Below are 50217 nucleotides of genomic sequence, written 5' to 3' on the forward strand. Positions count from 1 at the left end.
TTTTTATTATATCTGAATTTATAATCTAAAAGTGTAATTTTTTTGTGTATTTTAGTTCTATGCACAATTGCTATATCCTTCATTCCAAAACTTTAGATAAATTCTATATCGGACATTCTTCAGAATCTTTACAAGAAAGATTAAGAAAGCATCTGTCTGATCACAAAGGATTTACGTCAAAAGCTAAAGATTGGACACTTGTTTATTTTGAAACTTTAAAATCTAAATCTCTAGCATATAGAAGAGAAAGGGAAATTAAAGCCTGGAAAAGTAAATCAAAAATTCAAAAACTCATACAGTCAGCAGAAAAGATAGAGCATCCCGATTTTTAATCGGGACGTCAAAGGTTCGAATCCTTTCGCGCTCACATAAAGACTTACTATTTTTAGTAAGTCTTTTTTGTTTTTCATGGTTTTCATTGATCAAAAATAAAATCTTATACAGAGAAACTATTAATACAAGATTAATTATCTGTAAAGTATTGCCCAAACCATTGATCAAAACTTTCTTTATATTGAGCCTGAGCATTTTTAATCAGTAAATCAGGTTCTTCAATTTGATTTAAATCATAATCTCCTTTCATCCACGTCAAATATTCGTTTAAATCTTCACTTTCTTCATAATCGTCTTCGTCTTTATAAAAATAAGCCTCATCGAAATCTACTGAAATTTCAGTGTCAAAAGTGAGTAAATGTAAAAGTTGTACCATATTTTCAGCAACAATATGGACACCTCCTTCATCTCCAAAAACCACAACAGGCATTTTATGTAAAGGCTGATCCGTTCCGTTATTCCAGATGGCATAGAATGAACCGGAACCATTGGCCTGAGCAAAAGGCAGCATACTATTCAAAAAAATTTCGTCATCACTCCAACTTTTCAATCCGGATTTACGATCAATTAAAACACCAAAACCTTGTGAATAGTTTTCAAACGATGAAATAGTATTCTGGAAATAGATTAGTTTTTCAAGCTCTACAGGAATTTCACTCAAACTCAAATTCTGTTTAAATTCTGCAATATCTACCATGATCAATTATATGGGATTAATAAAATTTATAAAATGAAAGAAGAACAGCAAATTTATTAACTATCTTTAATTTTCCGGGTATCTTTTATATTAATTTAACAACATAAACATTCTGTTTTTCTTCCAAAACATACCTCACAACTCAATCATTTTCAATAGATTACATTAAAAAAAACTATTGATTACATAAAATATCTTTTTCGTTATTATAAAATACTTATATTTACCACCAAGGAGTTCTTAAAACCTTCTTTATCAACCGAAACTGGTTACACTTAGCTGTGTATTAAAAGGGAATCGTGTGAAAATCACGAACTGTCGCGCAACTGTAAGTAACAAATAAAAAGTTTTTATCCATTGATATCCACTGTATATTTTTCATATGGGAAGGATGATAAAAACCGTTACAAGTCAGGAGACCTGCCTATTTCGTATTGACGATGCTTTCGCGATTTGAAGCTTACAGTCAGGTATGATACGATATGGATATAGTGCGGTAACTTTTTTATCAAACTGTGTTATTTTTTTGAGATGAATATGAGTGTACACTAGGTGCTTCTCATGATTTTATAACTCATTCGTATCCTCTTTCCGTAATTTTCTTTTTTCATAAAGCACCGCGAAGTTTACAAAGAACTTTTTATTGGATTTAATCAATGTAAAAAGTGATGGTGTACCAAAGCAATCTTAATTATTCGTGGAGTCGCAACAGGTTTATTTTACAGACCCGGACAATCAGAATTTTTCAAAATTCTCAACATCTGCACGACTGTATGATTTCTCAATTCATTTCCCGCCTTTTCTTTTTTATTCAAAAGCTAAGTCTTAACAGATCTTCTGCTTCTTCACTGATAAACAAATTTCAATTCAACAATACATATTAAAATGATCAAAAATGAAAACTGGAAGTCACCCGGCTTAAAATTCCGGGAGGCCATGGAAAAAGAAAATCCCCTCCAGATTGTGGGAGCCATCAATGCAAACCATGCATTACTGGCACAGCAGGCTGGTTTTAATGCTATTTATCTTTCAGGAGGAGGGGTTGCGGCAGGGTCTTTAGGAATTCCTGATTTAGGAATTACTACTCTGGATGACGTACTCATAGATGTTCAGCGTATTACTAATATTTGTGATCTCCCCCTTTTGGTAGATATTGATACAGGATTTGGGCCTTCTGCCTTTAATGTTGCCCGAACGATAAAATCATTAATTAAAGCAGGAGCAGCAGCCATTCACATTGAAGATCAGGTAGGTGCAAAACGCTGTGGACACCGTCCCGGCAAAGAAATCGTAAGCAAGGAAGAAATGGTAGACCGGCTTAAAGCTGCTGTGGATGCCCGTACTGATGAACATTTCGTTATTGGAGCAAGAACAGATGCTTTTGCTAATGAAGGTCTGGAAAAAACTTTAGAAAGAGCCATTGCTTATAAAGAAGCTGGCGCAGACTTCATTTTTGCCGAAGCAGTGCCTGATTTAAGCTTTTATCAAAAATTTGTTGACGCTACTGGAATCCCTGTACTGGCCAATATTACGGAATTTGGGATGATCAAAATGTATACTGTAGAAGAATTAAAAAATGCAGGTGTAGGACTTATCCTCTACCCTCTTTCCGCCTTCAGAGCAGCCAATAAAGCAGCGCAGAATGTATACCAGCATATCCGTAAAGACGGAACGCAAGCCCATGTTCTGGATACAATGCAGACCAGAGAAGAACTCTATCAAAGCATTGGCTACTATAATTATGAACAAAAATTAGATAACCTTTTTAAACAAAATACTCATGTCAACGAATAGCGAACCAACATTTAAGCCTAAAAAAAGCGTAGCTCTTTCCGGAGTAACCGCAGGTAATACCGCTCTTTGCAGTGTAGGAAAAAGTGGAAATGATCTTCATTACAGAGGTTATGATATTTTGGATCTTGCAGAAAGAGCACAATTCGAAGAAGTAGCCTACCTACTAATCTATGGTCAGCTACCCACTGAAGCTCAATTAAAAAATTATAAAGCAAAATTAAAATCACTGAGAGGGCTACCCCACTCTGTAAGAAATATCTTAAAAAGTATTCCGGCAGCGGCGCATCCAATGGATGTTATGCGTTCTATGGTTTCAGCAATAGGAAGCATTCAGCCTGAAAAAGATGACCACAATGTGGCTGGGGCAAGAGATATTGCAGACAAATTACTGGCATCATTCAGTTCCGGACTTTTATACTGGTATCACTATACCCACAACGGAAAAGAGATTAATGTGGAGACTGATGATGATACTATTGGCGGACATTTTCTTCACCTACTACATGGCAAAAAAGCACCAGATTCTTGGGTAAAAGCAATGGAGATATCTCTAAACCTGTATGCTGAACATGAGTTTAATGCTTCTACGTTCACTGCCCGTGTTATTGCCGGAACCTCATCAGATTTTTATTCCTGTATCACTGGTGCCATCGGTGCTTTGAGAGGTCCAAAACATGGAGGAGCCAATGAAGTGGCTTTCGAAATCCAAAGCCGTTACAACTCTCCTGACGAAGCAGAAGAGGACATTAGAAAACGTATTGCTAACAAAGAAGTAATTATCGGATTTGGGCATCCTGTTTACACCATATCGGATCCAAGAAACGTGGTGATAAAAAAAGTAGCCAAAGAACTTTCCGAAGAAGCTGGAGACATGTTGTTGTATAATATCGCAGAAAGATTGGAAACCGTCATGTGGGAAGAAAAGAAAATGTTCCCTAATCTGGACTGGTTCTCGGCAGTATCTTACCACCTGATGGGAGTTCCCACGTTGATGTTCACTCCACTATTCGTTATCTCAAGAGTCACAGGATGGAGCGCCCATATTATCGAACAAAGACAGGATGGGAAAATTATCCGCCCAAGTGCCAATTATACAGGTCCTGAAAATAAAGACTTTGTATCCATCGAAAACAGAAAATAAAAAATCAATTCATAATTAAACTAAAAAATAAAGATGTCATCACACATTTCAAACGAAAGACCACAACCAGATCAGGTATTAACAGATATTGCAGATTATGTACTAAACTATGAAATCAAAAACGATTTAGCCTGGAAAACAGCTCACTACTGTTTATTAGACACGATTGGATGCGGATTGGAAGCGCTGACTTATCCTGCATGTACCAAACTTTTAGGACCTATTGTAAAAGGTACCGTAGTTCCGAATGGTGCTAAAGTTCCGGGGACTCAGTTTCAATTAGATCCTATACAGGCTGCTTTCAACATTGGAGCCATTATCCGTTGGTTAGATTTCAATGATACTTGGTTGGCCGCTGAATGGGGACATCCTTCAGACAATCTGGGAGGAATTTTAGCAACAGCAGACTGGCTTTCAAGAACAAATATTGCAGAAGGAAAAGCTCCGTTAAAAATGAAACAGGTTCTGGAAGCCATGATCATGGCTCATGAAATCCAGGGAGTAATTGCGTTGGAAAACTCCTTCAATAAAGTAGGCTTAGACCATGTTTTATTGGTAAAACTAGCCTCTACAGCCGTTGTTGGAAAACTGATCGGTTTAACCCGTGATGAACTGATCAATGCCGTTTCATTAGCATTTGTTGACGGACAGTCTTTAAGAACCTACCGTCATGCACCTAATACAGGAAGCCGCAAATCATGGGCTGCAGGAGATGCTACTTCAAGAGCTGTGCGTCTGGCATTAATTGCGCAAACAGGCGAAATGGGTTATCCATCAGTATTAACAGCGAAGACATGGGGATTCTATGATGTATCTTTCAAAGGAAATGAATTCAAATTCCAGAGAGATTACGGTTCTTATGTTATGGAAAATGTTTTGTTTAAAATTTCATTCCCTGCGGAATTCCACTCTCAGACAGCTGTAGAAGCAGCCATGACTTTACACCATCAATTAAAAGAATCAGGAAAATCTGCTGAGGATATCAAAAAAATAACCATTCGCACCCACGAAGCCTGTATCCGTATCATTGATAAAAAAGGTCCATTAAACAACCCTGCTGACCGTGACCATGCTATTCAGTACATGGTAGCAGTTCCATTGATCTTCGGAAGACTGACCGCCGCAGATTATGAAGATAACATAGCATCAGATCCAAGAATTGATATCCTTCGTGATAAAATTGAATGTGTGGAAGACCTACAGTTTACTACAGATTATCATGATCCGGAAAAACGTTCCATTGCCAATGCTTTAACAGTAGAATTAAACGATGGAACTGTCTTGGAGGAAATCGTTGTGGAATATCCAATCGGCCACAAACGCAGAAGAGATGAAGGAATTCCTGAACTGATCAAAAAATACAAAGTAAACCTTGCCAGGATTTTCCCGGAAAAACAACAGAGAATTGTATTAGAAAATTCTTTAGAATACGATACCCTTATTAATCTGGATGTCAACAAATTTGTTGATCTGCTGGTAATATAATCTAATTCAAAAGTTGAGAGTGAAAATTCACTCTCAGCTTTTCACTCTCAATCTAAAAATCATGTCACAAAAAGTAAAAATATTAATCAACGGAAATTTTATAGAAAGTAAAGCTGCAGAGCATCTTCCCGTAGAAAATCCTGCCACTCAGGAAATTCTTGCAGAAGTTCCTTTAACGGAATTGTCTGAAATAGATCAAGCCATAGACGCAGCTAAAGAAGCCTTCAAAACATGGAAAGAAGTAGCCATCCCGGAAAGAGCAAGATTTTTTCTAAAATACCAGCAGCTTTTAAAAGAAAATCAAAAAGAAATTGCCGAAATTCTTTCCAAAGAAAACGGAAAAACATTTCCTGATGCCATGGGAGATGTATGGCGTGGAATTGAAGTAGTAGAGCACGCCTGCAACATTCCGACACTCATGATGGGAGAAACGGTTGAAAATGTGGCAAGAGGTGTTGATACCTACAGCTATATTCAACCCCTTGGAGTGTGTGCAGGAATTACTCCTTTCAATTTTCCCGCAATGATTCCTCTATGGATGTTTCCAATGGCCATTGCCTGCGGAAATACCTTTATTTTAAAACCTTCGGAACAAACCCCGATGACTTCTATGAAAATGGCTGAGCTATTTTTAGAAGCAGGTTTTCCTAAAGGAGTTTTAAATATTGTTCACGGTTCCAAAGATCAGGTGAATCACATTCTGAATCATCCGGAAATCAAAGCCATTTCATTTGTAGGTTCAGTTCCCGTTGCAGAACATGTCTACCGCACCGGAACCGATAATCTGAAAAGAGTTCAGGCTTTTGGCGGAGCGAAAAATCACATGGTAGTAATGCCGGATGCTAATAAAGAACAGGTCATCAACAATCTTGTAGGTGCTTCCTGCGGAGCTGCCGGCCAGCGTTGTATGGCCATCAGCGTAGCTGTTTTGGTGGGTGAAGCTCAAAATTGGGTGGATGATATCAAAAAAGCCTTAAGCACGATTAAACCTGGAATTTGGTCTGATGATTCTGCGGCATTTGGCCCTCTGATCAACAAACAGTCAAAAGATAAAGTTTTAAGATTGATTAAAAGCGCTTATGACCAGGGAGCCGAAGTATTGCTTGATGGCAGCAGCTGTAAAGTAGAAGGCTATGAAAACGGACACTTTGTAGGAGCCACGTTATTCAATAATGTATCAACGGATATGGATATTTACAAAGAAGAAATTTTCGGACCAGCTCTATTATTGCTGAAGGCAGAAACACTGGATGAAGCTATTAAAATCATCAATGCCAATCCTTATGGAAACGGAACTTCCATCTTTACGAACTCAGGAGCAGCAGCAAGAAAATTCCAGCACGAAATTGAAGTGGGACAAATCGGTGTAAATCTTCCGATTCCTGTTCCATTACCGTTTTTCTCTTTTACAGGATGGAGAAAATCATTCTTTGGCGACCTGCATTCTTACGGAAAACAGGGTGTTCGTTTTTACACAGAAACCAAAACGATTACAGCCCGTTGGTTTGAAGAAGACATACCTGCAGGTGATCTGAATATGACCATCAGTTTAAAATAAGTTTTCTATGGAATTCAACCTAAATCAAGATCAATTGGCGTTTCAGGATGCCGCAAGAAGATTTGCAGATAAAGAACTGGCACCTTATGCTTCGGAATGGGATGCTCAGAAGATATTTCCGAGAGAAGCTATCGCGAAAGCCGGAGAACTGGGTTTTTGCGGAGTATATACCCGTGAAGATGCCGGAGGTCTGGGATTATCGCGGCTTGACGCCACCATTATATTTGAAGAACTCGCTGCAGCCTGTCCTTCCACTACCGCCTACATTACCATACACAATATGGTTTCATGGATGATTGATGAATTTGGGAATGAAGAGATCAGAAAACAATTATGTCCGGATTTGTCATCAGGAGTATTATTAGGATCCTATTGTCTTACTGAGCCGGGTTCCGGTTCAGATGCGGCAGCTTTAAAAACGACAGCAATAAAAAATGGGAACAAATACATCATTAACGGGACAAAAGCATTTATCTCCGGGGCAGGCGAAAGTGATATACTCATTGTAATGGCTCGTACAGGAGATTCCGGTCCCAAAGGAATCAGTGCTTTTGTGGTTCCGGCCAATTCTAAAGGAATCAGTTTCGGGGAAAAAGAGAAAAAATTAGGTTGGAATACCCAGCCGACACGCTTTGTTTTCTTTGATCATGTGGAAGTAGATGAAAAATATCTTTTAGGAGAATTAGGAGAAGGCTTTAAAATAGCTTTGAAAGGTCTGGATGGCGGACGCATCAATATCGGAACATGCTCTGTAGGAGCTGCACAGGGAGCCATTAATCAGGCCAGAAAATATATGCATGAAAGGAAGCAGTTCGGAAAATCACTGGCACAGTTTCAGTCGCTGCAGTTTAAAATAGCTGATATGGCAACAGAGCTTGTGGCAGCCCGCCAGATGGTTCATTTAGCCGCTTTCAAATTAGATTCTAAAGACACAAATGCTACTACTTACTGTGCTATGGCAAAACGCCTGGCTACCGATATGTGCTTCAATATTTGTAATGAAGCATTACAGATATTAGGCGGATATGGATGTACACAGGATTTTCCGGTGGAACGCCTTATGCGTGATGCAAGAATACATCAGATAGTAGAAGGAACCAACGAAATTATGAAACTGGTGATTTCAAGAAAGATTTTAGAAGAAGGAGCCATGATACAAATCCGTTAATTCAAAAGATTAAAAATGAGTTTAGTACTAACAGAAATAAAAAATAAAGTCGGGATCATCACCCTGAATTCCGAAAAAACACTCAATTCGCTTTCATTAGAAATGATTGAAGAACTGAAAGCTGTTTTGGAAGACTGGAAAACATCCGATGAAATAGCCTGCATTTTTATTCAGGGAGCAGGTGAAAAAGCCCTCTGCGCCGGAGGAGATGTAAGAAAACTATACGACGCCATTATTGAACAACAAAGCATCGATGGAACACAAGTACCTCAGCCATGTTTCGATTTCTTTTTAAAGGAATATCAGGTAGATTATGCTATTCACACGTATCCGAAGCCTATCATTGTCTGGGGACATGGTATCGTGATGGGTGGCGGTATTGGTATTATGGTAGGAGCTTCCCACCGTATTGTGACCGAAAGAAGTAAGCTGGCAATGCCTGAAATTACTATCGGTTTATATCCTGACGTTGGCGGAACCTGGTTTTTAAATAAAATGCCTTCCGCTTATGGGGTTTATCTAGGATTAACAGGCGCAAGATTAGACGGAGCCGATTGCAAATTCTTAGGATTGGCAGATTATTACATTTCTTCAAATTCAAAAGAAACATTATTGAATGCTCTTAATCAGGCTCAATGGAATGGAAATAACCATCAAACTGTTTCTGCAATTCTGGAAAACATTTCAAAAGAGACAACAATACCTGAATCACAGGCACAGAACCATCATTCATTCATTAAAAAGTTTGAAGGAATAGATTCTTTAGAAGCATTTAAAGAAATTTTACTGCAATATCCTGATAAAGATGAATGGATCAATACAGGGATCAAAAGCTTTGAAGCAGGCTCACCAAGTTCAGCACACATCATCTTCAGACAATTGAAAGAAGGTGAAAACTTAAGCATGGAGGAAGTCTTTCAATCCGAATTAAACTTATCCTGCCAATGCTGCATTCATCCTGATTTTGCAGAAGGTGTAAGAGCTTTATTGGTAGATAAAGACCAGTCTCCAAAATGGCAGCCTGCAACATTAAATGATATAACCAAAGAATGGGTAGACAGCTATTTTACTCCGCTTTGGCCTCGTGAAGAACATCCATTAAAAAACTTAGGAAAAAAAAATTAATTATGTCAAATATAGCATTTATAGGATTAGGAAATATGGGTGGTCCTATGGCCATCAACCTTGTAAATAAAGGTCATCACGTTACCGGATTTGATCTTTCCAAGTCAGCTTTAGAAGCATTGGTTTCTGCAGGTGGACAAATCTCGGATTCAGCTATAGCAGCAGCTAAAGACGCGGATGTCATTATTTCAATGCTTCCGTCTGGAAAACACGTTGCAGAACTCTATTCTAACGAATTTATCAGCCTGCTGAAACCTGATACATTGATCATTGACAGCAGTACTATTGATGCAGTAACCGCCCGTTCTGTTGCTGAGCTGGCCGCTTCAAAAGGATGCAAAATGATTGATGCGCCCGTTTCCGGTGGTACTGCAGGAGCCCAGGCAGGAACATTAACCTTTATTGTGGGCGGTAAAACCAAAGACTATGAAAAGGCAAGACCTATACTAAAATGTATGGGACAGAATATCTTCCATGCCGGAGATTCCGGGGCCGGACAGGTTGCGAAGATCTGTAATAATATGCTTCTTGCTATACACATGATCGGAACCTCTGAAGCCATCAATTTAGGAGTCCGTCACGGATTGGAACCTAAAATATTAAGTGAAATCATGCAGAAAAGTTCCGGCAGAAACTGGTCATTGGAAGTTTACAATCCGTATCCCGGAGTGATGGAAAATGCTCCATCTTCAAGAGAATACTCAGGTGGTTTTGCAGTGGATTTGATGACAAAAGATTTGGGATTGGCAGCAGAAGCGGGACTGGAAACAAGAACCTCTACTCCATTGGGAAATGCAGCTTTAAACCTTTATCGAATCTGGAGTGAAGCAGGAAATGGCACGAGCGATTTTTCAAGCATTATTCAATTCTTAAACAAACATCAGTAATCATGAATTTTGAAACATTACTATATCATCAGGAAGGATATATCGGAACCTTAACTATTAACCGCCCACAGTCTTTAAATGCTTTGAATGAAACAGTTTTAAAAGAATTGAAATCATTTGCGGATCAAATCCAATCCAATAAAGACATTCGGGTTTTAATCATTACCGGAGCTGGGGAAAAAGCCTTCGTTGCAGGTGCTGACATCAAAGCAATGCAGGGTATGACACCAAAGGAAGCTACAGAGTTTTCGTTGATGGCTCAGAACGCTTTCAATTCCATTGAATCATTACCATTTGCAGTAATTGCGGCAGTCAACGGTTTTGCATTAGGCGGAGGGTGTGAGCTGGCTTTGTCCTGTGATATCATTCTGGCCAGTGAAAAAGCAAAATTCGGATTACCGGAAGTAACCCTTGGATTATTGCCTTGTTTTGGAGGAACACAGCGTTTACCGAGAGCTATTGGATTGTACAAGGCGAGAGAAATGGTATTCTCCGGTGAATTTTATTCAGCAGAAGTTTGTAAAGAATTAGGGTTTGTAAACCGTGTGATCACTCCTGAAGAATTATTGAATGAAGCCCAAAAATTGGCTTCAATAATAGCCTCAAGAGGTCCTGTAGCCGTAGCAAAAGCAAAACAATCACTGAATACAGGTTTCGAATTACATATTACCGATGGCTTACAACAGGAAGCTGTTTTATTCGGGGAATTATTTGACACGAAAGATCACAACGAAGGTATCGGCGCCTTTATAGAAAAAAGAAATCCAGATTTTAAAGGAGAATAAAAGAGCAAATAGTTTTTAAAGATATATTTGATTTTTAGGAGGCTGGCATATTCTTATGACCGGTCTCCTTTTTTACTTCCATAAAATGATTGTCATACAATCAAATTGTCTTAATTTTGTCTTTCCTATTCAAATTCAATGAAAAATTTTAATCTCATTATCGCAAGCTGCTTCCTTGCTTCGGTTTTATCGTGTACAGCGGCAGCTCCGGTTGCGAAGACTTCCACAGAAGAAACTCCTTATCAAAACCTTGGACGTGACGGAAAAATATACGCTGCATTTTATCAGCAAAGAGCAGCAGAATATGAAGCGCTGTGTCTTCAGGCATACAATATTGCAACACTCCGTCTGGATCAGGCTTTAGCGCAGAAATCTGACAAACCTTTAGCCATCGTTTCTGATATTGATGAAACGTTTTTAGATAATTCCTATTACGCTGTGGAGCGATCAAAGTTGGGGAAAAATTACGATCAGAAAACATGGGAAGAATGGACAGCGAAAGGTATTGCTACGCCACTTACGGGCTCTCAAAAGTTCTATCAATATGCAGCAAGCAAAGGAATCCAGGTTTTTTATGTGACCAACCGTGTCGAGCAGGAACGTGAGGGAACTATGAAGAATTTAAAGAAATACAATTTCCCTGTTCAAAGTGATGCCAACCTTATTTTAAGATCAAAAGAAAGCAGTAAGGAAACCCGCAGAAAAGATATTGCTAAAAATTATAATATCGTTTTGCTGTTGGGCGATAATCTTGCCGACTTCTCAGATCTTTTTGATAAAAAGTCAGAGACAGAACGTTCTTCAGCCGTGAAAAATTCCGCGGATGATTTTGGAAAAAAATTCATTATCATTCCGAATGTAGGGTATGGAGACTGGGAATCCTCCTTTTATAACTACAAATACGATTACACCGATCAGCAGAAAAACTCAATGATGTATGATGCCGTGAAATCTAATCCTTAAATAAAGTCTAAACTTTAGATACCAACTCAAAACCTCTCAACAAAATTGAGAGGTTTTTTATTGATTTTTACAAAACGTTTCTCTACTCTCATAAATTGTCTCATTTTTTTGAGACATTTTTTATTTTCAGAGGAATAATATCCTTTAATATTTCCCAACAATAGGAAAAACATGACGAATTGACACCATTTTCGGTATGGTATCATTTTCGACTTAAAGATAATTAATTTTAATGCAAACCTTTTATTTTTTGTTAAATTTAAAACTAAGTAAGAAATTGAATACACATTTAACAACTGCATAATTTTGAATGAATGAAAAAAATATTCTACACTTTTATAGTTTCAGTTATTGCAGTTTTACTCCTGAATAAAATTGTTTTTAAAGATATTCCGGAAAAAGAAAAACAGGAATTCCTGAACGATGTTCAACGATACAAGTATCCTATAAAAAGTATTTCAATGGATTATAAGGACAACAGTGACCTGAAGACTTTGGATGCTGCACTTAAAGACAACAGCATTGTAATGCTGGGGGAAAACACCCATTACGATGGAGCTACAATGCAGGCCAAAAGCAGACTGATTAAATATCTGCACGAAAATCTGGGTTATAATGTAGTACTGTATGAAGCCGGACAATATGATACCTGGATGATGAATGAGGAAATGAAAAACCGCAGTCTGAAAATTCCTCCAGCATCTATCGGAGGAACAGGGCTTTTCGATTTTTGGTGGAATAATAAGGAAACGCAACCTTTGATTACCTATTATCAAAAAAACAAAACTTCTGCTCAACCGATTGAACTGGGAGGTTTTGACATTCAGTTTTCCGGAGATGAACTTTATGATAAACGTAGTAAACTTTTGAAAGATTTTTTAAACAAAAATAAGATTGATCTTAAATCTTTCCCTCTATTACATAAGCATATAGATCAGATTTCTAATTTTATGTATAAGGGATTTGCCAGTAAAAGCTTACCCGGAAATCAGCAAAAAGATATTCTCAATGAAATCAGCCGACTGGAACAAACCGTTTTAAAGTTGAAAAAAAATCCCGAAAACATAATGTATGCAAGGTATTTACATGACATGAGAAACAATTTTGATAAAATATGGAAATATAAACCAGGATCCATGAAGAGTATGCAGTTCAGAGATTCTCTGATGGCTAAAAATCTTATTTATCAGATTGATTCCGTTTATCAGAGACAAAAAGTTATTGTCTGGTGTGCGAACATTCATACTTTCGCAAGTCGTTACAACAAAAGTTATCTGCCTCTGGGGGCCTATATCAAAAGCAAGTATGGAAAAGCTTCTTATATGATTGGTTTTTCATCCTACGCCAAATACAATAAAACAGGAACATTAGCAGATAAACCAGGAAAACTTGCCATTGAGAATACGTTTCATACAACGAAAACACCTTACTTTTTTATCAACCTGAGAAATATTCCGCAAACCTCTGTTCTGAGGAAAGAGTTTGTATCTACCATCAATCAGGGAGTAGATCAGAAAAAGAACTGGAGTGCGTTTTTTGACGGAATATTTTATATAGACACCAACACTTCTTTAACACCCATCAACAATGGAGAGCATTAAAACACAAAACCTTAGCTATACGATAGGTTCTAAAACCATTCTAAACAACATCAATCTTACTATTCCTGAAGGCAGCATATATGGCTATCTGGGAAGAAATGGAGCGGGAAAATCGACTACCATAAAACTTCTTTTGGGTCTTTTGGAATCATCAGGGGACAACATTTTCATTCAGAATAAAAGTTTAAAACAAAACCGGACAGAGATTCTTGCCAACACCGGAAATCTGATTGAATCACCGTGTTTTTATACCAAACTCACGGTTTCTGAAAATTTAAAATATCTGGATATCATTTATGGCAAAGGAAATAAAAGGATTGATGAGGTTCTGGAGCTTGTAGATCTGAATAACGAGAAGAAAAAGAAGGCAAGCGCACTGTCTATGGGAATGAAACAGCGTCTCGGAATTGCTATGGCTATTTTTCATGATCCGAAACTTCTGATTCTGGATGAACCCCTCAACGGACTTGACCCTCAGGGTATTTTTGAGATGAGAAAACTCTTCCAACATTTGAATGAACAGGGAAAAACGATTTTCCTTTCGAGCCATATTTTGAGTGAACTGGAGAAAACAGCTACTCATATTGGAATTATTGAGGGTGGAAAAATGATTTTCCAGGGAACTAAAAATGAACTTTTAAACAAAGTAGAAAAAGATATTGTCTTAAAAATTAATAATACCGAAAAAGCCTTATCTATCCTACAGCAAAGCTATGCAGTGACCTTGAACAGTCCTAACAAAATTTCTGTGAAAATCAATGATGACAAAGAATTCAACGGACTACTCACAACGCTGATCCAAAACGGAATTGAGGTATATGACATAGAATCTGAAAGTACCAATCTTGAGCAGATCTTCATTAATTTAATTGCTAAAAACCATGACTAATACCAATACTTTTTTCAAGGCATTTTCATCCGAGCAGTACAAGCTCTCCAAAAACAAAGAAATTTTCGGAATTCTGCTGATTCCTATTTTGATTATTTTCGCTGTTGATCTTTATATCACTTATGATGTAATCCGTTCCGGAATAGAGGTATCAGAAGGAACTGTGAATCCATGGAAAGCTTCATTGGGAAGAACCGTATTTATGTTCTTTTATCTGCTGTTTCCTATCCTTGTTTCACTTTTTGTACAGGCCTGCTGTGATGTAGAATACCGGAATAACAATTATAAAATTCTGTTTACACTTCCTGTTTCGAAGACTAAAATATTTTTCTCGAAGGCTCTGTTTATCCAAATTACAGTTTTCCTGTCTGTTCTTTTTTCATATCTGGCATTACTGTTAAGCGGATATTTACTCAGTATTGCTTTCCCACAACTGGGTTTTCAGAATTATGATTTCAGAGAAGTCATATTTTATACCTTTCTGAAGTTTTTCATTACACTTTCTGCGATTGCTATGGTACAGCTGGCATTGAGTCTTCTCTTCAAAAATTTTATTTACCCTATTGGGTTTGGGGTATTTATGCTGTTATTTTCTACGATCGTTAATGAAAGAGATTTTTCTGATTTTCTGATTTATACCGGAGGCTACAAATCCATGTTGAATTTTATGAATGAAAATATTGTCTTTGAAAGACTGGATTACTGTAATATCGCTGCCATTTTTATCTTTATGGCTGTGAGTTTTTATCTTTTCGTAAAGAAGAAAGGAGGTTAAAAGGTTGGAAGATGGAAGCTTGAGGATGGAAGTTACTAGCAGACCTATCAATGAATAAATATTGATAGACTTCCCTCTCCCATCTTCAAGCTTCCTTACCCAATATTTACGCTACGGTTTTTACTTTTGTTCCGTTCTTAGCTGCTTCAATTTTCTTATTATTTCTAAGCTCACGTTTCATTTTACGGTAATCCCAGGGAGACATAGCATTACTATCCTGCCATAAACCAACTTTTTTACTTTTTGCATTTTCCTGAATCTTACCCAAAGAAGCATCTTTGGAATAGGAAAAATACCACCAGCCCATTCCAGCTTTTATAACCTCTTTGGAAAGGTATTTTCCATCATCATAATACACCTTTGCAATAGATCTTCCATAGCGGTCTGTAGTGGTTTCAACAAAACTTACCGTTTTCCCAAATACCTGAGCAGAAGTAAACTGTTTTGCATTTTTCCCGAACGCTTGTCCACTTTCCGGGCAATCAACTTCAGCAAGTCTGATCTTTTTTTGCTGGTTTCCTTTTAGCAGTAAAGTAATGGTATCTCCGTCTGAAATTTTGATCACTTTTCCGGTAGTCTGTGAGAATAGAAATACAGGGAAAAGTACATACAGCAGCATTAATCGTTTCATGGAGTAAAGATAGTACTTATAAAAGATAAAAATGTATCAAACATTGAGCTCAACAGGTAAAACGTTCGTCATCAGACACTAAATTTTTACAGTAAAAAAGTATCATTTCTAAGAAAATATATTTCGGTTTATAAAAAATGTTCTGAAACTTTTATAAGATTGTTTTCTCTAAGATTCCTTTTCATAGCAATAGAGAGAAAAAAAGTGAAAATTTTTTCATCATTTTTAAAGCAAGCTAAATCAATGGTTATTAATCAGGTAAAGGTAATAAAAAACTTTTCATGAAAAATTAATTAAAAATTATTCTTTATTTTATTTTTTTATTTGAAAAAGTATTGTACCTTTGCAACCGCAAAAACGAAGTAAATATCGTTACTGATGACACCCTCGGGGCGTAGCGTAGTCCGGTCATCGCGCCTGGTTTGGGACCAGGAGGTCGCAGGTTCGAATCCTGCCGCCCCGACTGTTTTAATAGTTTTCTCAAAACTATTTAATGGGTGCGTAGCTCAGCTGGATAGAGCATCTGCCTTCTAAGCAGACGGTCAAAGGTTCGAATCCTTTCGCGCTCACATAAAGACTTACTGGAAACAGTGAGTCTTTTTTAGTTTTATTACTTACTCAACATTTATTGATAAAGCAGACTGGATAGAAACATCCCGATTTAAATCGGGACGGCAAAGGTTCGAATCCTTTCGCGCTCACATAAAGACTTACTGGAAACAGTGAGTCTTTTTTGGTTTTATTACTTACTCAACATTCATTGATAAAGCAGACTGGATAGAAACATCCCGATTTAAATCGGGACGGCAAAGGTTCGAATCCTTTCGCGCTCACATAAAGACTTACTGGAAACAGTGAGTCTTTTTTGGTTTTATTACTTACTCAACATTCATTGATAAAGCAGACTGGATAGAAACATCCCGATTTAAATCGGGACGGCAAAGGTTCGAATCCTTTCGCGCTCACAAAAAGACTTACTATTTCTAGTGAGTCTTTTTCGTTTATATCTCTTTAAAATAGCTTAAAAGGGATAAAAATGAATATTTACAATAAACCATGAAGCTTATAAAATAGGAAATAAAAAAGGCTGCCTTTTTAAAGACAGCCTTACCAAATAATAAAGCAATGTATTATCTCTTAATAAACTTATAGCTTTTTTTATCTATCATTAATAAATAACTACCACTAACTAAAGAGGAAACATTAATTTTACTTTCTTTAAGCTGTCCTTGCTGCATCACTTTTCCCGCAAGATCATAGATTATGTAAGCCTCATTATCTTTTGAGTTTGTTACATTGATTTCCTTATCTGCCGGATTAGGATAAAGACCAATATCAGTACCTTTTATATCCCTATCTGCAATTGCAGAAGAAACTTTGGATACATTCGCATTAATATTTAAAGTATAACAAGTAGTGCTATTAGCTCCATTATATCCGATAACCCTAGCATAGTATGTACCTGCTGATACGTTTGTTAAAGATACGCTTTCAACTGCTGTAGCTCCTTCAGATTTGCCAAGGAGACTTCCATTGGCATTATAAACATAAAGATCATAATCTACACCAATCGGGCCATTTAACTTTGCAACCAGATTTCCATTACCAATAGTAAACTTGTAAAAATCCTTATCTGTTCCAGATCCTATGGCTGCAGAAATTGTTTCATTAGCATTGATAGCTGCAGCGGTAGATAATGTTTCATTAGCTTCATATGCTTTAATACATGATGGAGTCTCAGGAGTAACTACTCCAGAATCTGCCTTCCCTGTTACAATCAATGTATAATTTTGTGAACCCCCTACTAAAGCTCCTTTATGGCTTATCTCTATAACATATTCTCCAGCTGGTACAACACCCAGATCTACTCTTTCAAAATTATCGTTATTATTTTCCGCTTTGGCATTCGTAGATCGAGACGTAAGCACCCATGGTCTGTAAACTGTATTATCACTTTTACGAGTCACTTTAAGATCCAAATTATTCACCAGTCTTTTTACAGCATTATTATTGAGCTGGTTTGATGTCTGAATAGCCCCAGCTCTATCATACCATGATATGGAAACAGTTAAAGGATTAATACCGTCTGACTGTACTATAAGTGACTCTGTTGCATTATTATTCAATGTTTTATTATCTATAATAGAATTCTTACCTTTTCCATTAATAACCTCCACCATTTTCTTTGCATTTAATAATCCCCATCCAAACATTGCATCAGGTCCTACTACTCCTGCATCGTCAGCCGTATGCAAAGCTAATCCTTTGAGTTCAGCCCCCAGCATATACCTCTCCTGAACATTATTATGATGTTGCTGTACCAAAGACAAAGTACCAGTCACATTGGGTGATGCCATTGATGTACCTGTCATAATTCCATAGGTGTTATTACTAGCAACATTTCCATTAAACGCAACCGGAGATGTTAATTCAGTCCCATTACCGGTAATATCTGGTTTAATCCTTAAATCATCTGTAGGCCCCTGGCTGCTTGAACTGTTAATAACTACATTTATTAAATTGCCGTTTACATCAACATTAGCATCTTCTGCATTAGCAACAACTAAAACGTTTTTGGATGCAGCCGATGCTGTTAATTTATCATAAAGGTCTGTTGCTCCTCCCATAGGGCTTTCGTTGAGAATTCTCAAAACCCCAGCAGCATCCCTATATCTATTAAGTCCATCATTTCCTGATGCTTTTACAACAAGGTAAGAAGGAGCATTAAACAAAATAGCATCCCAATTACTTGATTCATCTATATAGGCTCCAAAATACCAATCTGGTACTGAATCAGATCTCAACCCATAAGAGTGATTCGACAATAAAAGTCCTCCAGTAGCAGCGGCTGTCATTTCAGCTGCATCAGAAGTCCAATCATAAGATTCAATCTGAGATGAAGAAGCCATTCCTTTGGCAGTGGCTCTTACTCCAGCTGCACCAATAGTTCCCGCAACATGGGTTGCATGATTGCTATTAAGAACTGCATTAAATGTTCCATTATCTTTTCTGGTAACTCTATTTCCAAATTCAACATGAGTATTGCGCACTGCTCCTCCATCCCAAACTCCGACTATCATGTTTTCACCATTAAGATTTAACCCTAAAGACCCTCCCGTGTTAAGGTGGTTTGCTCTTGTAGATTTTGCTGCATCAACATTCTTAGTTGAATAATAAATAGGTGTACCATTCTCATCAATTCTCATCAACTCTGAAACAGAGCCATCTTTTTCTTCAATTACAAGAGGAAGGTTATTTTTTCTTGCATATGCAACTGCCTCTACCTTATTTTGTTTAGATTTTTCAGAAAAATCGTTAAATAAGTTTTGTAATGTTTTTTGATCGTACTTTTTTGTTATTTCTCTTCTTTCAGTTTCTGTTTGTGCAAAGAAACAAGCTGAAGCAGAAAAAGTAAATAATGCACTAAAAAGGATTCTTTTTTTCATTTTTTAAAATTTTAATGATTAATTATATATAAATACAGCGCTGTTCAAACGTTTTTTCATTTATAGTTCTTCAATAAGAACTCATACTCAATATTTTAAAATTCTTAAAAAAATAATATCTTAATCAACAAATCTATACACCAAATATTATTGGACTTTTTCGATTCAATAAAGTTTAAAGAGAAAGTCTTCATCTGAACACCCAATTACACCCTTGCAACTATCTCTTATGATATCTCTATTTATGAATTAAATTCACAAATAAAAAAATCAAAAATAAATCATTATCAACCATAAAAACGCAATAATTTTATTAAAATATTACTATAGCGGCAAAATAAAAACAAATAAAAACAAATCCATAACAAAAAAATAACTATTTAATAAAAATCATATTTTTAGATATAATTAATCAAATTACATTAATTTTTTAAACCAATAAATCACAAAAAAGAGAATTTAATACTATACAATGCATATTAAAAAAACAAAAAAACTGGTTAGGACTTTTAAATACATTCCCTTTTTTGGTTTATTTTTATAACGTTTCTCTACATTCTACTGAAATATCATTAAAAAGAAAAAAAATAAACAAAAACTTATTAACCTTTAAAATGTATACATAATTGCAAAATTTTATAAAAACAAAAAAGAGGCTGTCTCAAAAGTGAGACAGCCTCTAATATATTCCGAATATACTATTTCAGTTTATAAGAACTTCCGTTCCAAAGATAAGTTTTGGAAGAGCTTTTCTTCTTCTCTCTGTCTTTCTCATCTACTTCCATGTCTTCCACTTTTAAGATAAATGCGTTGGGAATTCCTCCTTTACCATTAGGAAAAATATATTCTTCACTGTGATAAAAAGCACCGGCATCCCCTACGTTCATTAATTGTGGTAGGGTAATTAGTTTTTTATCTTTAAAAAGAACATACTGATCATAGCTGGCAATTCCACATGCTTCTCCGGAAACCATTGCTTTTAAAGTAAATTCAACATTTTGAAGTTTATGACCACTTTCAATATTGAAAGATGCAGAGCTCAACTCTTCTCCTCTTCCTGTGTCGAAATACACCTCATCAATAAGCATATTTCCTTCCATTACTTTTATTCCGGCAATGTTCTGTTTTTCGATCTCATTGAATTCCTTATTCTTCCTATCAATGGTTTTGGAAAGTCCAAAAAGGAAATCATACCCGTTTTTGTTACGATAACCTACACAAAGATTACCACCCCAGATATACCCTTCCTGTGTATTTTCTCCCTTCTGATAAGAGGTTTTATACCAGTTAGCATTTCTTTCTCCCAATTTCAGGACTAAATTCTCTTTTTTAAGAATCATAACCTGCTGATTGGTCTGTAGCGAATCTACAATCTGAGCATTCACTCCGGGATCCTGTCTCACACGAGTCCAGTCAGTAAAAATTTTCTGGGTTTTATTTTCCTCAAAGCCAAAGACTCCATCTGCATATACTTCACTTTCCTGCGCTGTAAAAAACTGCAGCATCAGTAAAAATAAAGCTGTCCCTAAAGTTTTCATAGTTATATTTTGTTTTTTGGTGTGTTATTTTTCAAGCAGAAGGCTTACCCATTCTTCACGCTGCAATTGCTTTTTCAGCTCAAGTCCGCTTTCTTTGCATACTTCCAGGATATCATCTACATCAAAGAAACATAGTCCTGAAAGCAATAGTTTTCCTCCTTTATTCAACACTGAAACATAAGTTGGAATATCTGAAATCAAAATATTTCTGTTGATATTGGCTAAAATAATATCAAAATTCTCTTTTCCTAAATTTTCGGCAGTTCCCTGTTCAATATCCAGTTCTACATTGTTTCTTACGATATTTTCTTTTGAATTTTCTACTGACCATTCGTCAATATCGATGGCTTTTGTATCTCCTGCTCCCTGTTGTTTTGCATAAATGGCCAATACAGAAGTTCCACATCCCATATCCAATACTTTTTTACCATTGAAATCAATATCCATCATCTGTTGGATCATCAGATGGGTAGTTGGGTGATGTCCTGTTCCGAAAGACATTTTAGGCTGAATGATAATTTCATGCATTCCCGGTACAGACTCATGGAACTCTGCTCTGATCAATACTTTATCATCGATATTAATTGGAGAGAAATTCTTTTCCCATTCCTCATTCCAGTTGATGTTTGGCATTTCTTCGAAAGAATATTCGATTTTTACATTTTCGTTTTCAAAGATCGGAAGTGCTTTCAAGTGATCTTCATGAAACAATTCTGTCTGGATATATCCTAAAATTCCGTCAATCTCTTCTGTAAAGCTGTCAAAACCTATTTCTATAAGCTCTGCCATTAATATCTCATTCCAAGGCTGCAATGGAGAAATCTTGAAATTGAATTCTAAATAATTTTGCATGTGACTAATTTGCTGCAAAAATACTAATGTTATTACGGTTAAAAAAATGATGGAAGGATTTTTGGCTGAAACCGGAGATTTTTTTTATTTTTTTTTGAATGATACTATGGGAAAGTTTATTTATGGAATTTTTATCCCATAGATTGCACGGATGACACAGATTTTTTGAAAAATAGTCTTGAAAATTAAGTAATTCGGAGCTTGTCATTCTGAATGAAATGAAATGTAGTGAAGAATCTCATCTTTAAACGACTAATAAGATTCTTCCTTCGTCAGAATGACATTTTGGGAGTAGCTTATATTGTATGAATGCTATTCTTTTGTTGCACGGATGACACAGATGATTGCGCATAATATATTCAATAGGGAGGTCTTAAAAATCATGACAAATGCCATTGGCTTTAGCCAAAACTTATTTTTTCTATCTAAGACTATGTAGATTTTTTTGAGATGTGAAAGATTCTAAGTTTTGGCTAAAGCCTAATAAAAACGTAAAAAATAAAGCGGGCTAAAGCCCGCTCCTATTGAATTTTTATTATCCAATGAAGATTAACCGTTCTTTGCTGAAAGCTTTAAACTTTAAACCGAGAACCTTAAACTCTAAACCTTGAACTTTAAATTTTAAACCTTATTATGGATTCGTAGAGAAAATGGAACCGTTTGCAATTAATGCTCTTCTGTTCATTTTCAGGATATCTCTTACCCATTCTGCAAAGTCTTCCGGCTGTAATACTTTATCAGGGTTTCCGTCTGTAAGCCCTCCCTGAATACTCATATCAGAAGCAATGGTACTTGGAGTCAAAGTGATGACACGGATATTCTGCTTTCTCCATTCTGCCATCATCGACTGTGATAAAGATACTACAGCTGCTTTTGAAGCGGCATATGCAGACATATTCAGGCCTCCTTTCAGACCTGCGGTAGATGCTACGTTTACGATATCTCCTTCACCTTTAGCTTTCATGAATGGATGAGCTGCTTTCGCTGCGTAATATACTCCAAACAAGTTGGTTTTAATCACCTGCTCCCATGTTTCAGAAGGCATTTCTTCAATGGAACCAAAGTCCCCGATTCCTGCATTGTTGATCAGAATATCAATTCCTCCCAATTGCTCTGCCAAAGATTCTATTCCAGCTTTTACCTGAATTTCATTGTCTACAGAAAAAACTGCGTAGGCTGAGTTCACGCCCAATTTTTTGATTTCTTCAACCGTCATTTTAAGGTTTTCCTCGTTTCTTCCTGTAATGGCAACGTTTACTCCTTCATTGGCTAAAGCTAATGCTACAGCTTTCCCTAGTCCTCTTCCACCACCTGTTACGATGGCATTTTTTCCATTTATATTCATAGTAATGATACTTTTCTTACCACAAAGTTACGAAAGAACATTTTTATGAGGCGATGAAAACAAGGATTTAATAGTTTTTTAATGGTTTTTGTGAACCTTCAATAAAAATTAAAACCGGCTCATAAGAACCGGTTTCAAAATCTAAAAAAAGGTATAGTAAAAAAATAAAATGCTTAAGGAATCTGAATGGCATTCTGAACTTCAAATTCTTCTGAAGCTGAGAATTCATTGCCATACATGTCGACCGCTTTCACCTCAACTTTATGTTTTCCTAATGACAATTTTTTAGGAAAATCTGCTTCCCAGATGTGTTTTGACATTTCAGGGTTGGAAGGTCTTCTTCCCGGAAGAATTTTCTCTGTAGTATCCCATTTGAAAACGGAAAGGGCAAAATTTGGATCTATCGTTTCATCGTATTCCATTTCTTCCCATTTTCCACCGTCTATTCTGTATTCTACTTTGTCATTTTTGCTTCCCATGAAGAAATTAGCCAATACTTTAGCAGAGGTTCTTGAGGATGGAATCACTTTCGGAACATATAATTTGATCTGATAATCTTCCGGTTTTCCGGCTGTTCTGTATTTTACTTTATACTGATTGTCTGTAAAACTGATGAATGAATACCCTTTTGCGGTTCCGTCTCTCATAGTGGAAGTAGGGAGTCCGGCATCATCAGGTGTTCCAGAATACCAGTCGCCACAAGTAGTTCCTACGTTGTATTCGTGTAGTTCTTTTATTCCGTTCCAGCCTGCTTTTTTTCCATAGAAAATCTGTTGCTGGATGTGCGTATGTGCGGATAAAAGCAAGACATTCTGAAATGGATTCAGGAAATCAAATAATTTCTGACGGTCTGCATTTCTAAAGTTGTCTTCGTTTTTATGTTCTAATGGAATATGGAAGGAAATGACAATCAATTTATTCTTGTCAACCAGTTTTAAATCATTTTCGATGAACTGAAGCTGATCTTCACGGAATCCTCCCCAATATCCTTTGCCATCTCTCGGATCCGGATAAAGAATATCATCCAGAATGATGAAGTGCACGTTTCCATAATTGAAGGAATAATTGGCAGGGCCAAAATTGGATTCAAATGTTTCGTCAGAAAGCCTGTCTTCTTTTGCATCATAGTTCATGTCATGATTTCCCATTACGTTATACCAAGGCAATCCTACTTCTTTCATTACATCTGCATAAGGTTTCTGAAGGCTTAGGTTGTCTCCTACCAAATCTCCCAGACTGATTCCCAGCACAGCATTTTTCTTGGTGTTTTTCACTTCGTTTACAATTCCTCTTTTGAAATAGTCCAGTTCTTTTTCTGTGTAAGGCTGCGGATCACCAAAAACAAGGATATCAAAATTTTTATCTTCCTTTTGTGGGTAAAGCGGGAAATTCAGTTCTTTAGGAAGATCTCCTGTGGCAGCTACTCCTTTGTATTTAAAATCTGCCGGAGAACCTTTTGGTTTATGATGATAGTAGAATTGTGGAAGATTGTTTGCGTTTAAAGCCGTTTGATAACCTGAAGGTTTGATCACAAAAATAGTCTGATCTTCCTGAACCGGCAGGCTGTATCTTCCGTTTTTATCGGTAAGAACCACCTGAACACCATTGGAAACAGATACACCTTCTATTCCTTTCTCGCGGTTTTCTTTCTTTTGGTTTTTGTTGCTGTCTTCGTAAACATATCCTGAAACAGAAGTTTGTGAAAATGCCATTGCTGAAACCAACATACAAGGCATTAAAAATTTTATACTGATACTCATCATTTTTAAATCTTTAAATTATTTTTAAATTTTTCAATTGAGGTTATTATTTATTCCACCACATTTTTATATTGATATTGTCTCCTCCCATAGATTGTACAGCTGCGTTGTAATTATCAGCATTCATCACTTTTGTCGTGGTTGGGTACATAAATCTTACAGGCATCTGTCCGCTGTTCTGAAGTCCGCCGTTATTAGGCAATACAGGTAGTTTTGTACGTCTGAATTCATACCACTGCTGATGATCTACAAAAAACAGGGAAATATATTTTTGAAGCATAATTTTTTCAAGAGAACCATCGTAAGCCACTTTTGTATTGCTGAAATAATTAGCCGGAACGGTTGCTCCCCATTGTTCAATAATAGATTTCACCCCTGTTTCGTAATAAACCTGCTGATTTCCTGCAACAATTCCTCTATTGACCAACTCTGCCAGGATAAACTGAACTTCAGAATAGGTCATGATTAAAATCTTTAAAGGTGCTTTTGCTAAATTTTGGTTAAGGTTAGAAGGCTGATAGTTGAAAGCTGTTCCCAACGCATATCCTGAAGGAGCTCCTTTATAACCAAGATCTTCTCCTGTGGTGGCTTTAGCTTTCGTAAAAAACATACTCATCCTTGGATCGTTATTGTCTTTCATCGCATTCACAAAGAACTCACCTGCTGATCTGTATGCCGTGAAATCCTGTGGACGGGCAATTGGTGGTAAGTATGGAGATACCCCCGAAAGCGGTAATACAGCACTGTCTGCATTATTCTGGAAAATGGGATATTGAGCCGGATTGTTGACAATTTCCTGAATTCTTTCATATACATTTACTTCTCCGTTTCTGCTTAGAATTCTGGTCAGTAATCTTAACGATAATGAATTACAGAATTTTTTCCATCCTAAAATTCCTGTCTGGCTGTTGGTATTGGCATTGTAAAACAAATCAGTTTCTGTGAGTGCCTGTGTTGTATTAAATAATGTGTTAGCTGTTTTCAGATCATTTAAAAGCTGGATGTAAATATCTTTCTGTTTATCATATTTCGGTCTCAAAATATTTTCTTCAATCTTCACCGCTTCTGATAAAGGAACGTCTCCGAATGCATCGGTAAGGTTTGAGGCAATCCAGGCATTTAAAACCATCGATATGGCCAGATAATTATTATTCTGCTCTTTTGTGGCATATTTCCGAAGATCACTTACCTGTTTCAGCCATTTATAAGAAGTATTCCAATAGCCGTTACCACTTTTTTCGTCCATATAATATCTGCTGTAGGTATTACCTTCACTCGGAAAGTCTAAAGCGATCTGCATGATATCAAAGGTAAAATCATCGGCTCTGTTATATCCATAACTTCCCATTTCATATTGAATAGGTGCAAGAAGGCTTCCTACTGACGGATCTTTGATCTTGCTGGTATCTGTATTGATTTCCTCGAATGTTCTGTCGCAGGACTGAAGCATAAAAACAGAAACAGTCAAGGCAAGATGTATGATTATTTTTTTCATTTTTAAAGATTTTAGAATTTAAGATTTAATTGAAACCCGACTGTCCTTGCAGTAGGAAGCTGTCCCATTTCCACTCCCGGAGTGATAGTCGCATTATCCAATGTAGCTACTTCGGGATCAAACATTGGAAACTTGGTCCACATCCACAGATTCTTTCCGAAAATAGCAAGTGTAAGATCATCCAGCCCTAAAGACTGAATCGTTTCTTTCGGGAAAGAATAGGCAATTCTGGCATCTCTAAGCTTAATAAAATCTGTACTGAAACTATTGGTTTCCACATTGGCTCTTCTATAATAATCTGCATAATAAGAAGATACTGTTACTCCTTTTGTGTTAGGGCTGTAAGATCCGTCAGGGTTCTGAACCACTCCTTCTCCTACAATCATTCCGCCCGGATTATCTCTTCCCGGAAGGGTAGATTTCAATTTCCCCTGTTCAGACATTTTATGATGCGACTGAGAGTAAGCAACACCTCCATACTGACCGTCAAATGAGAAGCTTATGGTAAAGTTTTTAATCTTGAAATCATTCTGAAGACCGGCTCTCCATTTCGGGAATGCATTTCCTACTTTTTCAATGTCTGCAGGTCTTCCGGGAAGTCCGTTGTCTCCGTAAATTACTCTTCCATCTGGTGTTCTTAATAATTTAAATCCATACATATCACCCAGTGAACCACCTACTTCCATTTTATAGAAGACCACATCTCCTACGTTGGAAACAATTCCATCAAATCCTTCAGGTAAGGTCATTACCCTGTTTTCATTGGTAGACCAGTTTCCACCTACTTTCCAGGAGAAGTTTTTACCTTTAACGGCTAAGATATCTGCTGATAGTTCAAGACCTCTGTTTCGGATTTTTCCTGCATTGATTACCCTTTTGGAATATCCGCTTTCATAAGGAAGAGACACCGGAATAATCTGATTTTCGCTGACGTTCTGATAAGCAGTAAGATTAAGGTTCAATCTGTTTTTGAAAAGACTGAAATCCATACCTGCTTCAATATTGGTGTTCTTCTCTGGTTTAAGAGAAGGATTGTTAAAAGTGCTTGGTGCCACTACGCTTCCGGTAATATTACTTGCGGTATAATAATTATCCAGAAGATAAGGATCACTGTCTATCCCTACTTTTGCCCATGAAGCTCTCAATTTCCACAGATTAAGATTATTACTTTTCAGGTTAAATAGGTCTGAAAGAATAAAACTGGTACTCACCGAAGGATAAAAGAAGGATCTGTTCTGCTTCGGAAGTGTAGAACTCCAGTCATTTCTTCCGGTAACATCTACAAATATTTTATTGTCATATCCCAGCGTAAGCAATCCGTAAACACTGTCTACATGCTTATCTCTAGGCGCGGGATATTTAACAGGAATAGAAAGCGCATTGGTAAGGCTGTACTCACCGGCAGTTTTCAACCCGATTGCCTGATAATCGGTCATCAAGTATTCATTATAACGGATACTTCCTCCTGCTGATGCGGAAATACTGAATTTATTCCAATCTGCTTTGTAGGAGAATAAAAGATCATTATTATATTCCTGATTCTTGATAAATTGTTCTCTGTAGAAACCTTTCAGGTAATTGGCAGAACTCCACGGTCTTTTGGTCGTTCTTTTTTCGTTCAGAATTTCAAGTCCTGACCTCAGCATTAAACTGAAATTTTTATTAAACTGATACTCTGCCGTGATATTTCCTGTAATGGTCTTTTTTCTTACCCCATTCAGCATTTCGTAGGCAATCATATAAGGGTTGTCGATATAAGAACTGAAAGGGTGTATCTGATCTACCTGCTCCTGTCCGGGTTTCCAGATGGGTCTGTACCATTCAAGATCCACATTCGGATTTTGAAAAATCATGAAATAAGAGATCGACTGGTTGTTGTATCCCGTTGCAGGAAGATTGTCACTGGTAGTCGTGTTATAAGCAAATTTGGTTGAGATTTTTAATTTTTTAGTAAGCTGATGAGCAAATGATAAGGCGAAATTGAACCTGTCAAAGCCTGTATTCGGCATCATCCACTCGTTATTAAGGTAAGTAAGTGAAGATCGGAAACTTGTTTTCTCGTTGGAACTTTCTACGGAAATGCTGTTGGAATAGGTAGAACCTGTTCTCCAGAAACCTTTGATGTTATTTTCGTAAGGTCTCCACAGCTGTCTGTCTTTACTTTGTCCCTGTAAGTTAGGATCATACTGGAAGTAATACTGCCCGGCAAATTTAGGCCCGAACGCACTACTTGTACCACCAGTGCTCGGTCCATCTGCGGAAAGACCATAAGAGTAGTAAAAGTTTCCTGCTGTATTGGTTGCCAGAGTTCCCTGTCCGTATTCATATTGCCAGTCCGGCCATTTCAATACGGAATCAAAGCTTGAAGAAGAATTAAAAGTTACCCTCAGTTTTCCATTTTTTGTTTTACCGGATTTTGTTGTAATCATTAAGGCTCCGTTGGCGGCACGGGATCCGTATAATGCAGCTGCAGAAGCCCCTTTCAATACAGTTACAGATTCGATGTCATCCGGATTGATGCTGTTCAGTCCATTTCCAAGATCAATCGGAACATCACCTCCGGAACCAGCTCCGTATGCTGCGGTACCGGAACCTGTGGTAGAATTTCCCAATGGTACTCCATCTACTACGATCAGGGCATAGTTATGATCCATCATGATAGATTTTTCTCCTCTCAAGGTAATTCTGGAAGTCCCAAGAGGCCCTGCACCGGCTGTCTGAACTTTAAGACCTGCCACTTTCCCTTCCATGGACTGTGCCCAGTTGTTGTTTTGGGTTTCTTCAAATGTTTTGGCTTCTACTTTTTCTGCAACATACCCCAAAGCTCTGTCGTGCCTCTTGATTCCCAAAGCAGTGACCACCACTTCGTCAAGTCCTTTGATCGTATCTTTTTTAGCTTTCTGCTGAGCTGCCAGATTGACGCTGACTAATCCTAACAGCGACAAAACCAACAGTTTCTGTGTCTCTTTACGCATTTCCTTTTTGTTTGCGCAAAATTAGAACGACATAACAAGGATCACCTTAACACAATTTTAACGTTTCTTAAAAATTTATTAAACAATATATTAATTCACCCTTAATAACATTGGATAAATAATTAATTAACAAATACTTAAGTAATTAAGTATTATTAATACCGTTTCGCAGTTGTATTTGTGTATCTTTATTGTCTTGCCTTGAGATAATACTACATAACACGCGCAAACAATTGATTTTCAGTAACATATTACAAATTCAATTATACTCTTTCTTTCGCTATTATTAAGAAGATGTGTTTAGTGTCTAAAAAGAAACAGTCTGCCCTTTTAAAATAAGGCAGACTGTGTAAATTATGATTGTTATTGGTTTAACCGAGATGTCTTTTTAAACCACCCGCCAAAAATTCTTTTGAATTTTTGCCACCCCTCATATTTTGTCCTTCAGTTGTACTATTGGTGAAGGATATTCAATTGTTATTTATTCTTTAGCTGATCAGGAATATTGGTGGTTACGAACCCGATTCCCTGTTTTTTCAATTCGTCGTATACGGCAACGTCATTTACTGTCCAGGCATTGGTGATTAATCCTAAAGCTTTTGCTTCACCAATCCAGGTAGGGTTTTTCTGGAAAACACTGTAGTGGTAATCCATCCCGTCCAATCCTTCTTTTTTGATCTGCTCAGGAGACAGTTCACCGTTCAGATACTGAACTTTAAAGGCAGGAGCCAGTTTTTTGATCTCTTTACAGATATTAAGACTGAAAGAAATAAACTCACTCTGAGATTCCAGCTTCATGTCTTTGATCATTTTGATCGTTTTTTGAGTGATCTCATTTTCAATTTCCGGGGTCTTGGCAGGTTTAATTTCAACGATCAGCTTTAGAGATTTGTCTTTTTTTCCTTGTTTCAAATAGTCTTTTAAAGTAGGAAAGTTTTCTCCGTTGGATAATTTCACGGCTCCCAATTCTTTGAAAGAAGCCTCTGAAATTTCCATATTACCATGGTGCTCATCATGATTGATCACCAATACACCATCTTTGGTCATTCTCACATCAAATTCGGATCCATATACTTTTAACTTCTGAGCATTCTCCAACGATTGAAGTGAATTCTCCGTTGTAGGAGGCTGAGCCTGGAAATATCCTCTATGGGCAATGATCTGGGTTTGTGCTTTCATCATAACTGTACTTAAAACTGCTAACCCTAAGATAAAATTTTTCATAATATAATTTAGATAATTTATAAAAGAAGTCATGAAACTTCTGATAAAGGTAGTTATTAAAAAATGGAAACCACAAAGACATATAAGATTTTCGGGCTAAAACTAAGGTTATGTCAAACCAATCAGCCGTTTCAAATTCTTCTATGTCTTCAGTGGTTCATAAACAGAAATTAGAAGGAATACTTCGCTCCAATCTGAATCTGGTATGGATTTCCGGATAGTGGAACCAAGCCACCTCCACTTACGTTTTTGGTGTATTCATACTGCATCGTATCCTTGTTAAACTTGGTTACTTTATACAGAGAGGTGTTTCCGTATGATTTGTTTACCCCCCATTCTTTGTTAAGAAGATTGGCTACATTGAAAATATCTACAGAAAGTTCAAAAGCACCTACTTTGTCAAATTTTATTTTCTTCGCTACACGTACATCCCAAACGCCATAGAATCCGTTTTTACCTCCGTTACGTTCTGCAATTTTACCGTTGTATTCGTTGATATAATCTTTCAGAGCTTGTCCTACCTGCGGATCATCTAGAATAGCTTTGGTAAGGTTCGGAAAGATAAAAGCAAGGTCATTTGAATCTACGAAGTCACCATTGATATTTCCTCCTGTGGTTGCAGAGAAGCGGGTACCTCCGATTCCTGAATATCTGATTCCTAAAGTAAATCCGGCAATGGTAGGTGAGTTACCGTAGATCACTACTTTATTACGGAACTGATTATCCGAATAGGTCATTCTTAAGTCTCTCGGATCACTCTGAATCATCGTAGACAACGTTGCTGAGTTCGCTACGTTTCCGTTATAAGAAGTATTGTCTTTGATGTCGGACCATGTATAACTTGCCGTGATTTCTCCGTCTTTCCAGTAGCGGTAACTTGTATCTATTACGAATGAGAACTGGTTTACTTTACCATCACTTACCAATTCCAGTACTCTACCAAAATTTTTATTGATTCTTCCTGCTTTCCAGTCAAAGCTTACACTGTTATTCGCGTTATTGGTAATAGCACTTGTAGGGATGAACACTCCTCTTCCATCTTCATTAGCTAAGGTGAAAAAAGGATTAGCCACCATGTTTCTGTCATAGTAATAGTAATTATTTCTACCCAAAGCCATATATCCTGCAATTCCTGCTCTGAACCTTTCATTGAAGAAATGGGTGTAAGAGATATTCGCTTTATAAACGATTGGAATTTTTGCGTCTTTCCCTGTATAGTTGATGGTTGGAATCTGATACTGGGAAAGCGATGGAACAGAGTTATAATCATTTCTGTAGCTGTTGAAGTCCGGGAACGGAACATCTTTACCCGTTACATCCACTGTAGCCAAATGTTTTCCGTCGAATACAAGGTTATTGATGATCATATAATTGTTGATATCGGAAGAGAAAATTCCGGCACCGAACTTAAGGAAGTCTTTATTTCCTTCATTGATGTTCCAGTCAAACTGGAATCTTGGCTGGATCACGAATGATTTGATTTTATTATCCGTTCTGATTCCCATTTCATCAAACAGTTTCTGGTTGAATTCTGCTTTCGGATAGCCTCCGTAGTCTAATCTTAAACCGGCCATTAAATCAAGACCTTTTGCAATTTTCGTCTGAAACTGTCCGTACACACCGATATTCCAGATATTGGATCTTACAGACGGATCTTCTACAAGTGGAACTTCCCTGTAGAATCTGTAAGGAGTCATCGCATCGAAATTACTCATTCCCTGGAAATGGAATCTTCCGTTCACTTCGCTTCCGTATACAGATTTTGCTGTTGTATACATTAAATCAGCTCCGAAAGTATATTTTACCTTATCTGTATTGTAGTATAAGTTATTTACCACCTGGAATACATTGTTTCTAAAGCTTTCCTGCCCGAAACGGTGCCCTCCGATCTGGATATTGGTAGATCCCGCACTTGAAGCTACACCTTCCACAATAGCTCTAGGAACAGGTTTTCCTAACTGATTGTTCTGGTAACTATCCTGGAAAGTATAAAGATACTGAGCCTTTAATTCATTGGTTAAATTAGGCTGCAGGTTGGATCTTAAGGTTAATAATAAACTGTTGTCAAGGTTTTTATCATTTCCATAAGATTCGAAGAAATTGATATTGGTATTATCACCCAATCCGTTTTTATTAAGATCATAGGTGAAGTTATTTCTTAGGGTCAATAAGTTTTTTTCGTTGATCTGCCAGTCTAAACGTAAGAATGCAGCATCAGAGTTTCTTACTTTATCAAAGGTTCCGAATTGCGGGCTGTTTCCTACCCCATATTTTGCTCTTGCAATATCCAGAAACTGATTAAGGGTTTGCGTGGTAGTACTGAATCTCTTCTCATCATCCGGAGATTTGATATCAGCAATAGCCAACGGTCTCGAATCCAACTGGTGATCCCATGCTACGAAGAAATGTAATTTATTTTTAATGATCGGTCCACCCAATGAAAACCCGAACTGGGAAGTAGAGAAATCATTATCTCTTTTGTTTCCTCTGATATCGTATGGGCTGGAAAGCCAATTTGTTCTTAAATATTCCCAGGCACTTCCGGAAAATTTATTGGTTCCTGATTTGGTAACGGCACTTACGGTTCCACCACCACTTCTTCCCAATGTTACATCATATTGGTTGGTGGTAATTTTGAATTCACGTACGGCTTCAATGGAGATAGAGAAAGGGGCACCGCTTCGGCTGGTAGTAGCTCCTGCAGAAGTTGGGTTTTTCGCCGTCATTCCATCAATCGTAAAATTGGTAGAAGATCCTAGCTGTCCGGAAAGATTTCCTCCTTTTCCGCTTAATGGGGACAGCTCAGCAAGGTTAGCAAAGTTTCGTCCATTCACCGGAAGCATGCTGATATTTTTAGCAGAAATGGCTGTTGCAGCTCCAAGGTTTCCTATCTTATTTTTAAGGTTTCCGGTAATCTTTACTTCTTCAATGCTTTTTTCATTACCAAGATCCATATTGACTGTAACCTGATCACCGAAGTTGACACTGTAACCTTCTTTTTTATCATCGTTTACAATGACAGTGTAAGGCCCTCCAAGAGGAATTTCTTTAAAAATATACTCCCCTTTTGAGTTGGTTTCCGTTTCCGTCCTGAATCCTGTAGACTCATTCACGATCGTTACTTTCACTTTTTCCTGAGCCGTACTTCCAGGCCCGGTAACTTTCCCTACAATAGAAGCCTGCGTGGTCTGTGCATAAGCCATTGTCCCAAGCCCTAAAAACAATAATCCCAGTACAATCTTTACTTTTTTCATTTCTTCCGAAGATCTTTATGATTAATTTTTTTGTGATCATTCAAGAACCTCTTTGATTTTCATATCAATAGATCATTTGAGGTTTCTTTCAATTAGATGTGCAAAGGTATCTTGACTTTAATGGCGGGGTGTTTAAGAAAGTTTTAACATTTTTTTAATTAAATCAGAACGATATGTTAAATTACTTTGAACATATGTTTTATTTCCTGCAAAACCAGTTGGTTAAGACATATTACGCATTCTTAATTTTCCTGTACTATTTTATTCTGTTATTTTTTAAATGTGATTACTTTAGTTATTTTTGCTCAAAAGATAGAAAAGCAATGTCTGAAAACATTCAACAAAAGATAGAACAGCTCCGCAAAGAGCTTCACCAGCATAACGAAAACTATTACCTACTGGATACTCCCACCATTTCGGATTTTGAATTCGATATGCTTCTGGAAGAACTTCAGGATCTGGAAGCCAGGTACCCCGAATTTTATGATGAAAACTCTCCATCAGTACGTGTAGGTGGCGGTGTTACCAAGGTTTTCCCTACAATCCAGCATAAATTCAGAATGTATTCACTGGATAATTCCTATGATTTTGACGATCTGGAAGACTGGGAAAAGAGAATCATCAAAACCATTGACGATCCTGTAGAATTTGTTGCTGAGCTGAAATATGATGGTGCTTCTATTTCCATCCTTTATGAAAACGGAAAGCTGTCGCAGGCTGTTACCCGTGGCGATGGTTTTCAGGGAGATGAGATTACCCCGAATGTAAGAACCATTTCAGATATTCCTTTGACTTTAAAGGGTGATTTCCCAGCTCATTTTTTTATGCGTGGTGAAATTTATCTGACCAGAAAAAACTTTGATAAACTGAATGTACTGCGTGAGGAAGAAGGACTAGATCCTTTCATGAATCCAAGAAACACAGCCAGCGGAAGTTTGAAAATGCAGGACAGCGCTGAGGTAAGAAAACGTGCACTTTCTTCTGTACTGTATCAGTTTATCTCCGAGGATATTCCTGCAGAAACGCATTGGGAATTGCTTCAGAAAGCTCAGGGCTGGGGCTTCAAAACCTCACAGCAGGCCAAATTATGTAAAACGATGGCTGAAGTACAGGAATTTATTACGTTCTGGGATACAGAGCGCCATAACCTTCCTTTTGAAATTGACGGTATCGTTTTAAAAGTGAATTCATTACAGCAGCAGAGACAGCTTGGTTATACAGCCAAATCTCCACGTTGGGCAATGGCTTATAAATTTAAAGCGGAAAAAGTAGAGACAGAGCTTCAAAGTGTGTCTTATCAGGTGGGAAGAACAGGTGCTATCACTCCTGTTGCCAACCTTAAACCTGTTTTGCTGGCCGGAACAATTGTAAAAAGAGCTTCTCTTCATAATGAGGATATCATCAAGAAACTGGATCTTCATGAGAATGATTTTGTGTATGTAGAAAAAGGAGGTGAAATTATTCCGAAAATTGTTGGGGTAAATACGGATAAAAGAACAGAGGAAAGCAAAGAAATAGAATACATCAAACATTGCCCTGAATGCGGTACTGAACTGGTAAAAATTGAAGATCAGGCGATTCATTTCTGTCCGAACGAACTTCACTGTCCGCCACAGGTAGTAGGAAGAATGATTCACTATGTTTCCAGAAAAGCTTTAAATATTGACAACCTTGGAAGTGAAACCATAGAACAGCTCTACAGAGAAAAACTGATTGAAAATCCTGCTGACTTTTATGTTTTAACGAAAGAACAGCTTCTTCCACTAGAAAGAATGGCTGAGAAATCTGCTCAAAACATCATTACAGGAATCGAAAAATCCAAAGAAATTCCTTTTGAGAAAGTACTATATGGAATCGGGATCAAGCATGTAGGAGAAACCGTTGCCAAAAAACTGGTAAAAAACTTTCCAACGATTGAAGAATTGAAAAATGCTACTACAGAAGAGCTTTGCCAGGTAGAAGATATCGGGGCGAAAATTGCGGTAAGTATTGTAGAGTTTTTCCAGAATTCGGAAAATCTATTGATGATCGAGCGCTTGAAATCTTACGGAGTACAACTTGAAAAAGGAGAAAGTACAAATGAAGTTTTATCCAATGTTTTAGAGGGAAAAACATTTCTTTTCACCGGAAAATTGTCTTTATTTACGAGAGAATCTGCTGAAGAAATGGTAGAAAAGCATGGCGGGAAAAATATTTCTGCCGTTTCGAAAAACCTTAACTACCTTGTGGTAGGTGAAAAAGCAGGAAGTAAGCTGAAAAAAGCTCAGGATATCGGAACTATTGAAATCCTGGATGAACAGCAGTTCCTGGATTTGATTGAGAAACAATAAATATTATTAATAATTATTTAGTAAACCATTAAGATATTTCTCTTAATGGTTTACTTTTGCTTTTTTAATTAAATAAGCTACTAAACTAACCCATGAAAAAACTCTACTTAATTATCTCTATGATATTTTTTGCCTTATTTCAGGCACAAATTGTTAATATTCCTGATGCCAATTTTATGGCAAAATTACTTAGTGCTACCAGCAATACGAATCAAATAGCTAAAAATTTGGCCGGAGCATGGACTAAGGTTGATCTGAATAATGATGGACAAATTCAAGTATCTGAAGCAATAAATCTTAGTTATCTGGATTTATCATCTTCTCCGAATACAAATTATATGTCAAATCTTTCAGGAATTGAAAGTTTTATTAATCTAATTTCTTTAGATCTTAACAGAAACAATCTTACCAACATCAATTTAAGCCTTCCTAATCTGGAAAAATTAGTTGTAAACAACAATGGTGTTACTTCTCTTGGTATTCAAAATTGTCCAAAATTAAAGAATTTAGATATTTCTAACCATGGCTTTACTGCATTGGATATACAAAGTACATCTCTTAAAAATATTGTTGTGGGTGTAAGTTCAAATCCGTTTAGTATGACCTTTCAAAATCTCCCGAATTTGGAAACCGTAATGATGTTTAAGGCTCCTATTGTTTCCTTGGATCTAAGCAACAAACCTACTCTTAAAAATGTACGTCTTGAGGAAATGGATATTTTAACAAGCCTGAATTTACAGGGTTGTAATATGCTGAATGAAGTACAGCTTACAAAACTCTACGCTTTACCTTCTTTAAATCTCCAGAACCTGCCTGAATTAAAAAATGTATATTGTTCATATGGGTCTAATTTGCAAAGTATGCAACTAACTAATAGTTCAAATATTAATATTTTACATATAAATAATAATAAATTATCTAACATAGATATCAGTACACTTAATAATCTGGTAGATTTTAATATAAATAATAATATATTAACATCATTGAATGTAAGCAATCACAATCTTTTAGAAAGCTTAGAGTGTGGATTCAACAATATTACTAATCTTAATCTCCAAAATACTCCTGCTCTGAAAGTACTTAATTGCTCATCAAATATGCTGCAAAATCTCAATTTACAATCCTCTCTTCTATTAATGTCATTAAATTGTACTAATAATAGCCTCACAACCTTAGATCTTTCAATGTTATCAAAATTAAACAGTTTAGGTTGCGGAGATAATAATTTACAGACTTTGGATATTACTCATAATCCACTTTTAACAAGCATAAATTGCAGCTCCAATAATTTAAAATTTCTTTTTGCAAAAAATGGAGCATTACAAGCTCATATGTGTAACTTTAGCTTTAATAATTTATTAAAGTATATTTGTTGTGATCCGAATCAAATTGATAATTTCGCGTATTACGCTAACTATAACGGAATTAATTCTGCTGTTGTAATTAATTCTTACTGTTCTTTTACTCCGGGTGGTAGTTCTTATACAATTCAAGGAAATACAAAATATGATAGTAATGGGAATGGATGTGACTCCAATGATTTAAATAAAGTATTGCAGCAATTTAATATTACTAATGGATCTGTATCAGCAACTTTTATTGCTAACAATTCTGGAAATCATTCTATTGCTGTAGGAGCCGGAACCCATACACTAACTCCCATTTTAGAAAATCCTGCCTATTGGACAATTTCACCAAGTTCTTTGACAGTAAATTTCCCATCCCAAGCAAGTCCATTGACTCAAAATTTCTGCTTAACATCGAACGGAACCCATAATGATCTTGAAGTCTTAATTATTCCTACTACAGCTGCCGTTCCGGGATTTGATACAAAATACAAAATTATTTACAAAAATAAGGGAACAGTTGCCCAATCAGGAAATGTTGTTTTCAATTTCAATGATAACCTGATGAATTTCCTGAATGCAACCGTTTCTCCCGATACTCAATCCACAGGAATTTTAACATGGAATTTCACCAATCTTCTTCCTTTACAACAGAAAGAGATCACAGTAACTTTGAAATTAAATACACCAACACAAACTCCAGCTTTAAATGGAGGTGATATTTTACATTACACAGCACAAATCATTGGAGCTACTGATGAAACGCCTGCTGACAATACCTTCACATTGAACCAAACTGTTGTCAATTCTTTTGATCCGAATGATAAAACCTGTCTGGAAGGAACTTCCATTTCTCAAACTCAGGTGGGAGACTATGTACATTACCTGATCAGATTTGAAAATACAGGAACAGCAAACGCAAAGAATATTGTGGTGAAAGATGAAATTGACACAACTAAATTTGATATTTCTTCCCTAGTAGCGTTAAACGGAAGTCATAATTTTGTTACAAGAATTACAAATCCGAATACAGTAGAATTCATCTTTGAAAACATCCAACTGCCTTTTGATGATGCCAATAATGACGGATATGTTTCATTTAAGATTAAAACAAAATCTACCTTAACTATTGGCAACAGCTTCAGTAATACAGCCAATATTTACTTCGATTACAACCATCCGATTGTTACCAATACATACACAACAAGTGTTCAAAATGTATTAGCAACAGCAGAAACGAGTAAACAAAACGCTATTATTTCGATCTATCCTAATCCGGTAAAAGATGTTTTAAATATTCAATCTAAAAATGAAATTGTAAAAGCTGAAATCTATGATGCAGCCGGAAGAATTATCAGTTCAATAAATGTAAAAGAAAACTCAATCTCTGTTTCAGAACTTTCTAAAGGAAACTATATTCTAAAAGCTTTCGCGAAAGATAAAGTAATGGTACAGAAGTTTATTAAGTATTAAACTTACCCAATATTTATGTAAAAAGGCTGTGATCTATTTCACAGCCTTTTTAATATTTTGAATATATCTTAAAATTCATATTTTACTTGAAAACAATAATCGTATACGGATTTTTCTGTCCCGCTTTAGGTAAAATCAACCTGATATGCTCTTTATTCTTGTAATAATCTGCATAGGATTCTTTGGTGATAATCTTTCCTTTTTCAGTTTCTTTATATCCTGCCGTCAATATCAGCTTAAGATATTGATCATATTCTTTTTTATCTTTAAACTCAAATTCAATTCTGTTTTCTGATTTTTCTTCTTTGTATTCAAACTTTCCGATTTTTGAGGTGTAGTCAGGGGAATCATATTCAGTTAAAAGGAAACCAAGCCCTTCTGTTCTGTCATAAAATTGAAACTGAAGCTGTTTCATTTCTTTTTTAAACTCATTCATGGTAAGTTTATTGAATTCATTAAGCTTCTCTAATGTGAAAGTCTGTGCAGAAAGCTGAATACTCAGTAAAACTGAAAATAATAAGAGCCCAAAAGTTTTTCTCATTTCTATTTTTATGGCAAATATAAAATAATCCTTATGAAACCGGCAATCTGAAGTAAAATGTACTTCCATTATTCAGGGAGCTTTTCACTCCTATTTCTCCGTGTTGTTTTTCAATAAAGTTTTTTGAAATGGCTAATCCCAGCCCTGTTCCGTTCTGATGTTCTCCCGGAACCTGAAAATAACGGTCAAAGATCTGGCGGTGGTATTTTTCATCAATTCCGCTTCCGGTATCAATTATACTGAACTGAATAAATGAATCCAGTTTTTCTACCACAATCTTAATATTTTCATCCTGAAAAGAATGTTTCACCGCATTGGTCAGGAAATTATTCATGACCCAGACTGTTTTATCAAAATCTGCGGTTACCGCATCAGTTTCTTCCAGAAGATATTCTGTACTAATCGAAATATTTTTCTGCTCGGCCAATTTTTCAACATTCTTTACAGCGGTCTGTACAATTTCTTTAGGTGAACATTTTTCAATGGTCAGTCTAATATTTCCGGATTCTACCTGAGAAAGATTCAGCAATTCTCCGGTGATATCCAATAAACGTTGTCCGTCTTCATTGATACTTTTCAACAATTCCTGCTGCTGCTCATTCAGTTCTCCGAACTTTTGGTTTCCCAAAAGCTGAACTCCCATTTTTATAGCTGAAATTGGGGTTTTCAGTTCATGGGAAATGGTTGCAATAAAATTGGTTTTCGCAAAATCCAGTTCTTTAAAAGGAGTAATATTTCTCAGCAAAATTACCTTTCCGATATATTTTTTTTCCTTTTCGCCAGTTTTTACAATATTAATGGGAACAATATCCTGTTCAAAATAATTCTCTTTATTATCACGGACAATTTTGATAGGGTCTTTTACCGGATGGTCTATATTTTTCAATAGTTCACGCATCAGATCATTGTTGATAGCTACTTCATGAGCTGTTTTTCCAATAATATCTTCTTTATGGAGATTCGTGATTTTCAATGCTTCATCATTAATCATGTAGATGAAATGATTCTCATCCAGACCAATCACCGCATCATGCATGTTATTAACCAGCGTTTCGATTCGTTTTTTATCCATCAACTGCTTAGAAAGTGTACTGCTTTCGTACTCCTGAAGTTTTTCCGCCATGGTATTGAATGAATCTGCCAGACTGCTGAACTCTTCACTTCCTTTGAAATGAACTCTTTCATTATAGTTTTTATCAGCAATCTGTTTGATACTGAAAGTAAGCTGATTGATGGGCTCCGCAATGGTTTGTGGTAAATTGAAAAGCAGAATAAAAGCAATCAGAAAGCATACGGTTCCTAAACTTACGATCCAAAAGGTGGCATTTTCTGCTGTAATAATCGCAATATCACTTTTCCGTTCTATACCTTTCATATTCAAAGACATAATCTTGGCAAGATCCTCACGGATGAGTTTTTCTTTATTGATATCAGGAGCTTTCAGATAGCTGTTGAAATGCAGATTTAGATTCTGAGTGGCTTCTTTTTCACCAAATTCTGTAAGGTTCTTTTCCTGCAGTTTGTTATTCTTCTGAAAATCTGCTACCGCAACAGTGCTGTCTGTACTGATGTTATCCAGCGCCAGAAGCATATTTTTAGAGAATTCCAGACTGTTGTAATTAGCTGTAAGAATTTTCTCAGTATCGGATTTTAATTTATTGATATATACAGAACCTATTACTGAAAGCAGAACAATCAGCAGAAATAAAAGGCCAACGCCTAAGGTAAGTTTCGTTTTAAGTTTCATTACTTTCTAAGATAAAATAATAATATCTATCTGTCTTTCATTCAGCCTGTTCATCAGGGTATAGATCCAGCTGTACCCCAACATTCGCTGCCAGAAACTGGCATGAGGTTTCCCAATACAGACTGTTGTAATATTGTGATCAATCACATATTCCAGGATTCCGTTATGAACACTGCTTTCTTTGATCCGGACTACTTTGGCACCTAATTCCTGTGCTAAATTAAAATTATTAATTAAATACCGCTGCTTATCCAATGCAATTTTTTCCGGATTTTCTGAGGGTTTCTGAATGTACAAAACAGTCCATGGACTGTTATAGTAGCTGGCTAATCTAGCTGTTTTACGGATAATTGTTTTGGCAATTTTCTCGTTGCTGCTGATACAGGCCAGAAATTTTATAGGTTTAAAATTTTCAGTTTTAATCTCAGTTTCCACCTTCCTTTCCACATGGGTAGCCACTTCTTTTAAAGCCAGCTCACGAAGCTGAAGAATATGCCCGCTTTGGAAAAAATTGCTCAGAGCGATCTGAATTTTTTCCTTTTTATAGATTTTTCCTTCTTTTAACCGGGTCAGCAATTCATCAGCGGTAAGATCAATGTTTACCACTTCATCTGCCAATGCCAGAATTTTATCGGGAACACGTTCCGCTACTTCTACTCCTGTGATTTTCTTTACCTCTTCATTCAGGCTTTCAATATGCTGGATATTCATGGCACTGATGACATTGATCCCGTTATCAAGGATTTCCAGCACATCCTGCCATCTTTTTTTATTTTTGGAACCTTCCACGTTGGTATGCGCCAATTCATCTACGAGAACTACTTCAGGATGTTCATTGATGATAGCCTGAAGATCCATTTCTTCAAGATTCTTTCCTTTATAAAAGACCGATTTCCTTTCAATTTCAGGAAGACCTTCTGCAAGGGCTACGGTTTCTTCCCGTCCATGGGTTTCAATATAGCCAATTTTTACATCAATGCCATTTCGCAAAAGAGAATGCGCTTCCTGAAGCATACGGAAGGTTTTTCCTACGCCTGCACTCATCCCTATATAAATTTTGAATTTTCCTTTACGGGATTTTTGAATCAGTTCTAAAAAATCTTTTGCTGATGACATTGATTTTATTCTTTTTAATTTTACTTTAAACACTTTTAAATGTGGTTAAGCTGATCATTAAAACCAGGCTGCAAGACTTGTTGTAATGAAGAAATTTCCTTTTTTAAATTCATCATTTTTCGCAAAAATGGCATCTTTAGCTGTAAAACCTCTAGCTTCTGTACGAAAAACCACATTTTTAAAGATCGCATAATCTACATTGAGAGAATATCCGAAGGTCTGAAATCCATTAGAAGTTCCAGTATTGATAATCACTCCGTTTTTATCATTGTAATATTCTAATCTTCCTGCCAGCGCCCACTTGTTATCGAATTGATATTTCATCAGAACATTCGGGCTGTACCAGATATTATACTGCTCACTTCCTTTTGATTTTTGCTCTGCACCGATATCAAATCCCAATACAGCAGAAAAGTGATCTGTCAGCTGAAAGCTTCCATACAAATCATGAAAATAACGCATTCTTTTATCTTCTTTTGCTTTATCATTCCCGATAAACGAGCTGCTGTTCAAAGTAATTTTATCATTGGGTTTATAAGTCACCTGATGCCCAAAAGAAATACTCTGGTTTCCTTCCGGTTTTGCAATTCTTTGCCATCCATTCAATACTAATCCGCTTAAAAACCACTTCCCATTATCTGAGGTATAAGAAATTTTGGCACCTGTTTCAAAATAGGGAGAGTTTTCCGCTGCAAAACTTCGGGTAAGGTTGATGTTATCTTTTCCTATAGCGCTTTCCCAGCCGATATGAGACGGCATGATCCCTGCATCAATCCACAGGTTTTTATTTTTAGAAATTTTGATCCCAATATTGGCTTCGTTGACATAGCGCAGTGCATTTTGTTCAGCGGCCATATTATCCTGGGCATAAGTTCCAGCCATTAAAGCTACATTGGCACGGAGATTTTCACTCTGATAGTTGGCTTTAACCAATCCCAGATTAAGATTCATCTCATTATGCCTGTTATATGAGTATAAAAAGTTTTGACGCATATGATTGCCCGGTTCATTAAAATCATAGGTGTAAAAGAGTTCTGCATAAGCGGAAAATGTTACTTTATTTCCTATTTTCAATGAATCTGATGATTGGGCTTTTGAGAAAAACATTCCCAATACGGCACCTATAACTAAATATTTTTTCACGTTATTTTATATATTATTTTTAGACACTAAGAAGAATTTAGCTATAAAGAAAAGTTAAGGATTTGCAAACGAATTATAAATGAGAAATATTTTAAAATCATAGATTTTCTTAATATTGCTTAGCTCCTTCAATCATCTTAATAGTTTCAATTCTTCTTTTTGTCATGTATGAATTGAATTATTTTAATTGATCCAAAGCAATATTAAGCTTCAGAACATTTACTTTTGATGGTCCGAAAAGTCCTAAGAAAGGCTTTTCAGTTTGATTATTGATTAAGTTTTTGACTTGCTCTTGTGAAAGGTTTCTCACTTTTGCAATTCTCTTTGCCTGATACAAAGCTCCTTCCTCAGAAATATCCGGATCCAGCCCGCTTCCGCTTGCTGTCACCAATTCTACAGGAACTTTGACATTTGTCATGTCAGGATTGTCCATTTTTAAAGTATCAATTCTTTTCTGTACAATTTCCAGATATTCCTTGTTGCTTGGACCTTTGTTGCTTCCCCCACTTCCTGCTGCATTATAATTGACAGAAGAAGGACGGCCATGGAAGTATTTTTCAGATTTAAATTCCTGCCCGATATTGGCATACAACTTCTGCCCTTTATTGTAAACAATTTCTCCGTTTCCTTTGTTGGGAAGTATTTTAGAACCTGCGTATACAACTGCCAGATAAATACCTGTAACCACCAACATTACAAGAGTTAATCTGAATGCTGAAACAATATGATTTTTCATTTTTTAAATTTTAATAGAATAAACTGATTACCAAATCAATGATTTTGATTCCGATGAACGGAACAATCACCCCGCCAAGGCCGTAAATCAAAAGGTTTCTTCTCAATAATGCACTTGCACCAATCGGTTTGTAAGCCACTCCTTTCAACGCCAGCGGAATCAGGAACGGAATAATAATCGCATTGAAAATAACCGCTGATAATATGGCTGTTTCAGGGCTGTGAAGATTCATGATATTCAGCTTCTGTAGGGAAGGAATAAAAGTAATAAAGAGTGCAGGAATAATGGCAAAATACTTCGCTACGTCGTTCGCAATACTGAAAGTCGTCAAGGTTCCTCGTGTCATCAGCAGCTGTTTTCCAATTTCCACAATTTCGATCAGTTTTGTCGGGTCGTTATCAAGATCTACCATGTTACCGGCTTCTTTAGCAGCCTGCGTTCCGCTGTTCATCGCTACTCCTACATCGGCCTGAGCCAGTGCCGGAGCATCATTGGTTCCGTCTCCCATCATGGCTACCAGTTTACCTTCCTGCTGTTCCTTTTTGATGTAATTCATCTTGTCTTCAGGCTTAGCTTCAGCAATAAAGTCATCTACTCCTGCTTTCTCCGCAATGAATTTTGCGGTTAAAGGATTGTCTCCGGTTACCATTACCGTTTTCACCCCCATTTTTCTAAGTCTCTGGAAACGTTCCTGGATTCCGGTTTTGATGATATCCTGAAGTTCTATCACTCCCCATACTTTTTCATTAACCGATACCACCAAAGGAGTTCCTCCGTTTTCAGCTATTTTGGTTACCGCATCCTGAGTTTCCTGTGGGAAGATGTTCCCGGCTTTTTCAGTCAGTTTTTTTATCGTATCATAAGCTCCTTTACGGATTCTTGTGTCGTCAAAATCAATCCCTGAGGTTCTGGTTTCTGCTGTAAAATCAATATAAGTAGGATTAGGAACCAATAAATCTTCAGATTTCAAAGCGCTCAGTTCAATGATGGATTTTCCTTCCGGTGTTTCATCCGCTACAGAACTTAATGCAGAAGCTTTAATGAATTCTTCAAGCTGAATTCCATTAGAAGGATGAAATTGAGTTGCCTTACGGTTTCCAATGGTAATTGTTCCTGTTTTATCAAGCAGCAAAACATCAATATCTCCTGCTGTTTCTACTGCTTTTCCACTTTTGGTAATCACATTCGCTCTCAATGCTCTGTCCATCCCCGCAATCCCGATTGCAGAAAGCAGACCTCCGATAGTTGTCGGAATAAGACAAACGAAAAGAGATATAAATGCCGCAATAGTAATCGGAGTCTGCGCGTAGTCTGCAAAAGGCTTTAAAGTGAGGGTAACAATAATAAATGTAAGTGTAAATCCTGCTAAAAGTATAGTTAATGCGATTTCGTTAGGTGTTTTCTGTCTTGATGCTCCTTCTACAAGGGCAATCATTTTATCCAGGAAGGATTCTCCCGGCTTTGTGGTTACTTTTACTTTTATTCTGTCGGAAAGTACTTTTGTACCTCCGGTTACAGAGCTTTTATCTCCTCCTGCTTCACGGATTACCGGTGCACTTTCTCCTGTGATTGCAGACTCATCAATGGTTGCCAAACCTTCAATGATCTCCCCATCCATAGGAATCTGATCTCCGGCTTCACAAAGGAAAATATCGCCTAAAGTCATTTCAGCAGACATTTTCAAAACGGTTTCTACCTGAAATCCCGGTTTATTATCAAGCACTAATTTGGCTGGAGTTTCTTCCCTTGTTTTTCTAAGGGTATCAGCCTGCGCTTTTCCTCTTGCCTCTGCAATAGCTTCTGCAAAATTGGCAAACAGAACGGTGAAAAATAAAATAATAAATACTAAAAAGTTATAGGAAAAGCTTCCCTGTGATTGATCACCAGTAAGGCTGAACATGCTCACGATAAACATGACAATGGTTCCGATCTCCACCAGGAACATTACTGGATTTTTAAACATAATTTTCGGATTCAGCTTTACGAAGGACTGTTTGATCGCTTCGTTTACCAAATCTCTTTGAAATAATGTTTGTGACTGATTTTTCATTTTTTGAAAGAGTTTATATCATTGTAAATCAATAATCACCATCAAGGTCTGCCAAATAATAAGGATAGATATGGATAATATAAGTGAACGTTTCAGTAAGTGTCAGACTGGTTTCTTCCAACTTTTCAGCTCCCTTAATGGTTGAATATTGATTATAATTTTTAATGTTCACATTTTATTTAGAGAAATACTCAATCTGCTCTGCGATAGGCCCTAAAGTCAATGCAGGGAAGAAAGACAGTGCTGCAATCAGTAGAATCACCGCAAGGGTCATAAATCCGAAGGTAGCTGTATCTGTTTTCAGTGTTCCTGAGCTTTCAGGGATATATTTCTTTTGTGCTAACAGCCCTGCAATCGCTACCGGTCCTATAATCGGGATGAATCTTGATAGTAACAGCACAATTCCTGTTGAGATATTCCACCAAGGGGTATTATCTCCAAGTCCTTCGAATCCGGATCCGTTATTTGCTGCAGAAGAGGTAAATTCATAAAGCATTTCACTGAAACCATGGAAACCGGGATTATTCAATGTTTTTGTTCCAAATTCCGGTAAATAAGCCGTTAAAGCTGTTCCTGCAAGAATTAAGAAAGGATGGAATAAAGCTACAATCATCGCGATCTTCATTTCTTTGGCTTCAATCTTTTTGCCCATAAATTCCGGGGTTCGCCCTACCATCAAACCGCTTATGAATACCGCCAGAATGATAAAGATGAAATAGTTTAGAATTCCGACTCCACAGCCTCCGTAGAAGCAGTTGATCATCATCGCAAGCAATTCATTCATCCCTGAAAGAGGCATTGTACTGTCGTGCATCGCATTTACAGATCCTGTAGAAATTACCGTTGTTGCAATACTCCAATATCCTGAAGCAGCGCTTCCAAAGCGGATTTCCTTACCCTCCATAGCACCCAGACTGTGATCTGCTCCCATTTTGGCAATTAAAGGATTTCCTCCGGTCTCATTCACGATATTCGGAATGGTAAGCGCCAGAAAACCGACTGTCATTACGGTAAAGATCACCCATGACAGTTTTCTTTTATTCAGATAAAAACCTAGCGCAAAAACCAATGCAAACGGGATGATCATCTGAGCAACCATCTCTGTCATATTGGTCATATAATTAGGATTTTCAAGGGGATGTGCTGAATTCGCTCCGAAAAAACCACCTCCATTAGTTCCTAAATGCTTGATCGCAACAAATGCAGATACAGGGCCTCTGGAAACATCAGCTTTCTGTCCTTCCAATGTGATGATATGATCTTTTCCTTCGAAAGTCATAGGACTTCCGTTAATAGAAAGGATTAAAGCAACAATTACACTTATCGGAACCAGGATTCTGATCATTGATTTGGTGAAAAAATCGTAGAAATTTCCTAGTTCTGTACTTGTTTTTTCTTTAAAAGCTTTGAAAAGAACCGCCATCGCAGCCATACCTGTTGCAGCCGTTACAAACTGTAAAAACATCAGATAAAGCTGGCTCAGATAACTTACTCCGGTTTCTCCCGAATAATGCTGTAAATTACAGTTGACTAAGAATGAAATGGTAGTATTAAAAGCCAGATCAGGTGACATGTTTGGATTCCCGTCAGGATTTAAAGGAAGCCATGCCTGATTCAGCAAAAGAAGAAAACCAATGATGAACCAAATCAGATTAATTGCCAGCATGGCATACATATTCTGTTTCCAATTCATCTGACGATTGGGATTAATTCCCGAAACTTTATAAATTAACTTTTCAATGGGTTCAAAAACCGGATCTAGAAAAGTTTTTTTGTATCCGTAGACATTAGCTATATATTTACCTAAAAATATTCCGATAACTAATGTAATAGCAAACATTGCTATAATGCCTAAAATTTCTGTATTCATGACCAATTAAAATTTTTCAGGTTTAATTAAAACATAACAGATATACACAAAGGCAAGTATTGAGAGGAAAAATAAACTCCACATAATTTATATTCTATCAAAAAATTCAACTGATTTATATAAAAGCCAAAATAGTACTGCAAAGAGCAGAATTAAACTTACAAGCATCATATCTTGATCATTAAGGTTAAAAGAGTAAATAATACATACGATACAATCAGCAGACTAAAAGTCGAATGCTCCCGTTTTTTAAACGTTTTTCTTGAAATTGTCATTTTTAAATATTTTATTCAGAGACTATATGCCAAAAGAAAGTCCATTTAGAAAAACAAACATATAAAACACTGAATAACAATATAATAAATACAATTACTAATAATCATAAAACAAGAAAAGCCTATCAAAATGATAGGCTCTTTATTAAAATGATAAAAGATTTATTTTACTCCGTATTCTTCCAGTTTCCGATACAGCGTAGCAATACCAATCTCCAGTAATCGGGCTGCTTCTGCTTTATTTCCTTTTGTATACTGTAATACTTTCTGGATATGTATTTTTTCCAGTGAACGCATGCTTAAAGAATCACTTTCCGGAACTGTTTTTTCAGAATAATGAGGAAGGCTTTCAGCATCAAGGATATTGTTATCCATTAAAATCAAACTTCGCTCCACTGCATTTCTTAGCTCACGGATATTTCCTTTCCAGTCATTTTTCTCTAAAACTTTATAATAATCTGGATCAACCTGCACAGCTGACAAGTGAAGTTTATGTGAAAAAAGATCTATAAAATGCTTGGCAATTGCTTTCAGGTCTTCTTTTCTTTCTCTTAATGCAGGAAGAGTGATCTCAAATACATTCAGTCTGAAATAAAGATCTTCTCTGAAATTCCCTTGTTTTATTTCTTCCACAAGATCCCTGTTAGTGGCTGCAATTAGTCTGAAATCAGATCTTGAAACTTTTGTTTCTCCCATTTTGATAAATTCTCTCGTCTCCAGTACTCTAAGTAGCTTTGCCTGAAGTTCAATCGGCATCTCACCAATTTCATCCAGAAATAAAGTTCCTCCGTTAGCTTCTTCAATCAATCCTTTTTTATCTTTTACAGCACCCGTAAAAGCACCTTGCTTATGACCAAAAAGTTCGCTCTCCAAAATTTCCTTACTAAATGCCGAACAATTGATTGCCACAAAACTGTTTTTCTTTCTGTCACTTCCCTCATGAATAGCACTCGCAAAGACCTCTTTTCCGGTTCCTGTCTCGCCGGTAAGAAGAACTGCTGCATCCGTTAAAGCTACTTTCTCAGCAAGCTTCTTTGCCTGCAAAATTAAAGGTGATTTACCAATGATTTGATCAAAGCCTTTCGTGATAATCTGCTGCCCCATCCTTGACTTATTATCTTTCACTTTCTCAAGAGCTTTATATACCAGAGGAATTATTTTCTCATTGTCATCTCCTTTTACCAGATAATCGTAAGCTCCGTTCTTCATAGCCTGTACAGCATCTGTGATATTACCAAATGCCGTCATCAGGATAATCTCCAACTGTGGATATTTGGTTTTAATAGATTTCACCAAATCTACCCCAAAAGCATCAGGAAGACGAACATCACTAAGAACAACATCAAATTCATATTGCTCCAGCATCGTCATTGCTGAACGTGCTGTAGAAGCTTCTTTTACATTAAAATTTTCTTGGGAAAGGATCATTCCTAATAGTTTAAGGAGTTTGATCTCATCATCGATGATCAGAATATTTCCTGACATTATAATTATTTTTGGAAAACTACTACAAACTTATTGAATTTATTCGAGTAAAGCGGGGTTGTGTAAGGAAATAGTTTTTTGAATAGCTAATGATGATTGATAATCCGAGTTGTGAGTTTCGTGTTCCTGGGTTAGTAATGGAGAGCTATTAGGAGTTTTAAAATCCTGATTCCTATAGAATAGATGGGTAGATTTCCATTTGTCATTTCGTAGGAATCCAAGGTTATTGATGATAGTTTTAAAGGATGTAAGATGACAGGATAATGCTTAAATTTTTTTAGCACTTAGTATTAGCCGTGTCATACTGAGCATAAACTAAAGGTTTACGAACATAGTTCATGAAGCATCTTAATTACGATGAATTATATTTCTGCTATTGTA

The 50217-nt window shown here is 36.7% G+C and carries 36 protein-coding genes, 2 tRNA genes and 1 riboswitch; of the genes, 17 read left to right on the top strand and 21 right to left on the bottom strand.

Annotation, left to right across the window (positions count from 1 at the left end):
• Positions 1 to 59: 59 nt before the first annotated feature.
• The gene (locus CQ046_RS21230) at positions 60 to 332 is read left to right on the top strand and encodes a GIY-YIG nuclease family protein (RefSeq protein ID WP_105704188.1); all 273 of its coding nucleotides are present in this window, start codon (positions 60 to 62) and stop codon (positions 330 to 332) included.
• 131 nt (positions 333 to 463) lie between these two features.
• On the opposite strand, the gene CQ046_RS21235 is transcribed toward CQ046_RS21230, so the two are convergent.
• Complete coding sequence (locus tag CQ046_RS21235; protein ID WP_105704189.1) at positions 464 to 1030, bottom strand: hypothetical protein; 567 nt, start codon at positions 1028 to 1030, stop codon at positions 464 to 466.
• Between the two features lie 249 nt (positions 1031 to 1279).
• A riboswitch (cobalamin riboswitch) is annotated at positions 1280 to 1473 on the top strand.
• A 442-nt stretch (positions 1474 to 1915) separates the two neighbouring features.
• Between CQ046_RS21235 and prpB the strand changes: the two genes are divergently transcribed.
• The 12 genes from prpB (at position 1916) to CQ046_RS21300 (ending at position 15201) form a co-directional block, all read left to right on the top strand.
• Positions 1916 to 2824: a methylisocitrate lyase gene (gene prpB, locus CQ046_RS21240; RefSeq protein WP_105704190.1), complete on the top strand. Its 909-nt coding sequence runs from the start codon at positions 1916 to 1918 to the stop codon at positions 2822 to 2824.
• Positions 2811 to 3965, top strand: a complete 1155-nt coding sequence (gene prpC, locus CQ046_RS21245; RefSeq protein ID WP_105704191.1) for a 2-methylcitrate synthase — start codon at positions 2811 to 2813, stop codon at positions 3963 to 3965. Before prpB ends, prpC begins: the two co-directional genes overlap by 14 nt.
• A 33-nt stretch (positions 3966 to 3998) precedes the next feature.
• Positions 3999 to 5450 carry a bifunctional 2-methylcitrate dehydratase/aconitate hydratase gene (locus CQ046_RS21250; protein WP_105704192.1) on the top strand — a complete coding sequence of 484 codons (1452 nt, stop codon included), beginning with the start codon at positions 3999 to 4001 and terminating at the stop codon, positions 5448 to 5450.
• A gap of 61 nt (positions 5451 to 5511) precedes the next feature.
• A complete protein-coding gene (locus CQ046_RS21255; protein ID WP_105704193.1) occupies positions 5512 to 7008 on the top strand; it encodes a CoA-acylating methylmalonate-semialdehyde dehydrogenase in 1497 nt (498 codons plus the stop codon).
• A 7-nt stretch (positions 7009 to 7015) separates the two neighbouring features.
• Complete coding sequence (locus tag CQ046_RS21260) at positions 7016 to 8176, top strand: acyl-CoA dehydrogenase family protein (RefSeq protein WP_105704194.1); 1161 nt, start codon at positions 7016 to 7018, stop codon at positions 8174 to 8176.
• A gap of 15 nt (positions 8177 to 8191) precedes the next feature.
• Positions 8192 to 9301 (top strand): enoyl-CoA hydratase/isomerase family protein, encoded by a 1110-nt coding sequence (locus CQ046_RS21265; RefSeq protein WP_105704195.1) that lies wholly within the window; start codon positions 8192 to 8194, stop codon positions 9299 to 9301.
• A 2-nt stretch (positions 9302 to 9303) separates the two neighbouring features.
• Entirely contained in the window at positions 9304 to 10188 is an 885-nt protein-coding gene (mmsB, locus tag CQ046_RS21270) for a 3-hydroxyisobutyrate dehydrogenase (protein ID WP_105704196.1), read from the top strand.
• A 2-nt stretch (positions 10189 to 10190) separates the two neighbouring features.
• The gene (locus tag CQ046_RS21275) at positions 10191 to 10973 is read left to right on the top strand and encodes an enoyl-CoA hydratase/isomerase family protein (RefSeq protein ID WP_105704197.1); all 783 of its coding nucleotides are present in this window, start codon (positions 10191 to 10193) and stop codon (positions 10971 to 10973) included.
• 138 nt (positions 10974 to 11111) lie between these two features.
• Positions 11112 to 11936 carry a 5'-nucleotidase, lipoprotein e(P4) family gene (locus CQ046_RS21280; RefSeq protein WP_105704198.1) on the top strand — a complete coding sequence of 275 codons (825 nt, stop codon included), beginning with the start codon at positions 11112 to 11114 and terminating at the stop codon, positions 11934 to 11936.
• Between the two features lie 314 nt (positions 11937 to 12250).
• Positions 12251 to 13537: an erythromycin esterase family protein gene (locus CQ046_RS21290; protein WP_105704200.1), complete on the top strand. Its 1287-nt coding sequence runs from the start codon at positions 12251 to 12253 to the stop codon at positions 13535 to 13537.
• Positions 13524 to 14426 carry an ABC transporter ATP-binding protein gene (locus CQ046_RS21295; protein ID WP_105704201.1) on the top strand — a complete coding sequence of 301 codons (903 nt, stop codon included), beginning with the start codon at positions 13524 to 13526 and terminating at the stop codon, positions 14424 to 14426. The genes CQ046_RS21290 and CQ046_RS21295 overlap by 14 nt, the downstream gene beginning before the upstream one ends.
• Positions 14419 to 15201, top strand: a complete 783-nt coding sequence (locus tag CQ046_RS21300) for an ABC transporter permease (protein ID WP_105704202.1) — start codon at positions 14419 to 14421, stop codon at positions 15199 to 15201. Before CQ046_RS21295 ends, CQ046_RS21300 begins: the two co-directional genes overlap by 8 nt.
• 106 nt (positions 15202 to 15307) lie before the next feature.
• On the opposite strand, the gene CQ046_RS21305 is transcribed toward CQ046_RS21300, so the two are convergent.
• The gene (locus CQ046_RS21305) at positions 15308 to 15832 is read right to left on the bottom strand and encodes a thermonuclease family protein (RefSeq protein WP_105704203.1); all 525 of its coding nucleotides are present in this window, start codon (positions 15830 to 15832) and stop codon (positions 15308 to 15310) included.
• Positions 15833 to 16220: 388 nt separating this feature from the next.
• On the opposite strand from CQ046_RS21305, the gene CQ046_RS21310 reads away from it, so the two are divergent.
• A tRNA-Pro gene (locus CQ046_RS21310) sits at positions 16221 to 16295 on the top strand.
• A gap of 32 nt (positions 16296 to 16327) precedes the next feature.
• Positions 16328 to 16401 (top strand) — tRNA-Arg (locus tag CQ046_RS21315).
• A 561-nt stretch (positions 16402 to 16962) separates the two neighbouring features.
• On the opposite strand, the gene CQ046_RS21320 is transcribed toward CQ046_RS21315, so the two are convergent.
• The 9 genes from CQ046_RS21320 to CQ046_RS21360 all read right to left on the bottom strand — a co-directional run bounded on the left by CQ046_RS21320 (position 16963) and on the right by CQ046_RS21360 (position 33721).
• Complete coding sequence (locus CQ046_RS21320) at positions 16963 to 19278, bottom strand: S8 family serine peptidase (protein WP_105704204.1); 2316 nt, start codon at positions 19276 to 19278, stop codon at positions 16963 to 16965.
• 698 nt (positions 19279 to 19976) lie between these two features.
• The gene (locus tag CQ046_RS21325; RefSeq protein ID WP_105704205.1) at positions 19977 to 20816 is read right to left on the bottom strand and encodes an SH3 domain-containing protein; all 840 of its coding nucleotides are present in this window, start codon (positions 20814 to 20816) and stop codon (positions 19977 to 19979) included.
• Between the two features lie 24 nt (positions 20817 to 20840).
• Complete coding sequence (gene prmA / locus CQ046_RS21330) at positions 20841 to 21668, bottom strand: 50S ribosomal protein L11 methyltransferase (protein ID WP_105704206.1); 828 nt, start codon at positions 21666 to 21668, stop codon at positions 20841 to 20843.
• Between the two features lie 631 nt (positions 21669 to 22299).
• Complete coding sequence (locus CQ046_RS21335; RefSeq protein WP_105704207.1) at positions 22300 to 23013, bottom strand: 3-ketoacyl-ACP reductase; 714 nt, start codon at positions 23011 to 23013, stop codon at positions 22300 to 22302.
• A 173-nt stretch (positions 23014 to 23186) separates the two neighbouring features.
• Positions 23187 to 24749, bottom strand: a complete 1563-nt coding sequence (locus tag CQ046_RS21340) for a calcineurin-like phosphoesterase C-terminal domain-containing protein (RefSeq protein WP_105704208.1) — start codon at positions 24747 to 24749, stop codon at positions 23187 to 23189.
• A gap of 70 nt (positions 24750 to 24819) precedes the next feature.
• A complete protein-coding gene (locus CQ046_RS21345; protein WP_105704209.1) occupies positions 24820 to 26268 on the bottom strand; it encodes a SusD/RagB family nutrient-binding outer membrane lipoprotein in 1449 nt (482 codons plus the stop codon).
• An 11-nt stretch (positions 26269 to 26279) separates the two neighbouring features.
• Positions 26280 to 29243 carry a SusC/RagA family TonB-linked outer membrane protein gene (locus CQ046_RS21350; protein WP_105704210.1) on the bottom strand — a complete coding sequence of 988 codons (2964 nt, stop codon included), beginning with the start codon at positions 29241 to 29243 and terminating at the stop codon, positions 26280 to 26282.
• 477 nt (positions 29244 to 29720) lie between these two features.
• Positions 29721 to 30467: a glycerophosphodiester phosphodiesterase family protein gene (locus tag CQ046_RS21355; protein ID WP_105704222.1), complete on the bottom strand. Its 747-nt coding sequence runs from the start codon at positions 30465 to 30467 to the stop codon at positions 29721 to 29723.
• A gap of 170 nt (positions 30468 to 30637) precedes the next feature.
• Positions 30638 to 33721 carry a TonB-dependent receptor gene (locus CQ046_RS21360; RefSeq protein WP_105704211.1) on the bottom strand — a complete coding sequence of 1028 codons (3084 nt, stop codon included), beginning with the start codon at positions 33719 to 33721 and terminating at the stop codon, positions 30638 to 30640.
• Positions 33722 to 34044: 323 nt separating this feature from the next.
• Here CQ046_RS21360 and ligA point away from each other — a divergent pair, with 323 nt between their 5' ends.
• Together ligA and CQ046_RS21370 are read left to right on the top strand one after the other, a co-directional pair.
• Positions 34045 to 36051 (top strand): NAD-dependent DNA ligase LigA, encoded by a 2007-nt coding sequence (gene ligA, locus CQ046_RS21365; protein WP_105704212.1) that lies wholly within the window; start codon positions 34045 to 34047, stop codon positions 36049 to 36051.
• A 92-nt stretch (positions 36052 to 36143) separates the two neighbouring features.
• Positions 36144 to 38873: a T9SS type A sorting domain-containing protein gene (locus CQ046_RS21370; RefSeq protein WP_105704213.1), complete on the top strand. Its 2730-nt coding sequence runs from the start codon at positions 36144 to 36146 to the stop codon at positions 38871 to 38873.
• A gap of 82 nt (positions 38874 to 38955) precedes the next feature.
• Here CQ046_RS21370 and CQ046_RS21375 read toward each other — a convergent pair whose 3' ends face one another.
• The 10 genes from CQ046_RS21375 to CQ046_RS21415 all read right to left on the bottom strand — a co-directional run bounded on the left by CQ046_RS21375 (position 38956) and on the right by CQ046_RS21415 (position 49836).
• Positions 38956 to 39414: a hypothetical protein gene (locus CQ046_RS21375; RefSeq protein ID WP_105704214.1), complete on the bottom strand. Its 459-nt coding sequence runs from the start codon at positions 39412 to 39414 to the stop codon at positions 38956 to 38958.
• Positions 39415 to 39445: 31 nt separating this feature from the next.
• Positions 39446 to 41161, bottom strand: coding sequence for an ATP-binding protein (locus CQ046_RS21380; protein WP_105704215.1), 1716 nt, complete (start codon positions 41159 to 41161; stop codon positions 39446 to 39448).
• Positions 41162 to 41167: 6 nt separating this feature from the next.
• Positions 41168 to 42277, bottom strand: a complete 1110-nt coding sequence (locus tag CQ046_RS21385; RefSeq protein WP_105704216.1) for a histidine kinase — start codon at positions 42275 to 42277, stop codon at positions 41168 to 41170.
• Positions 42278 to 42334: 57 nt separating this feature from the next.
• A complete protein-coding gene (locus CQ046_RS21390; RefSeq protein WP_105704217.1) occupies positions 42335 to 43384 on the bottom strand; it encodes a porin in 1050 nt (349 codons plus the stop codon).
• A gap of 214 nt (positions 43385 to 43598) precedes the next feature.
• Entirely contained in the window at positions 43599 to 44156 is a 558-nt protein-coding gene (gene kdpC, locus CQ046_RS21395) for a potassium-transporting ATPase subunit KdpC (RefSeq protein WP_105704218.1), read from the bottom strand.
• A gap of 10 nt (positions 44157 to 44166) precedes the next feature.
• Positions 44167 to 46206: a potassium-transporting ATPase subunit KdpB gene (gene kdpB / locus CQ046_RS21400; protein ID WP_105704219.1), complete on the bottom strand. Its 2040-nt coding sequence runs from the start codon at positions 46204 to 46206 to the stop codon at positions 44167 to 44169.
• Positions 46207 to 46234: 28 nt separating this feature from the next.
• On the bottom strand, positions 46235 to 46378 hold the full coding sequence (locus CQ046_RS23740; RefSeq protein WP_165790572.1) for a hypothetical protein: 144 nt from the start codon (positions 46376 to 46378) through the stop codon (positions 46235 to 46237).
• A 3-nt stretch (positions 46379 to 46381) separates the two neighbouring features.
• Positions 46382 to 48076, bottom strand: coding sequence for a potassium-transporting ATPase subunit KdpA (kdpA, locus tag CQ046_RS21405; RefSeq protein WP_105704220.1), 1695 nt, complete (start codon positions 48074 to 48076; stop codon positions 46382 to 46384).
• A gap of 6 nt (positions 48077 to 48082) precedes the next feature.
• A complete protein-coding gene (locus tag CQ046_RS24085) occupies positions 48083 to 48160 on the bottom strand; it encodes a potassium-transporting ATPase subunit F (RefSeq protein ID WP_077415921.1) in 78 nt (25 codons plus the stop codon).
• Positions 48161 to 48513: 353 nt separating this feature from the next.
• Positions 48514 to 49836 carry a sigma-54-dependent transcriptional regulator gene (locus CQ046_RS21415; protein ID WP_105704221.1) on the bottom strand — a complete coding sequence of 441 codons (1323 nt, stop codon included), beginning with the start codon at positions 49834 to 49836 and terminating at the stop codon, positions 48514 to 48516.
• Between the last annotated feature and the right edge of the window lie 381 nt (positions 49837 to 50217).

The sequence above is a fragment of the Chryseobacterium sp. MYb7 genome, assembly GCF_002979455.1.
Classification (GTDB): Bacteria; Bacteroidota; Bacteroidia; order Flavobacteriales; family Weeksellaceae; genus Chryseobacterium.

Bases quoted from the DNA above. Each gene is read 5' to 3' on its own strand.
- CQ046_RS21230 (WP_105704188.1), top strand. From the start codon at position 60: ATGCACAATTGCTATATCCTTCATTCCAAAACTTTAGATAAATTCTAT.
- CQ046_RS21235 (WP_105704189.1), bottom strand. From the start codon at position 1,030: ATGGTAGATATTGCAGAATTTAAACAGAATTTGAGTTTGAGTGAAATT.
- prpB (WP_105704190.1), top strand. From the start codon at position 1,916: ATGATCAAAAATGAAAACTGGAAGTCACCCGGCTTAAAATTCCGGGAG.
- prpC (WP_105704191.1), top strand. From the start codon at position 2,811: ATGTCAACGAATAGCGAACCAACATTTAAGCCTAAAAAAAGCGTAGCT.
- CQ046_RS21250 (WP_105704192.1), top strand. From the start codon at position 3,999: ATGTCATCACACATTTCAAACGAAAGACCACAACCAGATCAGGTATTA.
- CQ046_RS21255 (WP_105704193.1), top strand. From the start codon at position 5,512: ATGTCACAAAAAGTAAAAATATTAATCAACGGAAATTTTATAGAAAGT.
- CQ046_RS21260 (WP_105704194.1), top strand. From the start codon at position 7,016: ATGGAATTCAACCTAAATCAAGATCAATTGGCGTTTCAGGATGCCGCA.
- CQ046_RS21265 (WP_105704195.1), top strand. From the start codon at position 8,192: ATGAGTTTAGTACTAACAGAAATAAAAAATAAAGTCGGGATCATCACC.
- mmsB (WP_105704196.1), top strand. From the start codon at position 9,304: ATGTCAAATATAGCATTTATAGGATTAGGAAATATGGGTGGTCCTATG.
- CQ046_RS21275 (WP_105704197.1), top strand. From the start codon at position 10,191: ATGAATTTTGAAACATTACTATATCATCAGGAAGGATATATCGGAACC.
- CQ046_RS21280 (WP_105704198.1), top strand. From the start codon at position 11,112: ATGAAAAATTTTAATCTCATTATCGCAAGCTGCTTCCTTGCTTCGGTT.
- CQ046_RS21290 (WP_105704200.1), top strand. From the start codon at position 12,251: ATGAAAAAAATATTCTACACTTTTATAGTTTCAGTTATTGCAGTTTTA.
- CQ046_RS21295 (WP_105704201.1), top strand. From the start codon at position 13,524: ATGGAGAGCATTAAAACACAAAACCTTAGCTATACGATAGGTTCTAAA.
- CQ046_RS21300 (WP_105704202.1), top strand. From the start codon at position 14,419: ATGACTAATACCAATACTTTTTTCAAGGCATTTTCATCCGAGCAGTAC.
- CQ046_RS21305 (WP_105704203.1), bottom strand. From the start codon at position 15,832: ATGAAACGATTAATGCTGCTGTATGTACTTTTCCCTGTATTTCTATTC.
- CQ046_RS21320 (WP_105704204.1), bottom strand. From the start codon at position 19,278: ATGAAAAAAAGAATCCTTTTTAGTGCATTATTTACTTTTTCTGCTTCA.
- CQ046_RS21325 (WP_105704205.1), bottom strand. From the start codon at position 20,816: ATGAAAACTTTAGGGACAGCTTTATTTTTACTGATGCTGCAGTTTTTT.
- prmA (WP_105704206.1), bottom strand. From the start codon at position 21,668: ATGCAAAATTATTTAGAATTCAATTTCAAGATTTCTCCATTGCAGCCT.
- CQ046_RS21335 (WP_105704207.1), bottom strand. From the start codon at position 23,013: ATGAATATAAATGGAAAAAATGCCATCGTAACAGGTGGTGGAAGAGGA.
- CQ046_RS21340 (WP_105704208.1), bottom strand. From the start codon at position 24,749: ATGCCTTGTATGTTGGTTTCAGCAATGGCATTTTCACAAACTTCTGTT.
- CQ046_RS21345 (WP_105704209.1), bottom strand. From the start codon at position 26,268: ATGAAAAAAATAATCATACATCTTGCCTTGACTGTTTCTGTTTTTATG.
- CQ046_RS21350 (WP_105704210.1), bottom strand. From the start codon at position 29,243: ATGCGTAAAGAGACACAGAAACTGTTGGTTTTGTCGCTGTTAGGATTA.
- CQ046_RS21355 (WP_105704222.1), bottom strand. From the start codon at position 30,467: ATGAAAAATTTTATCTTAGGGTTAGCAGTTTTAAGTACAGTTATGATG.
- CQ046_RS21360 (WP_105704211.1), bottom strand. From the start codon at position 33,721: ATGAAAAAAGTAAAGATTGTACTGGGATTATTGTTTTTAGGGCTTGGG.
- ligA (WP_105704212.1), top strand. From the start codon at position 34,045: ATGTCTGAAAACATTCAACAAAAGATAGAACAGCTCCGCAAAGAGCTT.
- CQ046_RS21370 (WP_105704213.1), top strand. From the start codon at position 36,144: ATGAAAAAACTCTACTTAATTATCTCTATGATATTTTTTGCCTTATTT.
- CQ046_RS21375 (WP_105704214.1), bottom strand. From the start codon at position 39,414: ATGAGAAAAACTTTTGGGCTCTTATTATTTTCAGTTTTACTGAGTATT.
- CQ046_RS21380 (WP_105704215.1), bottom strand. From the start codon at position 41,161: ATGAAACTTAAAACGAAACTTACCTTAGGCGTTGGCCTTTTATTTCTG.
- CQ046_RS21385 (WP_105704216.1), bottom strand. From the start codon at position 42,277: ATGTCATCAGCAAAAGATTTTTTAGAACTGATTCAAAAATCCCGTAAA.
- CQ046_RS21390 (WP_105704217.1), bottom strand. From the start codon at position 43,384: ATGTTTTTCTCAAAAGCCCAATCATCAGATTCATTGAAAATAGGAAAT.
- kdpC (WP_105704218.1), bottom strand. From the start codon at position 44,156: ATGAAAAATCATATTGTTTCAGCATTCAGATTAACTCTTGTAATGTTG.
- kdpB (WP_105704219.1), bottom strand. From the start codon at position 46,206: ATGAAAAATCAGTCACAAACATTATTTCAAAGAGATTTGGTAAACGAA.
- kdpA (WP_105704220.1), bottom strand. From the start codon at position 48,076: ATGAATACAGAAATTTTAGGCATTATAGCAATGTTTGCTATTACATTA.
- CQ046_RS24085 (WP_077415921.1), bottom strand. From the start codon at position 48,160: ATGTGGAGTTTATTTTTCCTCTCAATACTTGCCTTTGTGTATATCTGT.
- CQ046_RS21415 (WP_105704221.1), bottom strand. From the start codon at position 49,836: ATGTCAGGAAATATTCTGATCATCGATGATGAGATCAAACTCCTTAAA.